The 57,671-nt window shown below is 40.1% G+C and carries 61 protein-coding genes and 1 pseudogene (2 of these 62 only partly in view); 25 read left to right on the forward strand and 37 right to left on the reverse strand.

Annotation, left to right across the window (positions count from 1 at the left end):
• The 5 genes from GQR93_RS13305 to GQR93_RS13325 all read right to left on the reverse strand — a co-directional run.
• Positions 1 to 81, reverse strand: the 5' portion of a protein-coding gene (locus GQR93_RS13305) for a hypothetical protein (RefSeq protein WP_003550477.1). Its footprint begins 111 nt before the window's first position; only the first 81 of its 192 coding nucleotides appear in the window; it begins with the start codon at positions 79 to 81; the stop codon falls past the left edge of the window.
• A gap of 667 nt (positions 82 to 748) precedes the next feature.
• Positions 749 to 1,327, reverse strand: coding sequence for a hypothetical protein (locus GQR93_RS13310; RefSeq protein WP_003550479.1), 579 nt, complete (start codon positions 1,325 to 1,327; stop codon positions 749 to 751).
• 117 nt (positions 1,328 to 1,444) lie between these two features.
• Positions 1,445 to 1,753, reverse strand: a complete 309-nt coding sequence (locus GQR93_RS13315) for a hypothetical protein (protein WP_003550480.1) — start codon at positions 1,751 to 1,753, stop codon at positions 1,445 to 1,447.
• A gap of 359 nt (positions 1,754 to 2,112) precedes the next feature.
• Positions 2,113 to 2,655, reverse strand: a complete 543-nt coding sequence (locus tag GQR93_RS13320) for a hypothetical protein (protein ID WP_225430343.1) — start codon at positions 2,653 to 2,655, stop codon at positions 2,113 to 2,115.
• A 604-nt stretch (positions 2,656 to 3,259) separates the two neighbouring features.
• Positions 3,260 to 4,045, reverse strand: coding sequence for a carbon-nitrogen family hydrolase (locus GQR93_RS13325; protein WP_003550484.1), 786 nt, complete (start codon positions 4,043 to 4,045; stop codon positions 3,260 to 3,262).
• Positions 4,046 to 4,263: 218 nt separating this feature from the next.
• Between GQR93_RS13325 and GQR93_RS13330 the strand changes: the two genes are divergently transcribed.
• The 6 genes from GQR93_RS13330 (at position 4,264) to GQR93_RS13355 (ending at position 10,647) form a co-directional block, all read left to right on the forward strand.
• Entirely contained in the window at positions 4,264 to 5,220 is a 957-nt protein-coding gene (locus GQR93_RS13330) for a GRP family sugar transporter (protein ID WP_003550486.1), read from the forward strand.
• Between the two features lie 533 nt (positions 5,221 to 5,753).
• Complete coding sequence (scrK, locus tag GQR93_RS13335) at positions 5,754 to 6,629, forward strand: fructokinase ScrK (protein WP_003550488.1); 876 nt, start codon at positions 5,754 to 5,756, stop codon at positions 6,627 to 6,629.
• 105 nt (positions 6,630 to 6,734) lie between these two features.
• On the forward strand, positions 6,735 to 7,847 hold the full coding sequence (locus tag GQR93_RS13340) for an NAD(P)-dependent alcohol dehydrogenase (RefSeq protein WP_003550490.1): 1,113 nt from the start codon (positions 6,735 to 6,737) through the stop codon (positions 7,845 to 7,847).
• Between the two features lie 18 nt (positions 7,848 to 7,865).
• Positions 7,866 to 8,252: a VOC family protein gene (locus tag GQR93_RS13345; RefSeq protein WP_003550491.1), complete on the forward strand. Its 387-nt coding sequence runs from the start codon at positions 7,866 to 7,868 to the stop codon at positions 8,250 to 8,252.
• A 79-nt stretch (positions 8,253 to 8,331) separates the two neighbouring features.
• Positions 8,332 to 9,678, forward strand: a complete 1,347-nt coding sequence (locus GQR93_RS13350) for a glucose-6-phosphate isomerase (RefSeq protein WP_159298809.1) — start codon at positions 8,332 to 8,334, stop codon at positions 9,676 to 9,678.
• A 15-nt stretch (positions 9,679 to 9,693) separates the two neighbouring features.
• Positions 9,694 to 10,647 carry a GRP family sugar transporter gene (locus GQR93_RS13355; protein ID WP_035444135.1) on the forward strand — a complete coding sequence of 318 codons (954 nt, stop codon included), beginning with the start codon at positions 9,694 to 9,696 and terminating at the stop codon, positions 10,645 to 10,647.
• A 66-nt stretch (positions 10,648 to 10,713) separates the two neighbouring features.
• Here GQR93_RS13355 and GQR93_RS13360 read toward each other — a convergent pair whose 3' ends face one another.
• Positions 10,714 to 11,712, reverse strand: a complete 999-nt coding sequence (locus GQR93_RS13360) for a LacI family DNA-binding transcriptional regulator (protein ID WP_003550499.1) — start codon at positions 11,710 to 11,712, stop codon at positions 10,714 to 10,716.
• Positions 11,713 to 11,859: 147 nt separating this feature from the next.
• Positions 11,860 to 12,186 (reverse strand): SemiSWEET family transporter, encoded by a 327-nt coding sequence (locus GQR93_RS13365; RefSeq protein ID WP_035444137.1) that lies wholly within the window; start codon positions 12,184 to 12,186, stop codon positions 11,860 to 11,862.
• 802 nt (positions 12,187 to 12,988) lie between these two features.
• Between GQR93_RS13365 and trpD the strand changes: the two genes are divergently transcribed.
• The 5 genes from trpD to trpA are packed head-to-tail and all read left to right on the forward strand — an operon-like array spanning position 12,989 to position 17,385.
• The gene (gene trpD / locus GQR93_RS13370; protein WP_035444139.1) at positions 12,989 to 14,014 is read left to right on the forward strand and encodes an anthranilate phosphoribosyltransferase; all 1,026 of its coding nucleotides are present in this window, start codon (positions 12,989 to 12,991) and stop codon (positions 14,012 to 14,014) included.
• Positions 14,011 to 14,790: an indole-3-glycerol phosphate synthase TrpC gene (gene trpC, locus GQR93_RS13375; RefSeq protein ID WP_003550503.1), complete on the forward strand. Its 780-nt coding sequence runs from the start codon at positions 14,011 to 14,013 to the stop codon at positions 14,788 to 14,790. The genes trpD and trpC overlap by 4 nt, the downstream gene beginning before the upstream one ends.
• A gap of 3 nt (positions 14,791 to 14,793) precedes the next feature.
• Entirely contained in the window at positions 14,794 to 15,381 is a 588-nt protein-coding gene (locus tag GQR93_RS13380) for a phosphoribosylanthranilate isomerase (protein WP_003550507.1), read from the forward strand.
• Positions 15,378 to 16,598 (forward strand): tryptophan synthase subunit beta, encoded by a 1,221-nt coding sequence (gene trpB / locus GQR93_RS13385; protein WP_003550509.1) that lies wholly within the window; start codon positions 15,378 to 15,380, stop codon positions 16,596 to 16,598. Before GQR93_RS13380 ends, trpB begins: the two co-directional genes overlap by 4 nt.
• The gene (gene trpA / locus GQR93_RS13390) at positions 16,591 to 17,385 is read left to right on the forward strand and encodes a tryptophan synthase subunit alpha (RefSeq protein WP_003550511.1); all 795 of its coding nucleotides are present in this window, start codon (positions 16,591 to 16,593) and stop codon (positions 17,383 to 17,385) included. The genes trpB and trpA overlap by 8 nt, the downstream gene beginning before the upstream one ends.
• Before the next feature lie 130 nt (positions 17,386 to 17,515).
• Here the strand turns inward: trpA and GQR93_RS13395 are convergent, their stop codons facing one another.
• The 8 genes from GQR93_RS13395 to GQR93_RS13430 all read right to left on the reverse strand — a co-directional run bounded on the left by GQR93_RS13395 (position 17,516) and on the right by GQR93_RS13430 (position 26,987).
• On the reverse strand, positions 17,516 to 19,396 hold the full coding sequence (locus GQR93_RS13395; RefSeq protein WP_003550513.1) for a S53 family peptidase: 1,881 nt from the start codon (positions 19,394 to 19,396) through the stop codon (positions 17,516 to 17,518).
• A 193-nt stretch (positions 19,397 to 19,589) separates the two neighbouring features.
• On the reverse strand, positions 19,590 to 20,195 hold the full coding sequence (locus tag GQR93_RS13400) for a hypothetical protein (protein ID WP_003550519.1): 606 nt from the start codon (positions 20,193 to 20,195) through the stop codon (positions 19,590 to 19,592).
• An 88-nt stretch (positions 20,196 to 20,283) separates the two neighbouring features.
• Positions 20,284 to 21,876, reverse strand: coding sequence for a putative polysaccharide biosynthesis protein (locus tag GQR93_RS13405; RefSeq protein ID WP_187117509.1), 1,593 nt, complete (start codon positions 21,874 to 21,876; stop codon positions 20,284 to 20,286).
• A 107-nt stretch (positions 21,877 to 21,983) separates the two neighbouring features.
• Positions 21,984 to 22,556 (reverse strand): GNAT family N-acetyltransferase, encoded by a 573-nt coding sequence (locus GQR93_RS13410; RefSeq protein ID WP_003550531.1) that lies wholly within the window; start codon positions 22,554 to 22,556, stop codon positions 21,984 to 21,986.
• Between the two features lie 132 nt (positions 22,557 to 22,688).
• Entirely contained in the window at positions 22,689 to 24,017 is a 1,329-nt protein-coding gene (locus GQR93_RS13415; protein WP_159298810.1) for an MFS transporter, read from the reverse strand.
• A 449-nt stretch (positions 24,018 to 24,466) separates the two neighbouring features.
• Entirely contained in the window at positions 24,467 to 24,727 is a 261-nt protein-coding gene (locus GQR93_RS13420) for a hypothetical protein (protein WP_003550534.1), read from the reverse strand.
• Between the two features lie 147 nt (positions 24,728 to 24,874).
• Complete coding sequence (locus GQR93_RS13425; protein ID WP_003550536.1) at positions 24,875 to 26,098, reverse strand: ABC transporter permease; 1,224 nt, start codon at positions 26,096 to 26,098, stop codon at positions 24,875 to 24,877.
• Complete coding sequence (locus GQR93_RS13430) at positions 26,091 to 26,987, reverse strand: ABC transporter ATP-binding protein (RefSeq protein WP_003550538.1); 897 nt, start codon at positions 26,985 to 26,987, stop codon at positions 26,091 to 26,093. Before GQR93_RS13430 ends, GQR93_RS13425 begins: the two co-directional genes overlap by 8 nt.
• Before the next feature lie 229 nt (positions 26,988 to 27,216).
• Between GQR93_RS13430 and GQR93_RS13435 the strand changes: the two genes are divergently transcribed.
• Positions 27,217 to 27,495 (forward strand): NUDIX domain-containing protein, encoded by a 279-nt coding sequence (locus GQR93_RS13435; RefSeq protein WP_233419639.1) that lies wholly within the window; start codon positions 27,217 to 27,219, stop codon positions 27,493 to 27,495.
• Between the two features lie 33 nt (positions 27,496 to 27,528).
• Here the strand turns inward: GQR93_RS13435 and GQR93_RS13440 are convergent, their stop codons facing one another.
• From GQR93_RS13440 to GQR93_RS13450, 3 genes are all read right to left on the reverse strand, one after another.
• Entirely contained in the window at positions 27,529 to 28,014 is a 486-nt protein-coding gene (locus tag GQR93_RS13440; protein WP_003550540.1) for an isochorismatase family protein, read from the reverse strand.
• Positions 28,015 to 28,036: 22 nt separating this feature from the next.
• A complete protein-coding gene (locus tag GQR93_RS13445; protein WP_035444142.1) occupies positions 28,037 to 28,288 on the reverse strand; it encodes a dihydroxyacetone kinase in 252 nt (83 codons plus the stop codon).
• A gap of 137 nt (positions 28,289 to 28,425) precedes the next feature.
• Complete coding sequence (locus GQR93_RS13450) at positions 28,426 to 28,791, reverse strand: winged helix-turn-helix transcriptional regulator (protein WP_003550552.1); 366 nt, start codon at positions 28,789 to 28,791, stop codon at positions 28,426 to 28,428.
• A 176-nt stretch (positions 28,792 to 28,967) separates the two neighbouring features.
• Between GQR93_RS13450 and GQR93_RS13455 the strand changes: the two genes are divergently transcribed.
• Positions 28,968 to 29,990, forward strand: coding sequence for a zinc-binding alcohol dehydrogenase family protein (locus GQR93_RS13455; protein ID WP_003550555.1), 1,023 nt, complete (start codon positions 28,968 to 28,970; stop codon positions 29,988 to 29,990).
• Between the two features lie 52 nt (positions 29,991 to 30,042).
• Here the strand turns inward: GQR93_RS13455 and GQR93_RS13460 are convergent, their stop codons facing one another.
• From GQR93_RS13460 to GQR93_RS13475, 4 genes are all read right to left on the reverse strand, one after another.
• Positions 30,043 to 30,441: a hypothetical protein gene (locus GQR93_RS13460; RefSeq protein ID WP_225442033.1), complete on the reverse strand. Its 399-nt coding sequence runs from the start codon at positions 30,439 to 30,441 to the stop codon at positions 30,043 to 30,045.
• 34 nt (positions 30,442 to 30,475) lie between these two features.
• Positions 30,476 to 30,811, reverse strand: a complete 336-nt coding sequence (locus GQR93_RS13465) for a hypothetical protein (protein ID WP_035444144.1) — start codon at positions 30,809 to 30,811, stop codon at positions 30,476 to 30,478.
• 82 nt (positions 30,812 to 30,893) lie between these two features.
• Positions 30,894 to 32,465, reverse strand: a complete 1,572-nt coding sequence (locus GQR93_RS13470) for a hypothetical protein (RefSeq protein WP_003550561.1) — start codon at positions 32,463 to 32,465, stop codon at positions 30,894 to 30,896.
• Positions 32,458 to 33,225 carry an ABC transporter ATP-binding protein gene (locus tag GQR93_RS13475; RefSeq protein ID WP_003550563.1) on the reverse strand — a complete coding sequence of 256 codons (768 nt, stop codon included), beginning with the start codon at positions 33,223 to 33,225 and terminating at the stop codon, positions 32,458 to 32,460. Before GQR93_RS13475 ends, GQR93_RS13470 begins: the two co-directional genes overlap by 8 nt.
• A gap of 471 nt (positions 33,226 to 33,696) precedes the next feature.
• Between GQR93_RS13475 and GQR93_RS13480 the strand changes: the two genes are divergently transcribed.
• The 3 genes from GQR93_RS13480 to GQR93_RS13490 all read left to right on the forward strand — a co-directional run bounded on the left by GQR93_RS13480 (position 33,697) and on the right by GQR93_RS13490 (position 36,573).
• The gene (locus GQR93_RS13480; RefSeq protein ID WP_003550576.1) at positions 33,697 to 34,260 is read left to right on the forward strand and encodes a helix-turn-helix domain-containing protein; all 564 of its coding nucleotides are present in this window, start codon (positions 33,697 to 33,699) and stop codon (positions 34,258 to 34,260) included.
• A gap of 201 nt (positions 34,261 to 34,461) precedes the next feature.
• Positions 34,462 to 35,187 (forward strand): ABC transporter ATP-binding protein, encoded by a 726-nt coding sequence (locus GQR93_RS13485; RefSeq protein WP_159298811.1) that lies wholly within the window; start codon positions 34,462 to 34,464, stop codon positions 35,185 to 35,187.
• Between the two features lie 6 nt (positions 35,188 to 35,193).
• A complete protein-coding gene (locus GQR93_RS13490) occupies positions 35,194 to 36,573 on the forward strand; it encodes an ABC transporter permease family protein (protein ID WP_003550580.1) in 1,380 nt (459 codons plus the stop codon).
• Between the two features lie 438 nt (positions 36,574 to 37,011).
• Here the strand turns inward: GQR93_RS13490 and GQR93_RS13500 are convergent, their stop codons facing one another.
• From GQR93_RS13500 to GQR93_RS15590, 3 genes are all read right to left on the reverse strand, one after another.
• Positions 37,012 to 37,860, reverse strand: coding sequence for a D-alanyl-D-alanine carboxypeptidase (locus tag GQR93_RS13500; RefSeq protein WP_225430344.1), 849 nt, complete (start codon positions 37,858 to 37,860; stop codon positions 37,012 to 37,014).
• Positions 37,861 to 38,025: 165 nt separating this feature from the next.
• Complete coding sequence (gene rpiA / locus GQR93_RS13505; RefSeq protein ID WP_003550585.1) at positions 38,026 to 38,748, reverse strand: ribose-5-phosphate isomerase RpiA; 723 nt, start codon at positions 38,746 to 38,748, stop codon at positions 38,026 to 38,028.
• 369 nt (positions 38,749 to 39,117) lie between these two features.
• A complete protein-coding gene (locus GQR93_RS15590) occupies positions 39,118 to 39,252 on the reverse strand; it encodes a hypothetical protein (protein ID WP_003550588.1) in 135 nt (44 codons plus the stop codon).
• A gap of 124 nt (positions 39,253 to 39,376) precedes the next feature.
• Between GQR93_RS15590 and GQR93_RS13515 the strand changes: the two are divergent.
• Positions 39,377 to 39,636: pseudogene (locus tag GQR93_RS13515) on the forward strand (S53 family peptidase); the annotation flags it as partial.
• A gap of 251 nt (positions 39,637 to 39,887) precedes the next feature.
• On the opposite strand, the gene GQR93_RS13520 reads toward GQR93_RS13515, so the two are convergent.
• From GQR93_RS13520 to GQR93_RS13540, 5 genes are all read right to left on the reverse strand, one after another.
• Positions 39,888 to 40,091 carry a hypothetical protein gene (locus GQR93_RS13520; RefSeq protein WP_003550592.1) on the reverse strand — a complete coding sequence of 68 codons (204 nt, stop codon included), beginning with the start codon at positions 40,089 to 40,091 and terminating at the stop codon, positions 39,888 to 39,890.
• Positions 40,092 to 40,263: 172 nt separating this feature from the next.
• Positions 40,264 to 40,473 carry a helix-turn-helix domain-containing protein gene (locus GQR93_RS13525; RefSeq protein WP_003550594.1) on the reverse strand — a complete coding sequence of 70 codons (210 nt, stop codon included), beginning with the start codon at positions 40,471 to 40,473 and terminating at the stop codon, positions 40,264 to 40,266.
• A gap of 52 nt (positions 40,474 to 40,525) precedes the next feature.
• Positions 40,526 to 40,978: a DUF2975 domain-containing protein gene (locus GQR93_RS13530; protein ID WP_003550596.1), complete on the reverse strand. Its 453-nt coding sequence runs from the start codon at positions 40,976 to 40,978 to the stop codon at positions 40,526 to 40,528.
• Positions 40,979 to 41,373: 395 nt separating this feature from the next.
• Complete coding sequence (locus tag GQR93_RS13535; RefSeq protein ID WP_003550599.1) at positions 41,374 to 41,904, reverse strand: DUF3278 domain-containing protein; 531 nt, start codon at positions 41,902 to 41,904, stop codon at positions 41,374 to 41,376.
• Between the two features lie 39 nt (positions 41,905 to 41,943).
• Complete coding sequence (locus GQR93_RS13540; RefSeq protein ID WP_003550601.1) at positions 41,944 to 42,147, reverse strand: DUF6440 family protein; 204 nt, start codon at positions 42,145 to 42,147, stop codon at positions 41,944 to 41,946.
• Between the two features lie 345 nt (positions 42,148 to 42,492).
• Between GQR93_RS13540 and GQR93_RS13545 the strand changes: the two genes are divergently transcribed.
• Positions 42,493 to 43,116 carry a helix-turn-helix domain-containing protein gene (locus GQR93_RS13545; protein WP_035444145.1) on the forward strand — a complete coding sequence of 208 codons (624 nt, stop codon included), beginning with the start codon at positions 42,493 to 42,495 and terminating at the stop codon, positions 43,114 to 43,116.
• A 166-nt stretch (positions 43,117 to 43,282) separates the two neighbouring features.
• Here GQR93_RS13545 and GQR93_RS13550 read toward each other — a convergent pair whose 3' ends face one another.
• The 3 genes from GQR93_RS13550 to GQR93_RS13560 form a co-directional block, all read right to left on the reverse strand.
• On the reverse strand, positions 43,283 to 43,936 hold the full coding sequence (locus tag GQR93_RS13550; RefSeq protein WP_003550605.1) for an NAD(P)H-binding protein: 654 nt from the start codon (positions 43,934 to 43,936) through the stop codon (positions 43,283 to 43,285).
• Between the two features lie 167 nt (positions 43,937 to 44,103).
• Positions 44,104 to 46,362, reverse strand: a complete 2,259-nt coding sequence (locus tag GQR93_RS13555) for a glycoside hydrolase family 65 protein (protein ID WP_003550606.1) — start codon at positions 46,360 to 46,362, stop codon at positions 44,104 to 44,106.
• 20 nt (positions 46,363 to 46,382) lie between these two features.
• A complete protein-coding gene (locus GQR93_RS13560) occupies positions 46,383 to 47,741 on the reverse strand; it encodes an SLC45 family MFS transporter (RefSeq protein WP_003550607.1) in 1,359 nt (452 codons plus the stop codon).
• A 450-nt stretch (positions 47,742 to 48,191) separates the two neighbouring features.
• On the opposite strand from GQR93_RS13560, the gene scrK (GQR93_RS13565) reads away from it, so the two are divergent.
• From scrK (GQR93_RS13565) to GQR93_RS13585, 5 genes are all read left to right on the forward strand, one after another.
• The gene (gene scrK, locus GQR93_RS13565) at positions 48,192 to 49,067 is read left to right on the forward strand and encodes a fructokinase ScrK (RefSeq protein ID WP_003550608.1); all 876 of its coding nucleotides are present in this window, start codon (positions 48,192 to 48,194) and stop codon (positions 49,065 to 49,067) included.
• Positions 49,068 to 49,130: 63 nt separating this feature from the next.
• The gene (locus GQR93_RS13570) at positions 49,131 to 50,132 is read left to right on the forward strand and encodes a zinc-dependent alcohol dehydrogenase family protein (protein ID WP_003550609.1); all 1,002 of its coding nucleotides are present in this window, start codon (positions 49,131 to 49,133) and stop codon (positions 50,130 to 50,132) included.
• A gap of 6 nt (positions 50,133 to 50,138) precedes the next feature.
• Positions 50,139 to 50,906 carry a hypothetical protein gene (locus GQR93_RS13575; RefSeq protein ID WP_003550610.1) on the forward strand — a complete coding sequence of 256 codons (768 nt, stop codon included), beginning with the start codon at positions 50,139 to 50,141 and terminating at the stop codon, positions 50,904 to 50,906.
• A gap of 29 nt (positions 50,907 to 50,935) precedes the next feature.
• Entirely contained in the window at positions 50,936 to 51,325 is a 390-nt protein-coding gene (locus GQR93_RS13580) for a VOC family protein (protein WP_003550611.1), read from the forward strand.
• A gap of 84 nt (positions 51,326 to 51,409) precedes the next feature.
• Positions 51,410 to 52,756 carry a glucose-6-phosphate isomerase gene (locus GQR93_RS13585; RefSeq protein WP_040472583.1) on the forward strand — a complete coding sequence of 449 codons (1,347 nt, stop codon included), beginning with the start codon at positions 51,410 to 51,412 and terminating at the stop codon, positions 52,754 to 52,756.
• Between the two features lie 73 nt (positions 52,757 to 52,829).
• Here GQR93_RS13585 and GQR93_RS13590 read toward each other — a convergent pair whose 3' ends face one another.
• Both GQR93_RS13590 and GQR93_RS13595 read right to left on the reverse strand, forming a co-directional pair.
• Entirely contained in the window at positions 52,830 to 53,426 is a 597-nt protein-coding gene (locus GQR93_RS13590) for a TMEM175 family protein (protein ID WP_225430345.1), read from the reverse strand.
• Positions 53,419 to 53,898 carry an RrF2 family transcriptional regulator gene (locus GQR93_RS13595; protein WP_003550614.1) on the reverse strand — a complete coding sequence of 160 codons (480 nt, stop codon included), beginning with the start codon at positions 53,896 to 53,898 and terminating at the stop codon, positions 53,419 to 53,421. The genes GQR93_RS13590 and GQR93_RS13595 overlap by 8 nt, the downstream gene beginning before the upstream one ends.
• Before the next feature lie 121 nt (positions 53,899 to 54,019).
• Between GQR93_RS13595 and GQR93_RS13600 the strand changes: the two genes are divergently transcribed.
• The gene (locus GQR93_RS13600) at positions 54,020 to 54,724 is read left to right on the forward strand and encodes an acyl-ACP thioesterase domain-containing protein (RefSeq protein ID WP_003550615.1); all 705 of its coding nucleotides are present in this window, start codon (positions 54,020 to 54,022) and stop codon (positions 54,722 to 54,724) included.
• Between the two features lie 50 nt (positions 54,725 to 54,774).
• Here the strand turns inward: GQR93_RS13600 and GQR93_RS13605 are convergent, their stop codons facing one another.
• Together GQR93_RS13605 and GQR93_RS13610 are read right to left on the reverse strand one after the other, a co-directional pair.
• Positions 54,775 to 56,199, reverse strand: a complete 1,425-nt coding sequence (locus tag GQR93_RS13605) for an MFS transporter (protein WP_003550616.1) — start codon at positions 56,197 to 56,199, stop codon at positions 54,775 to 54,777.
• 131 nt (positions 56,200 to 56,330) lie between these two features.
• Positions 56,331 to 57,287, reverse strand: a complete 957-nt coding sequence (locus GQR93_RS13610; protein ID WP_003550617.1) for a LacI family DNA-binding transcriptional regulator — start codon at positions 57,285 to 57,287, stop codon at positions 56,331 to 56,333.
• Positions 57,288 to 57,435: 148 nt separating this feature from the next.
• Between GQR93_RS13610 and GQR93_RS13615 the strand changes: the two genes are divergently transcribed.
• Positions 57,436 to 57,671 carry the 5' end (the start) of a hypothetical protein gene (locus GQR93_RS13615; RefSeq protein ID WP_003550618.1) on the forward strand. It continues 313 nt past the right edge of the window, so only the first 236 of its 549 coding nucleotides appear in the window; the start codon lies at positions 57,436 to 57,438; the stop codon falls past the right edge of the window.

The following is a 57,671-nucleotide window of genomic DNA, read 5'->3' on the forward strand; positions in this document are numbered from 1 at the left end:
ATTATAAACAATCGCAAATCCACCGATAAATATTGGTATTAACCATGCCCACTTACTCATTAGAAAATCATGCATTCTCATATATATCACCCTTTCCAGCGTTGCACGCCTGAGTATATGGTTTGAGTATTACCCATTTTCTCATCTTTTTTAACTTTTAGGATTAAGATTTACCGGAAAGCAACAAGTGTGGCCAAGATAATTAGTCATACGCCAACTACCATATGAATTTTAGAAGTATCGCATGGAAAAAGGGAGCGCTGCGCCAGCAAGAATAAAGTATCAAACGATGACAACCACGATAACTATAAGTATGATAACAACAATTTTTGTGAGTCGCGTCATCTACAACACCCCATATCATAAATTTTTTGTTGGAATAAAAAACGTGATAATCCCAACTAAAATTTCGATCATAAAAAAGGGGAACATAAAATAGTAATCTTCAACAATTTGATAGATAACTGGCACCAAGTTACAAATAATCAAAATTGAAGACAAAATCCTAACTACTATTTTGTTTACTGGAAATAAATATATGCTTCCGACAATAACGGTCACCCCCGAAGCCCCGATTATATAGTAAATAATCGATGTCAGCGGAGGCAATGGATAAGGGCCAAGCCCAAAAATCCCAAGAAATCCATTAACACAACCGAGAAAAATTAATATAAAGCATATTAGAAATCTATACGGATTCTTCATAATTACCAAACTTCCTATAAAATAAGCCAGACTTTTTTAATGTTCACAGTGATAGCGCTAATATTTTCAATATAAGCAACACGGCATAAATCAACACCAGCATTTTCCATTTTGATAAAATAACTTCTTTAAGCGCTAACCACCAGTTAATATAAAATGATTGTGTATGATTGTACTGCAGTCGGTACTTATAAGTATCCTTTAGTCTGCCAACCAGTAAGAGAAGTGCCACTTGAAGCACAGCCAGCATAACGCAGTACAATGCATAAATGGTAAAAGGAAACCAATCATTCATTTGGATAGGAACCTTCATTATCGTAGCCGCCAACGGCATGACTCCGACCGTTAATTGTCCGGAGCCGATCACTGAGAGAAAGAGTCCGGAAAACAGATAGGTCGGCAATAGACTTAAAATCAAAGTTGGGATAATGAGTTTAATATTCCAGGCAAACCAGGAAAGCAATCCACAGAGTAAATAGGTAACACTAATCTTTTGTTCACCTGGTAACACTTGAACACTCGGCTGATCTAGAAAAATCATAGTGATTTGAATGACGGAAAGTGTAACCCATAAAATTATAAATGGATTTCTTCTTGCTTTGGCAAACAACTGTGAAAACATCCCAATCCCCCTTGTATCAAAAAAGGCTTGATAACGCCAACTTGTTAAAAAACAATCAAATCCAGCTTCATCATGAAGCTTTAATAGTCAAAATATTCAGACGATAAATCATCTCGTCTATATAATGTGTTCAGCAAAATTAAAGACAACATACTTTTGAACTTTAAAATTATAGACTTCGTATGAACCGTCAAATGATGGGTAACCATATCGACTCTGAATAGAATAAGCCGGTTTTCTAAAATATTTTTCAGACTTAGAAAAATACTTGGGATGACATTTCAGTGCAGTAATCGGATGCCCATCTATAGCAATCCGTAACCGAACAGAGTCTTTGGGAAACAAAGACAGGATCATGATACAAATAATAAGGATAAAGAACACGCCAGCTAGAAACTTTACCAATTTAATAATCCATGATTTCAAATGCCTCCATCCCTTTTTTTGATTTTAAAATGCCAGATTTTTCATCCTAAAAGCTTTCTCAACAATACATTAACAATCACGCAAAGAACGACGAGGTCAAAAATAATGGCGATCCAGTAACGTCCTTTCACTACTCGTACCAGATCAACCCCCATATATACTAGTGCAATGCAAAAGAAGGGTATATAGAATTTAGGAACCAATAAATACAATACAAAAAGGATAACTGCAATTAAGCCTCAATAGGCTTCGAACCCGTTTCGTATTTTCTTGATAATTCAAATCACCCGCTTAAATCAATAGTTGAATGGCATCTAACCTCAGATAACTTATTTTTTATTTGCGATGATTAAGCAGCATCATTTCGTCCATTTCCACGTTGGATTCCACCCCACCCCTTTACTTAGGTAATGGAAATGATTAATTTTTGCAAGGTAATAAGAATTATCGTCATAATACTGAATCACAAATTGCTTTTTTCTTTGCGGAACATAATAACTGTAGCCCGAATCAAACGTGTCGCGGAAACTGTTGTTGACTATTCTAGTCGTATGAGCTTTTACTACTACCGCCTTCTTTGGACGCTGAACAACGTCATCATAAAATCGATATCCCGTTATATTTGCAAACCAAAGTTTTGAAAAATAAAAACGCACATTATAGTCACTATTATTTTGAATTTTAGTATCATAAACAGCTACACTGCCAAAATATTCATGATATTTTTTTGAAACACGGGTAAGCTTTTTATTAAATCGAAAATAAAAATTAATATGATCATCCCTATTGGATCTTGCAAACACACCATAATTAACGGTAGTTGCCGCAAAAGTTGTTGGAATTTCATATGACACTCCCAACATTAATCCAAAAATCAATAATCCCCTTTGAATCCCCTTCATCAATATCCCCCCAAAAAATGTGATCAGAGATATGACGTCCCTGTGAAACATCCTTAATTATGTTGTAATCCAATCGGCCCAATTCGTCAACACAGTTTTGTAATGATAATACACATTAACGATTAATATCATATTATGATTTATATCTGTTTTATATCACTCATAGTGAGTTTATGACACTAGGAACCTATGTATACAAAATGGGGAGTTGTGCTATTTTTTCCTTACCAAGAATTACTTTTTAAACAATTACGTTCATGGTTGACCACAAATGTAACACTCAGCTTTATTCAACGACAATGAAGAGAAAACAACATAAATAACTGCGCATCCGGTATCAATTCATATAAGAAACTCCCTAACCTGTTGTTTATCAGCGCACTAAAAAACATCTGCGTAACAGTTAGTCCTATTTACCAAGAAATAGCTGTTATCCAGATACTTTAACTAATTAAAGCTAACTACTACCGCCATACCGAGGATAAAATGAGGCGATACTTTCAAAACGTCTGAAAGTATCGCCCTGTCCTCGTTCACCAGCAGAATAATTTTCTCAACTGTTCTTTAGTCAAAAATTTTACTCACTTCGACGTTAATTTAACAACTATCTATACAATTCCGGTCGTCGATCAGCAAACACCGGCATAAACCCACGAGCATCATCGGTCTCGTTTGTCTCTATCGTAACCGTCTTCAGCTGAGATTGATCGTTTAATGTCAGCAGTTCATCTCCCAATGGATTATAAATCCCGGAATGACCACCGAAATCATTATCGGGATCACTGCCAACCCGATTGACGGCTACCACAAAGCTCTGATTTTCAATTGCCCGGGCGGCTAACAAGCGTCGCCATTGAGGCATTCTAACGGTCGGCCATTCGGCTGGTACAAAAATGATTCGACTATCATCCAAACTCAGTGTTCGTAGCCATTCCGGAAAACGAATGTCATAACAAATCACGCTTGTTGCATTAATACCCTTAATTTGAAAATGATCTTCTTCATGTCCGGCAGACAAATATTTGTCTTCACGCATCAAGCCAAATAGATGAACCTTTTGGTAACTGGTTAACTGTTTTCCATCCGGACCAAATATATATGTTGTATTATAATAAGCGCCGTTATGTGCTGTAGCCACAGAGCCGCCGTGAACAATCAATTGATATTTTTTTGCAAGTTTTGCCAGTAACGTTTTGGCTCGCTGCCCATCGGGATCCGCGATTTGTGCAAATCTCGTCAGGTCATATCCGGTATTCCACATTTCCGGAAATACCACAATATCAGCATGTTCTTCAGCAGCCTGCTTAACTGCCGGCTCAATTTGAGCAAAGTTCTTATCCGGTTCCCCAAAGTAAATATCAAGTTGTGCGAGTGAAATTGTCAGTTTCATGAAGTGCCTCCTGCCTTATGTCAAAAACATGCCACATCATTCATTTGGTTCAATCAATAGGTTAACTGACCCAATCATGATCATTATTTAATTCATTATATGCCAAAAATCCGTTTATAACATAAGATCTTTCCGTCACTACAGGCCCTGCCTGTGATATAATCATTTTTGTCACAAAGCAAAAACAGGTAACGAGCTACTAAAAACGGGGGACTATTATGAGCATCAGTATATTATTAGCACTCATTCCACCAATCACATGGGGTGCAACCGGTATCATTGGAACTAAAATGGGTGGATCTGCCGCACAACAAACTTTTGGTGAATCATGCGGCGCATTAATTTTGGCACTTGGCGTCTACTTATTCTTTGTTATGCCAAACGGTATCACTGTCGACAGCAGAATCTGGTTAGTCGGGCTTTGCTCAGGCTTATTCTGGTCCGTTGGTACCGTCGGTCAATTTTTTGCCTATAAAAAAATGGGTGTGTCAGCTGCATTCCCACTGTCTACGGCCGGTCAAATCGTGTGTAACGCCTTAATGGCAGCTGCCGTTCTGGGAGAATGGACGACTTTAAACATGTGGTTCTTCGGCATTATCTCAATCGCTCTGGTTACGGTTGGTGCCCTCTTAACAGCCGCACGTTCAAAAGCGGAAAAGAAAACAGCGAAGAAACGCCCAAGCACTTACATGCAGGGACTATTCGCACTGCTTTTATCAACCATCGGCTTCATGCTTTACTTCGTCTTTCCAAACCTGCTCGTAAAAGTCGGCTTCATCAGCGAAAGAATCCATAACGCAAATAATGGTATCAATTACATGACCGCTATTGTCACCCCACAGGCAGTTGGTCAGGTTATTGGATCAGCATTGATTGGCTATTTTATTCTGCATGAAAAGCAATTATTGGGAAAACCAACTTTCAAAAATCTTGTAACCGGAATCAATTGGGGAATCGGAAACTTATTTATGTTTATTTCAGCCGCCAACCCCGCTATTGGCCAAGCAACCGCCACAACACTTTCGCAATTGGGAATCGTGGTCGGCACATTTGGGGGTATTTACATTCTTCATGAACGTAAAACCCCTGATCAAATGGTCAAAATTGTCCTTGGGTCAGTATTAGTCATTATTGGTAGTATTTTAATTACGAATTTAAAGTTACTGAGTTTGTAATCTAAACATATTGTTTAATTCTGTTGATTAGTTAAAAATCACGGATTTTGAACAATATTTTTTTATTTTTTTGTTTTTTGAAAGCGCAATCATAGACTAATCATTGATCTGCCGCCCTTTGTGATTCACAAGGGGGCTCAATATTTTCATCACTTATGACCGTCCTTTTTTAATTATAAAGCGTTATCTGTCAAGGAATAAAGCCAATAGCGTCAATTTGTTTATGACATGTCTGATTAGCTGGTTTTCACGAACTTTCATAGATTCTGGCATTGACAGGTTTTGGGTGAGATGCAATAATGTGCGTAAGCGTTTACTCAAACAACTTATTGCCTATTCTGATTTATCCCTTGTGTTGTAAAAATGAATCTGAGCTTTTATCAGGCTAATACTCACTTGTTAACAATTAATCCGAAATATACACAATCCCACCGCTTAATAAAATCAGCTTTTTGAGTAAACGCTTACTCAAAAAATCAAATGAGCTTATAAAGCCCATCAAAATATAATCAAATTTAATTGGAGATGATCATTTGCTGTTAGGCAGCATTGAGGCTGGCGGTACTAAATTTGTTTGCGCTGTTGGCAATGAAGATTTTCGTACCATTGACAAAACGGTTTTTCCAACCACTACTCCCGAAGAAACACTTCAAAAAACAGTGGCTTATTTTAAAAAGTTCAATTCATTAAACGCCCTTGCTATTTCTTCTTTTGGACCAATCGAAATAAGAAGGAATTCACCCAAATACGGTTTTATTACAAACACCCCAAAGAAGGGATGGGCAAATACCGATTTTCTTGGAACGTTAAAAAAACAATTTGATATTCCGATGTTTTGGACGACTGATGTGAACGGTTCTGCTTATGGAGAATACGTCATCGCTTCTCTTTTCAATGAAATGCTGGATTCACTCGTCTATTACACGATTGGAACTGGTGTTGGAGCGGGTGTCATTATTGATGGAAAGTTTGTCGGTACCCGGGGACATACCGAGATGGGCCATGTTTATCTAAGACGCCATCCAGATGATCTGAGTTTTAAGGGTATTTGTCCTTATCATGGTGACTGTTTGGAAGGATTGGTTTCTGGTCCAACATTTGAAGCCCGCACCGGCAAAAAGGGACAGGACGTTCCGTTAACAGATCATGTCTGGGATATTATGGCTTATTACGTTGCTCAAGCGGCAATTCAAACTACTCTCGAACTACGCCCCAATCGAATTATTTTTGGTGGTGGGGTTGTTAGTGAACCATTTTTGCAAAAAGTAAGAGAACAATTTGCAAAGTTACTAAATGGATACGTTGAGGTTGGCCCATTAAATGATTACATTAAGATGCCAATGGCTAAACATAATGGTTCAGCAACCATTGGTGACTTCGCGTTAGCGCTTCGAGAATATAACAAATAAACTTATTAATTCATTCAAGGTGGTGATACACGGTACTTAAATACACAACCTAACTTACGTCATGTTTTTATACTATTTTAATTATCTACTAGGAGGATTTTAATCATGGACATTAAAGAACGAGTTTCACTTCCAAATATTACTAAGGATAACTATCCCGACACGACCCGTAGTGCTGTTCTCAACAAAGTATTTGATATTGAATTAAAGGACACCCCACTTCCACCAATGAAGCCAACGGATGTATTAATTAAAGTTATGGCCGTTGGTATCTGTGGCTCGGATGTTCACTACTACGATACCGGTCATATTGGTGACTTTGTGGTCAAGAAACCATTGATTTTAGGTCATGAAAGTTCCGGTATTATTGTTGCCACTGGAGATGAAGTAACTGATCTCAAACGGGGAGATAGAGTCGCAATTGAGCCCGGTGTTCCTTGCGGTCACTGCAGTTATTGTCGCGAAGGCAAATACAACCTCTGCCCTAAGATGCAGTTTATGGCTACCCCGCCAGTCAATGGTGATCTTTCAGAATTGATCACTTACCCACAAGATTTTGTCTTTCCAATTCCCGATGACATGCCCTATGAAATTGCTGCTTTAAATGAGCCATTTTCCGTCGGCATTCACGTATGTCAAAAGTTGGATGTCAAGCCTGGAACGACTGCTTTTATTTCAGGAGCCGGTGCAGTTGGTCTTTTAGCTATCCTGGCTTTCCGCCAATTTGGCGTTGATAAAATTATTATCAGTGATAGTGAAGACCTTAGACTTAAAACCGCTAAGAAACTTGGTGCTGATGACGTTATCGACATTCGTCAGGAAGACTCACTCAAGCGTATTAATCAGCTAACTAATGACGAGGGTGTCGACTATGTTATGGATGCTTCTGGGAATCCATCTGCTGAGCGTGAGGATCTCCGAACTCTAAAACGCGGTGGTAAACTCGCATACGTTGGCGTTCCAACTACGGATCAAGTCCCATTGGATGTTCCGTTTATGACTGATCATGAAACCCAGATTTTTGGTATTTTCCGCTATGCCAACACCTATGCATTAGGCGTTAAAATTTTAGCAAAACACATGGATGAGCTTGAGAACCTCTTAACTAACTATTACAGTTTGGATCAAACTAAAGAAGCTCTTGAAAAAACACGTACAGATAAGGCCGGTTCATTAAAAGTTGTTATTTATCCAAATGAGCAACTACGTCAAAATTAAAAATGGGTGACAAGACAAATGATCAAGGATGATATCACAGGAATTCAACACGTTGGAATTCCTTCAAAAGATTTAGATAAAACAATTGCTTTTTATGAATCACTTGGTTTCGACCAGGCCGGTTTGTTCCACAACGGTGAAAATCGTTGTGCGTTCATGAGGTTTGGCAACCTGACCATCGAAACATGGGAAGGTGATCCGGTGGCAATGAAGGCCGGCGCTATTAACCATATTTCATTGAATACACCGGATGTTGAAAAAGCCTTTGCCGATGCCAAAGCACAAGGTTTGAACTTGGTTGACCATGAAATTCAATCAATTCCTTCCTTCTGGGAAAAAGGCATTCGTTATTTCAATATTCTTGGACCAAATCAAGAAACCATCGAATTTTGTCAAATATTATAGTTAATCTTAATAAAGATGCCATTTTGAATAACATAAACATGGCATCTTTATTTATCCAAATTTACTTAAAGGAGTTGTAATGATGCATATTTCATTTGACAGTTCAAAATTATCAAAATTCGTCCATGACAACGAATTGGGCGAAATGCAGGCTATGGTCACCGCTGCTGATGCCGAGGTTCGTCAAGGCACCGGTGCCGGCAGTGATTTTCGGGATTGGTTAACCCTGCCCAAAGACTATGACAAAGCCGAATTTGCCCGTATCAAACAGGCAGCTAAAAAGATTCAGGGCGACTCCAAGGTTTTAGTTGTCATCGGAATTGGCGGTTCCTATCTGGGAGCCAAGATGGCCGTTGATTTTCTCAACGATACCTTCTTCAACTACCTGCCCGACGACCAGCGTGAATTCCCTCAGGTCTTCTTTGCCGGTAATTCACTCAGCCCGTCGTACGTCTATGACCTGCTTCATCTCATTGGCGACCGGGACTTCTCCGTTAACGTTATTTCCAAGTCCGGTACCACCACGGAACCTTCCATTGCCTTTCGAATCTTCAAGGACAAGCTGATTCAAAAGTATGGTGCCGAAGGGGCCAAGGAACGAATTTATGCGACAACGGATAAAGCTCATGGCGCTTTGCGCCAAGAAGCCGATGCCAACGGTTATGAGACCTTCATCATCCCTGATGGTGTCGGTGGCCGTTACTCCGTACTAACACCGGTCGGTCTCCTGCCAATCGCCGTTTCCGGTGCCAGCATCGATGACCTGATGAAGGGCGCCGCTGACGCTGCCGACGCTTATACCGATCCGGATTTGACCAAAAACGAAGCCTATCAGTACGCTGCCTACCGGAATATTTTATACCGCAAGGGCTTCACAACCGAATTGCTGGAAAACTATGAACCCAACATGCAGTACCTGGCTGAATGGTGGAAGCAATTAATGGGTGAATCCGAAGGTAAGGATCAAAAAGGGATCTACCCTTCATCCGCCAACTTCACGACTGATCTGCATTCCTTAGGCCAATACATCCAGGAAGGTCTGCGAAACTTAATGGAGACCGTTGTTAAGGTTGATCATCCCAACCACGATGAGGATATTCCCAAGGAAGCGGATAACCTGGACGGTTTGAAGTATTTGGAAGGCCGAACCATGGACTTTGCCAATACCAAAGCTTTTGAAGGCGTGGTCCTGGCCCATACCGATGGTAACGTTCCGAATATGAGTGTTCATATTCCGGACCAAACCCCTTACACCCTGGGATACTTGATCTACTTCTTCGAAATTGCCGTTTCAATTTCCGGCTACTTGAATGGCATCAACCCATTCAATCAGCCCGGCGTTGAAGCTTACAAGACCAACATGTTTGCTTTGTTGGGCAAGCCCGGTTACGAAAAATTAGGTAAGGAATTAAATGATCGTCTCTAATTAAGGGGTACTGATATGAGTATTTTAATGGCTTTAATTCCTCCCTTAACATGGGGAGCGGTCGGCATCATTTGTACCATCATGGGTGGATCCGCCGCCCAACAGACCCTTGGAGAATCCATGGGTGCTTTAATTTTGGGGTTGTTAGTCTACTTCTTCTTTGTTATGCCACAGAGTATCCAGGTCACTTCCCACATATGGCAAGTAGGCTTTTTCTCGGGCATTTTTTGGTCCATTGGCACAGCCGGGCAATTCATTGCTTTCAAAAAGATGGGGGTCTCGGCAGCCTTACCCATTTCAACTGCCGGCCAAATTATTTCAAATGCGCTGATGGCTGCTGCCGTACTTGGCGAATGGATTACTGTTAGCATGTGGCTTTTTGGTTCGATTTCGATCGCACTAATTACAATCGGAGCGCTACTAACATCAGCAAGATCCCATTTGGAAAAACAACGAAAGGAAAAGAGATCTCCAACCTACATGCAGGGAATAGTTGCCTTAATCATTTCAACAATCGGGTTTATGTTATATTTCGTATTCCCAAATTTATTGGTAAAAACGGGATATGTCAGCGAGTCTGTTCATAATGCCAATCATGGTATAAATTATATGACTGCCATTGTGACACCCCAAGCATGTGGTCAGGTAATCGGATCTATTCTAATCGGTATTTTTATTTTTCACGAAGGTAGACAATTGTTTGCCAAGCCAGCTTGGCGAAACCTTGTTACAGGACTCGATTGGGGAATTGGCAACTTATTCATGTTTATTTCTGCGGCAAGTCCATTGATCGGTCAGGCAATGGCTACAACCCTATCGCAAACCGGTGTTGTTATCGGGACGTTCGGCGGTATTTATCTTTTACATGAACATAAAACATCAGATCAGATGATACGGATTATCATTGGATCAATTTTGGTCATTGCCGGAAGTATCTTAATATCCAACTTAAAAATTTTAACGATTTAAACCATAAAGAAACCGAGCCAAGATTAAATCCGGCTCGGTTTCTTGTTCCGCAACTCATTTGTTTACTTATTTTGTTGTTTCCCTGACATCAATCGTAAATGGAATTTGAATTTTTTGAATATCATCAATCTGACGTGCCGGGTTAATAACTTCATCTACAGCCATTTGTCCCATTAAATGAAAATTTTGAGTAACACTGGTTATTTGAGGACGGGTCCTTAAACATACTGCTGTTCCATCAATGCCAATGACTGCAATATTGTCAGGTACTTTCCTTTGAAGATCGTACAGGCCATTGGATAACCCCAGTGCAGCATCATCGCTTGTTGCCAAAACAGCATCCACACCTTTCATATTTTCATAGTACTTTGCGGCATCGAGTCCCGATTGATAACTATACTTGCCGTCCCCTTCAAATACCCAACCGGGATCAGTCTTTATACGTTTCTCTTTCAAAGCTTCCAAATATCCTTTGTACCGGTTAACACCTATATAATCTTCCGATATATTTGCACCAACAAAACCGATTCTTTGGTATCCCTGATCCAATAAAAATTTGGTTGCCTGATACCCAATTTGAAAATCATTAGATGAAATATACGAGATGCGGTTATCACTCGCACTTGCAACTTCCTGTGGATAGATATTCGCGTATCGGAGCCGATCAATAATTTCTTGGTCGGGTCGAACAGACAGAAAAATAACGCCAAGCACTCGTCTTTCAATCATGCTCTGCACTGTTTTGGCAATGGCGGTTTGATCGTCCCGTTTAGACATCATCATAATGACGTCAATATTATTACGATCCGCTTCTTCTAAAATTCCCTTAATGACTTGATCATTTGCACCTGTTTCAGCAATATAGTTAATAACCCCAATTGTATTATTACGTTGGCTCGCCAAATCAGAAGCAGAACGGTTTTTATAATAACCAATCTCGTTGGCAATCTTTTTAACACGTTTGGCAGTCTCTTCACTATATCGACCACGACCATTCAAAATTCGCGAAACAGAAGCAGAAGACAAACCTGCTATTTTTGCAATGTCGGCTATTTTTGCTCTCAATTGATTTCATACTCCATTTATCATTTAATACAATCCATTATACAATACCATGCAAAACTACCGGCTCCTTTAAAATAAAAAGCCGAACCTAAAACGGATCAGCTTTTGTATAAAAATATTTTAAATAATGATCGTCCATTTTTCTCTTCACACCATGGCCGTCAACGCTGCCAATACGCCAAAAACAACGCCTGGAAAGCTGGCGATGATCAACCGCCAGTCTTTCTTAGGCTTCAACCAGCCATAGCTAACCCATAACGTAGCGTTTAATGCGGCAAATAACGGCTGGATGGGTGAAATTGGATTACCGTTTAAATTACTGATAATCTCACCGATATATGAAACATACATAATAAAGTTGGCAATCGTCGCAAAATCCCCGATTAACTTAATTTCATCAATGCGCTTCTTATGTAGTGCGTCCTGAACCTGATTTCTAAACTGTCCCTGTGTGGGCCTTAATTGACTTTGCATGCCGATCGCTTCCAAATCTTCCCCGATTTATTCTTTCTTTCACCACTAGTATTACCACTTCCCTACCCTAAAAGCTAGATATTTTTACTTTGATAATTACTTTTCTAAGAATCGGCAAAAATTAATCATCTGATAACTATTATTTCAAAAAAAATTTGCGTTTCAAATCCAATTGCTCATTCAGATGTTAAAGTCACTAAATCCCTTGATACGTATAGAATCAATTCAAGTCAATTTTAAAAAGTCATGGTGTTTTTCTCTACTTTTAACACACATTTAAGATCATAACCAAAAAAAGATCATTAAAATCATTGACATTTTTATGAAAAGCCTCTAATATACAAAGCAACAATTAATAATTCGTCCATGAGAAAAACCAATGAAGTGGAGATCAAGGTCATTGTGCACGTAAAGAGAGTTGCCGGTGCTGAGAGTGCAATCGAACGCAGATGATTAAATGGACCACTGAGGGTTCTCCCGAAAGAGTTCGAGTACGGAGAAACGTGAAGGCATACGTCAGTTGTCGGAGGGATGTTGGTCCCTCGCTAAGAGTGATTAATTGGGAATTTCATACAAATCAAGCGATATTATTTGTAGAAGACCCGGTTAATTGAACTAAGGTGGCACCGCGGAATAATCCGTCCTTAACTTATCAAAGTTATGGACGGATTTTTTGTATAAACGGAGGTCTTGGACATGAGTCAAACAAACGAGATTAAACGATGGCAATTTTCATAATAACTTTCAGTCACTTAAAACAAACAACTATCTAAGGTCAAAACACAATTTGGAGGAATTTATGATGATTAAACAAGCCATTGAAAAAGTCGTTAACCACGAAAACCTAACATTTGAAGAAAGCCAAGCCGTATTAGACGAAATCATGAACGGTGAAGCATCCGAAGTTCAAACAGCCAGCTTATTGACCGCTTTAACTGCCAAAAACCCAACGATTGATGAAATTGCCGGCGCTGCTGCTTCCATGAGAAGCCACGCACTTGCCTTTCCCGAAACAAAGGACGTTCTGGAAATTGTCGGAACTGGTGGTGATCATTCCAACACCTTCAACATTTCAACGACCAGCGCCATTGTCGTTGCAGCAACGGGCACCAAAGTTGCCAAACATGGCAATCGCGCAGCTTCATCCAAGAGTGGTGCTGCTGATGTCCTTGAAGCTTTGGGACTGGACATCAACGAAACACCAGCTGTCAGTTACGAAAGCCTACAGGAAAATAACTTAGCCTTCCTGTTTGCACAAGAATATCACAAATCAATGAAGTACGTTGCCCCGGTTAGAAAGCAGCTTGGCTTCCGAACTATCTTCAACATCCTCGGACCATTGGCAAATCCGGCTCATCCAACCCGTCAACTGCTTGGTGTTTATGACGAGTCCCTACTCGAACCATTGGCCAACGTATTGAAAAAGCTCGGTGTCAAAAACGCCATGGTGATTCACGGCCGCGACGGGCTCGATGAAATGACAACCGCCGATGAAACCGCAGTGGTTGAATTACGAGACGGGCACTTGACTAAATACACGTTAACCCCGGAACAATTCGGTTTGAAACGCAGTCAACGTGCCGATCTTGTCGGTGGTACTCCTGAAGATAACGGCCAAATCACCCGTAACATTTTGGCCGGCAAAAAAGGGCCACAGCGAGACATCGTTTTACTGAATGCCGGTTCGGCCCTTCACTTGGCTCATCCGGAACTATCCATTCAAGAAGGCATTGATCTGGCTGCAAAAACCATTGATGACGGTAAGGCCCTTGAAGAACTCAATCGACTACTGGCTTTCTCCAATAAGCGTAAGGACGTGGTGGCATGATCCTGGACGATCTGGTAGCTGTTACCAAAACCCGATTGGCCCGCCATCAACGACAGCAGTCATTCACCGATTTAAAACAAGTTGTTGCCGAGATGCCGGCCAATCCCAAACCGGATTTCCTTACTATATTAGAACAACCCGGTTTACACGTTATCTCTGAGGTCAAAAAAGCTTCTCCATCAAAGGGGACGATCGTTTCGGATTTTCCCTACTTGGAAATCGCCAAATCATACGATCAGGCCGGAGCCGATGCAATTTCAGTCTTAACCGAGCCGGATTACTTCAACGGTCATCTTCATTATTTAAAAGAAATCAGTCAAACCGTTTCGGCGCTTACCCTTCGTAAGGACTTCACGATTGATCCTTACATGATCTATGAAGCAAAGGCAAACGGTGCTTCCATTATCCTTTTGATCGTCGCCATCCTTGATGATCAACAGTTACGCGACTATCGACGATTGGCCGAAAGCCTTGGTATGCAGGCAATCGTTGAAGCCTATACCGCTGACGAAGTGACCCGGGCATTAAGATCCGATGCAAAGATTATCGGCATTAACAACCGAAATCTCAAGGACTTTAAAGTTGATTTTAACAATAGTTTAAAACTAAGGGACATGGTGCCCGAGAACATTCCCGTTGTCGCAGAGAGCGGCATCAAGACCCAAGAGGATGTTAAAGAACTGGCAGGAGCCGGCTTCAACGCCATTCTCATGGGTGAAACGTTAATGAGATCCAACAAAAAGAAACAATTAATTGAGGCATTTAAGGAGGCTTAAAATATGGTACAGGTTAAAATCTGTGGGCTCATGAAGCCCGACGACATTTTGGCAGTAAACGCAGCCGAAGCTGATTTTGCCGGCTTTGTCTTCGCTCCCAGCCGTCATCAAGTATCACTTGCAAGGGCATTAACTTTAAAAAAGTTGTTAAATCCCAAGATCAAGACCGTTGGCGTTTTCGTTAATGAGTCCATGGATGAAATCCTTGCCATTTATAAAGCCGGCGTCATTGATATCGCTCAACTCCATGGAAAAAGCACGCCGGGTGACATTACCCGACTGCAACGTGCCGGCCTAAAGGTCATTCAGGTTTTTGAACGCCAATCAATCGACTTAGCTTCAACAGCTGATTACCTGATGGTTGACAGCGGAAAGGGCAGTGGTCAACTACTTGATTTAAAAGCCATCCCGCATATCAATCGACCACTCATTCTAGCCGGCGGTTTAACCCCACAAAATGTCAGACAAGCTGTTCAACTTGTTCAGCCCGATATTGTCGACGTATCCAGCGGTGTTGAATCCGATGGTCATAAAGATGCCGATAAAATCATTCAATTCATTAAAAACGCGAAAGAGGAAGTCTTACTATGAAAACATTAAATGAAGAAAAACAACAAAAGAAACGTGTCGGTCGCTATGGAAAAGACTACGGCGGTCAATATATTCCGGAAACATTAATGACCGAACTTGAAAAAGTAACTAAAGTTTTTAATGATTTAAAAGATGATCCGGCATTTAAAGCCGAATTAAATGATTTATTGGTAAATTACGCCAACCGTCCATCCCTACTCTACTATGCCAAGAATATGACCGAAGACCTCGGTGGTGCCAAAATCTACCTGAAACGTGAAGATTTAAACCATACCGGCGCTCACAAGATCAATAATGTGATCGGTCAGGCATTACTTGCCAAACACTTAGGCAAAAAGCGATTGATTGCGGAAACGGGTGCCGGCCAACATGGTGTCGCAACCGCAACGATCGCAGCATTGATGGGGATGGATTGTGAAATCTTCATGGGTAAAGAAGATACCGATCGTCAAAAGCTGAACGTCTATCGAATGGAATTACTTGGCGCAAAGGTTCATCCGGTGACAAGCGGATCAATGGTTCTAAAAGATGCCGTTAACGCAACCCTTCAAGAGTGGGCCAGTCGAAGCGAAGATACCTTCTATGTGATGGGATCAGCCGTTGGCCCTGCACCATTCCCAGCAATCGTTAAGCACTTCCAAAGTGTCATTTCAAAAGAGTCCAAGCAACAACTTCAAGCAAAAGAAGGTCAATTACCTGACATGGTAGTTGCCTGTGTGGGTGGCGGCAGTAATGCAATCGGTAGTTTTGCGGATTACATCGACGACCCTTCCGTTAAATTAGTTGGCGTTGAGGCCGCAGGTAAGGGAGTTGATACCGACAGAACCGCCGCAACCATTGAACGGGGCACCGTTGGTATTTTCCACGGTATGAAATCATTATTCATGCAAAATGATGACGGTCAAATCGATCCGGTTTATTCCATTTCTGCCGGCCTTGATTACCCGGGCGTTGGGCCGGAACATGCCGCCCTCGCACAGGAAGGCCGCGCACAGTACGTTGGCATTACCGATGATGAAGCCGTTCAGGCATTTGAATACATTGCTAAACAGGAAGGTATTGTTGCCGCAATTGAAAGTTGCCATGCGGTAGCGTACGTTGAAAAAATTGCACCAAAGATGTCCAAAGATCAAATCATTGTCTGCACCCTTTCCGGACGTGGTGATAAGGATGTCGCAAGTATTGCCAAATACAAAGGAGTGGACATTGATGAGTAATTTATCAGACGTTTTTAAAAATCACAAAGCTTTTATTCCGTTCGTTGTTGCCGATGATCCGGATTTTGCAACCACCGTTAAAAATGTGGTTGCACTTGCCAATGGTGGTGCTGACATCGTTGAATTAGGCATCCCCTTTTCCGATCCGGTAGCGGATGGTCCCGTTATTCAAGCGGCAGACTTAAGAGCATTTGACGCCAAGGTTCGAACCAAGACCGTTTTTGAAATTGTTGAAGCCGCCCGAAAAGAAACCAATGTCCCAATGGTATTCTTAACTTACTTAAACATCGTTTTCAAATACGGCTATGAGGCCTTTTTGAAACGTTGTGCAGATTTAAACGTTTCCGGTTTGGTTATTCCGGATCTACCATATGAAAGTCGTGATGAAATTGTCCCAATTGCCGAAAAATACGGTGTCGATATTATTCCATTGATCACACCAACCTCCGGCCACCGAATTGAAAAGATCGCCAAAAGTGCTTCAGGATTTATCTACGTGGTTTCCTCAATGGGCATTACCGGTGAGCGAAACGAATTCTTTAACGGCTTAAAGGACTTGGTGACTGAAATCAAAAAGTATACCGACGTCCCAACCGCTATCGGTTTTGGTGTTCATACGCCTGAACAGGCTCAAGCAATGGCAGGAATCGCTGATGGTGTCATTATCGGCAGTGCCATTGTTGATATTGTTGCTAAGGAAAAACAAAACGCACCGACTGCTATTGAGAAGTTTACAAAGCAGATTCGAGAAGCGGTCGATTCTAAAAAACAGGTTCCGGTTAAATAACAGCTTTATCAAAAAAATAGGCATCGCTTCACTTTCCGGTCCTTTGGATAGGTTAAGTGAAACGGTGCCTATTTCATTTTTATCGTTGTTTCAACTTTTTATTTAATTGAAAGCCAAAATTCCGATTAAATTAATCAGTCGTCTTTTCGTCCTGAAAATGTCCATATAGTTTTTCATAATTAATGGTTCCCAGACCGGTTGCCTGATTATACAGTTTACCCGGCTGTCCCGTGTAGTATAGATTGTTATTTTGATCGGCATCATCTAATACATTAAATGGTGTATCCTGCTGGGCCGCAAACTTGTAAATTTGTGGGTTCCAAAACCCGATTCTGGTTTGAAGGCCGCTACCCATGACAGCATTAGCTGCAGCCACCTGTGGCGCAGCGTAACTAGTCCCGCCACCAATCATCCAGATCTTGGTTTGCGCTGTTTTGATCTTTTTCTTTGAATTACTTATTACTTTTGGACCCGAAAGATAAGTTGCATAGCCGGTTTGAATGTCCGCATTGCTTGAAACATCCGGTAGGTTTCTTGAATGTCCGGTCCCATAAATGACACGTGGGTGTTTATTAATAAGGTACCCGCCCTTTTTATATTTTAAAAGTTCAATGGCTCTAAATGTATTAATACCCGAGAAGCCCTGCTGGTACCTTGGTGTTGGGTTTAAAGCGGAAAATCCGCCACCGCCACCGGGAAAATTGGCGGGCTGATTCTTACTTGGAACGGCTGAATAGGTATCACCCCAGGCTCGTTCCTGTTTGACACTGACAACCCGGTGATTGATGATCTTTTGATAAGGTAAAGTTGTTCCGCCGACAATAACCTGATAAGGAGAAGTCGTGACCGAATGATTTTCAACTTTGCCGGGCATGTCCCAAGGCCCATTGTCCCCGCTGGCCCTAAAAACTGTAATCCCTTGAGCAGCTGCCTGTTCAAGCAGTAAATTAAATGCATGATTATATTGACGCAACGTTGAACTATGATCATCCCATTGTCCGGGTAGTTCAACGGTCGGTGCGAAGCTCGTTGAAATCTGTTGATCTTGATTGTCAGAAATTGCTTGTGCAAACGTCGTAAAATAAACGGCTGAATCATTGGTCGCCTGATTGACCGAACTTCCTATATAGAAGTCAATATCAGCACCGGGAGCGATCGCACTTGCGGATTGGACATCCAAAGTTGCTTCAATTTGGGCTTCCGATAAAGAATGATTCATATCCTTGGTGACCGTTTTAGCGTTATCAATTGTGTAAATCTTATGAATTTGGTTTAAATGATCGGCAACACCGGCCTGTCGCCAATATGTTTGTAGATCACTTTTGCGAAAATCACCATAGGACACAATTCCAATTCGCTGGTTTTGTCCAGTTAACCCTTTGTCGTAAAGAGAACTCAGTTGATAATGATCAGCAAACTTGGCAGCACCATATTGCTTTGAAAATTGATTGCCGGATATGTCGGTCTGAGGCTTTTCACCACTTGTTGGAACAGCGGCGTTGCTGATCTTGGCACTTTTTTTCGACGCAACTTTGCCATCTGCCTTTTTGGCATATAGGCCGATAACCGCAACCACATTTTTCGACAATTTACCAGGCAGGTGATACGTTGTCCGTGACGGTTTTCCTTTGACATACCTTGCCTTAAACGCTTTATTCAAATCAGACCTATGCCCTTTAACTTTGATAGCCAGGTTTCCTGCAAACGTTGACGTCGTCAAATGGTACTTATTCAGATACGTTTTGACTGAATTGACATAGGCGGTTGATTGACCGAATTTTTCTGCAAACTGACTTGGCGTTAAATATTGATGATAGGACGATGATGAAGGATTCACCGTATCATAAACGTCATTTGTTAAGTTCGTTTCGCTGGTCGGCTTAAAAACAACACTGGCTGTCATGACATGATTATCTGATTTCTTAGCCTTTCCCTTAGCACCGGCAGTCCCGCTGGTGGTCAAAACCAGCAAGGCACTTAAAGCACCAATTAAAATCTGCTTTCCCCTCATAGAATCCCCCGTCTTTCTAAAAGCTTTCTACTACGGTGATAAATGGTTTCAAATACATAATGTATTATAACAGTTTAACTAAGTCATCCTTATTATTAACGCTTCAAAAAAGGCTGCCAAACAAAATTTTCGTTGGTAGCCCACTTCATTTTTTGATCTTTTTCTCCCCAAAACTAACCTCAATCACGCTTAACTATTTTTTAGAGCCTATAGTCTCCATGGTGTTCGACTTGAAAAACTGATTCATTTTAGTTGACTTATGTCTGATAAAAAACAAATACACAATATTAGTGATACCCAAAATTCCCCAAGATTTCCAACCACTGTTTGTATCCCTTATTCGCATAAAGATGGCTAAATCTTTCATCATCTCGTCGACCAACTCATGAGTGAATTTGAAAAAGTTCAAATCGCTATTAAACTTACTATTTAGCAATAGTGTAAACAAAAACACTAAAAGCCAGCCAATTAGATATGATCTTCCACCCCTGGCATATAAAGCCTTTTGATAGATATTAACTTCTTTACCATTATCATCAATAAAAAAATATTTAGACGTTGATAGCTCTTTGATTTTAAAATTAACACTTTGATAAAATCCTACGACAATTGAGAAAATAAGAATAACGATCAACATGACAATATCATGAACACTATTAATATTCAATTTAGAAAAAAATTGATATAAACAGAAAATAGGTAAAAATAACAGCCTCATCTTGGTTACTTTAGAAAACTCAAACTGATCTTTAACGAAATATATGATGATTAATAAAGAAACGATTGAAGAATATATCATCAAAATCCCCCCTACTTTTAAAATGTTAATTCAATCATTTATCAAGAAAAATATTGGGATCAAGCTCTTCAGTAACCGCTTCTATACTTTATTCAAAATGCTTGTATCTAAAGTAACGGTACCCTATCTTCTTTTCAAACACATGCTTGGATAGTCCGGTTGCGTTGGCCAATGCCAAGTATATTAACAAGGCCACCAGTCCAAAAATAGCGGCGTAAATAAACGCAGAAATCTTGGTCACCGGTAAATAAACCTGATTCATCCCTGTCGCTGCCAATCCAACAACAATTGCGAAGCAGGCGTTCACGATCACGTTGAGCGTCAACTTGGATAATTTCACGTTAAACTCTTTTCGGACCTCTCTGATACTTAAGACGCAGACCAATCCAAACGAAATGGCAGTCGCCAAAATGGCACCAAATCCCTGAAGCCAGGTAACAAGCGGTATTTGTAGCACCAGCTTCACAATAAGACCGCCAATCAGGTAAAACATCGCTTTTTTACTGTAATGCAGTGCCTGAAGCAACGTCAAACTATTAATTGCCAATCCAAGGATTAAGCTTTGAATGATATTCCAAAATAGATACTTACCGCCTAAAAAGCTGAATGGGAAGAAAACACCATTAATTTCAAAAGACAGAGCACTTAAAATCGTCACAATCGGTACCAGCGTAAAAATCAACATATTTAAGTTTTGAAGAACCAAATCACCAATATCCTTTTTACCGGCTGCCCGACTACTTGCCAAGATTGGCAGCGTTGTCTCAGCAACCGCCAACGCCAATGAAACAACAACCGTCGTAATTTTAGTCGGGTTGGCAGAAAACATGGTAAAAATGTTCTGCGTGTATAGCGCCGTCTTATGTAAGACGTTTTCCATGACCTGCTTGAAAACCAGTTGATCAACCAGTTGTGTCAATGAAATGCCTGAGCCAACGACGACAAACGGGATCGATTCATAAGCGATCATTTTAAAAGTCCTGCCAAGTCCTTGTAGATCGTAAGGCTTACTTTGCTTTGCTCTTTCTATATAATCAGCATTTTGTTTCTTATAATAGAGCGCCAAATATAGATAACTGGCTAATGCCCCAACCAGTGCCGCCATAACACTTAAATAGACAGCGTGGATAAATGACTTGTGAAAAATAAAAATTACAACATAGGTGGCGGCCAACATAAAGACCACTCTGATAAATTGTTCCCATAATTGGGACACGCCATATGGTTTTAAATCCTGATTCCCTTGAAACCAGCCACGAACGGCACTCATAGAAGGCAAAATAACAATCGCAGGAACCAGAAAACGAATTGCTGTTGTCGAAATTTGTGGTGATACAACAGGACTGTTTGCTGATAAAAGTGGTGCCAGTATGTACAATAGAATACCGCAAACCACACCGGAAACCAACATTAATCCGAAGCCAACTTTAGCCAATCGTTTAGAATTCAAAAATTTATTTTCACCATTATAATAGGCAACCCGTCGTGCAATTGCAGAAGGAAAGCCAGCCGTTCCAAGGGAGATGAACAGGGCATATGGCGTGTATGAAGTATTAAACAGCGCTTGCGCTGCATTTTGATGTGCGGCACTTCCCATCATTGCCAGCCAAGGGATTAAGTAAATCACGCCGAGAACTCGTGAAAAGATACTCCCAAATGATAGCCAGAATGAGCCGGACATAATTTTTTTATTCAAAGAAAACACACTTTCTAGTTAAATGTCTAAAAGGATATTGTACCGTATTTTAACGGGTTACAGACACCTAATTTTGGAATACTTTTCAAGGTTTACTTCCCTATTTTTGAATCATCACGGTTTGCGTGATTAATCAGCCCAAATTCTACAAAATCCCGGTATTCACCGTGGAAATAAATCTGCTCTTTAAATACCGCTTCTTTAGAAAAGCCAAGCCTTTTGGGAATAGCATCACTCTTATGATTTCCCGAATCCACCTGAATCAAGATCTTATGTAATCCCATCGATTTAAACCCATGATCGATCATGAGCTTTAGCGCGCGTGTCATAATGCCTCTTCCCTGAACCCTACTGGAAAGCCAGTATCCCACTTCGGCGTGTCGATCAGCGTGATCGATATTATGAAAATCGATCATGCCAACCGGTACACCATCCATCGCAATGGTTAACATAAATACTTTTCCTTCAACCATCCGTCCCTGTATATATTTGATGAATTTAGCTTCTGCGCGCTCAGACTTGGTGTCATCAGTCCATGGCATCCACTTTCTTAATTCATCGCGATCCGCTTCAACAACCTGGAAAAGGGCATGTGCTTGATCCCTTTCCGGCAACAGCAAACTGATACGATGATCGTCAACATTAAAATGATTAAAGACAAACATGGTTTAATTCCTTTCAAAAATAATGGTCGTTGACACTTAGCTTCTATTATAACCTATATTTTGAACACAAAAACCCGACTTGGCAAAGTGCCAAATCGGATTTTTCTTTCTATATTATACGATCACACATTGTTATTTTGTATAATCAATTGATTTCGTTTCCTTGGTTGTCAATAAAGCAATTAATGAAACACAAGCCATCAATGCCAAATAGAAACCAACAGAATGGATTCCCCATTTATCAACAAGGAACGCTGCAATTGTTGGCGCAAACGCGGCACCAATGATAGCTGCCAGGTTGTAGGCAATTCCGGAACCGGAATAACGGGTACTGGTTGGGAATAATTCTGGCAATAATGCACCAACCGGTCCATAGATAATACCATAAATAAAGAAACCAACAAAGATGAAGAACAAACCGCCAGCGAGGTTATGTTGTCCCTGGAAAAAGAATGGGAAGATCAATGCAAAGGCAATAATCATCACAGTTCCTGTGACCAAAACCTTTTTTCGACCAATTCGATCGGCAAATAATGAGGCCACAACAATCATAACACCGAACAAAACAACACCAAGCATTAGCAGCAACAACCACTCACGGTTATTAAAGCTCATTGCGGTTGTGACGTAACTTAATGACCAAGTTGTCAACAGGTAGAAGAAGGTGTAGGCAACACCCATAATGAAAGTTCCTTTAAGGATTTCAGCCCAATTATGTTTAAAGACTTGAGCCAATGGGGATTTTTGAACCTTGGACTTATCCATTGCCAAACGGAATAGTGGTGTTTCCTGCATTTTTTCACGAACAACCAATCCAACAATAACCAGGACAGCTGATGCAAGAAACGGAATGCGCCAACCAAAGGCTTGCATTTGTGCCGGCTTCAAGGTTGACTCAAGAACAAAGTAAAGTCCGTTGCTTAAGAAGAAACCGATTGGGGCACCTAATTCGGGAAAGGCTCCATAAAGGGCACGCTTATTAGCTGGTGCGTTTTCAGTCGCAACTAAAACGGCACCGGACCATTCACCGCCAAGCCCAATTCCTTGAATGAAGCGAGCCAGGCAAAGTAATAAGACTGATAGGATGCCCAATGTTGCATAACTTGGCAACACTCCAATCACAACGGTGGCGGTACCCATTGTCAATAGTGACACAACCAAGGTTTTCTTTCTTCCCAATTTATCACCAAAGTGACCAAATACTAGTGAGCCAAGGGGTCTTGCAATAAAGGCAACACCAAATGTTAAAAGGCTCAAAATAAGGGCAATCGCTGGGGTCACTTTCGGGAAAAAGACTTTCGGGAAATATGTAGCTGCTGCGGTACCATAAGCATAAAAATCAAAAAATTCAATTGCCGTTCCGATCATTGAAGCTAAAATAACTGTTCTTACAGGATCTCTTTGTAAAGTGACAGTCGATTCTTGTGTGGAATCAACTGCTGTCGTAGGCGTATCTTCCATAAAACCATTCACTCTCCTCTATTATTTACGTGTTGTGAAAGACAATACAATCACTCATTACCAGGCAACATTTTCAACCATTTTCATAAACCGCCTCCTTTCCTGAAATAAAAAACGCCAAGAACTGTATTGACAGTTCTTGGCGAAATGCACCAACCCTGCCCGCATTTGCTTGCGGGCACTCTAATTAGCCCGCAGTATTAATAATAATCACAATGCGAGAAATTAGGCTATTTAAGTTTAAAGCTGAGTTAGTGTTTTTCATTTCATGTGATCCCCTTTTCATAAATTGGTTTTATCTTATCAGAAGAAAAATTAAAAGTAAATGAAATTTCAAAAATTAAGGGTTAATACCTATATAATCAGATATTAACCCTTTTAATGATATTCTAATGTTATAACGTCACTTATCCTGACTAACTATCGCATGATCTACTGAAAAACGCTTATTAGTCGGTACTCATCGTCGCATACTTCTGAATTTCCGGAGATAGATCGAATATCTTGGCTGCTTCGGATAACATTGCATGATATGGATATGAACCATCACGGTAAGGTTCAATCACCACTTCCTCTGAAATCTTGGAAAGTGGTTTTTTACCATCCTTAACCTGTAACTTGTCTAAATCCGCAATGATTCTTTTCTCAACTTCCGCATAGCTTCCCACCAGCGGTTTTGTCTGCAAATTGCCTTGAACTGAAATTTTCATAAAAATCCCTCCGCAATCTATCGTTTTTTTTGAGAAAATACATCCGTATTGAACGATTCAGATATATTTAGTTACATGATACCAGCTATTATCGATTTAGTTGAGATAAATTTTAATAAAAACGTCATCTTAATGATTCAAATCCACCTAACTTTGATAGGAAAGACCGCGCTTAAGGCGTTTCCAGAAGCTAGAATCATCTGTCTGCAAAATTAACCCCTCATAAATTCGGCTGATATACCAAGCAAATAAAACAATTGTTAAAACGAGAACCAGAAGTGACAAACTGATTTCAAGTGCACCGGCTTCATTATTAATAATTCTCAACGGCATGAAATATGACGAGAAGAAAGGAACATAGGATAAAATCTTAACCACCAATCCCGTTGCGTTACTCTGAAATGGAAAAGTCAAAAAGAATGCCAACATTCCTAAATAAATCGCAGGTTGAGCTGCTTTGGGTGCGTCTTCCGGTTTGGCAACCAGTGCCCCGCTGAAGGCCGAAACAATTGTGTATATAATGACACCCAGGAATAAATAGACCAGATTGACGTTCAATAAGTTCCCAATAATCGGCTTAATTAATGACTGGTACTGATCAAATACCTTTCTAAAGGTTGAAATCCGCCTCAAAATTTCATAGAACACATACCCGCCAATAATGTAAACGAGGATCTGGGTTAAAATAACCATCATCACACCCGTAATTTTACCGATAAAGTATTTTGAAGCTTTCGTACTGGAAAAAATGATTTCCATGATCTTCGTACCCTTTTCAGAAGCAATTTCTTGAGCGGTAACGGACGAATAAGTAATCAGAACCATGTAAATAACAAAGACCAGAATCCAAAACGACGCTATTTTAACAATGTCGTTACTGCTTGAGCTTTGTTTAATGTGCTGCTTGAAAATCGGCTGTTGACTCAGCGACTTCATTTGGCCTGAACTCAGCTTTGCATTTTGGACATTTAAAGCCTGCTGATTCTTATTTAAAAAATTTTCAACGCTCAACTTCAATGAACTATCCATTGACTCTTTCGAATAATAGCGTGCGGAGACCTGCTGATTGGTCACAGACAATTGTAAATATCCCGCCAGCTTGTCATCAGCCACTTTTCTCTTGGCCGTATTCGTTGTTGTCACTTTCTGACTAATATCATCTTTATTGGTACTAATGAATTGTTTTCGCAGCGCCGGATTATTTGAAATAACAGCGATCTTATCCGTATTGGAACCGGAAGTCGCACTCATATAGCCAACACCAAGGGATACTGCCAACATTAAGAATGGTGAAACGACCAAAATCACAAAGCTCCATGATTTCACCTGCCGTAAATAGGTTTCCAATGCCACAATCCATGTTTTATTCATGAGTCGTCACCGCCTTCATTCTAAAGATTTCATCCAGAGTGGGTGGCTGTTGGCTAAATTCTTGAATATAATGACCACCGGTTAGCTTATCAAAAACTTCAGGCCCGGTGCTCGGATCATCCAACCTTAACAGGTATCGCTGATCACGAATATGGGTCACTTTAACGACATGGGGAAGCTGATCAAGCTGATCGGACGACCAATCAGTCGTGACATAAACTTCCGATTTGCCAAACGAATCCCTGACTTCACCAATCGTCCCGTTCAAAACCACGCTGCCGGTTTTCAACATGACCAAGCGATCACAAATGCTCTCAACGTTGGCCATATCATGGCTGGAAAAAATAATTGCCGCACCTTGATCGCGGGCTTCCAAAATTGCTTTCTTCAAGAGATCGGAATTAACCGGATCAAGACCGCTGAACGGCTCATCCAAAATAATCAATTTAGGATGATGAATTAACGTACAAATCAGCTGGACCTTTTGCTGATTTCCTTTTGACAGACTTTTGATCTTATCGGTTTTTTTCCCTTTTACCGCAAACTTATCCATCCAGTCATCAATTTGCGGCCGAATGACCTTTGCAGGTTTATCTTTCAACCGGGCCAAATAGATAATCTGCTGTTCAATCGTTAACTTCGGCATCAAGCTGCGTTCTTCCGGTAAATAACCGATATTATCAAAATCAGCTTCGGTAACCGGTTCTCCATCCCATGTAATTTTCCCACCATACTTCAGAAAATTCAGAATGCTGTGAAACGTTGTCGACTTACCTGCCCCGTTTTGACCAATAAGACCGGTTATCTGACCATCCGGAACCGTAAAGCTCACATCATTAAGCGCCTTAACCGTTCCAAATTGCTTTGTTATATTCTCAATATCGAGCATGTGATCACTTCCTTTAAATTAATCATATCATAATCATTAAATGAATAATAATTAGATATGCCTTATAAAAAAGCATTGTTATTCTGAAGTGTTCGTAATTTAACGAAAAAAAATAAACTATTGTTGTATGATCATAAAGATAAAGTGAGGCGATCGGACATGACGAAAAAAATACCATAGCGCATTCGGCGTATATGGCATCATTGAAGTAAATAGTAGTTTAGTTGTTATTAAAAAGAATGGCGGTCCATATATCAATCGATACGATCTACCGGGTGGCAGCTTGGAAGATGGTGAGGCACTTCAAAACGCTATTATCAGAGAGATCAAAGAAGCAACCGGATTAGTCCTAAAAGAGATCACCCAGCTGGGGATTAAAGCTTCAGATATCCCTGGACCTACCAAAAATGGCAATATAATCAGCACATTTGCGTTTTCTACCAGATTTTTTTCACGGCCGGTGTTCTCAAAGATCAAGTTTCTCAATTTGTTGGTCAAGATTCCCTAGGCGCTGTTGGCATGCCCTTGGACAGACTCACTCTTACCAATTCGTCACCTCAGCAAACGACCCATTCCAAATGCTTTCATGGTGCCGGCTTATTTGTTCGGCCGATAAACTACCATCAAATGTTGTGTGCAAATGATGAGTAATCGCCATCTTGAAGCCCAAATCATGACCCACACGAATTACCGTATCGATACAATATTCCGTCTGCAAACCGCAAACCTCAACAGAAGATAGTTTCCGATGATGAAGTAGATCTGCCAGTCCAGTTTCAAAAAAAGAATCCGAATGGTACTTAAGCATCACCCGATCAGAAGATTGGTGATGCAGTGCTTTGACCAATTGCCAATCGTCACTGCCATAAGGTAACTCTGAATCAACATTCTGAATAAAAATAACCGGTCGTTGGGTATGAAGATATGCATCTATTCGCTGATTGATTCTATCTATCAACTCATTAAAACCGACTGCTTCTTGAAGGCCGTTTTGAACATCAATGACAAGCAATACATCTTTCACCATAAAACAGTTCCTTTCTCCTCGATCAGCCCTTCAGTCCTCGAGCCTGGCGATCCATATCTTCAACCACAATATCAAAGATTTCACCCAATGAAGCACAGTACTCCAAGATTTCCCATGGTTTGTTAGTGTGAAAATGAATTTTAATCAGTGTGTCATCACCAACTGCAATTAAGCTGTCACCCTCGAAATGGCCTTTAATATAAGCATCGATTGCGTCTTCATCCAGATCATGACCATCGATTAGACATTGGACGTCATATTTATATTCAATCATTATTTCTCCCTCCATAGTTGCATTAAAAACTATTTTCAAGTTGTTATTTAATACATTATAGCTGTATTAGCCTAAATAGCGTACGATAAACGTTACAAAAAAAGAAATCGACTGTTCAGCCGACTCCTTTCATGCATCTACGATTCTGATATCTGTGTATTCTTGACTTCACTACTTTTTAGTTGATTATACATCATTCCCCATTGCTCCATCGCTGAAACAACCGGCTTCAATGTCCGTCCAAATTCGGTTAACGAATACGTCGTTTTAACGGGAACCGTTGGATAAACCTCCTTTGAAACCACACCATCTGCCAATAATTCCTTTAACTGTAAAGCAAGCATTCTTCTGGAACAAGTAGACATTAATTTTTGTAAATCACTAAAGCGTTTCGTACCATCCAGTAAATGATAAACAATCACGCTCTTCCATTTTCCGGCAATAATCTGCAGGGTACTTTCAACGGGGCAACCTTCTTGGCAATCATAAATCTTTCTCTTCAATTTAATTCCTCCCTGAACGATTAGATATCGTCACTTTCATGTTAATTCCCGAGAGTAATCGTTTCAATCAGAAACGCTTACTCTGGAAAAATTTGTAACATAGTCCAAAAAAATTCACCTCTTGTTTCGATTCTGAATCGTTCTACACTAAAACTAACAAGAGAGGAGTCATTTATATGAAAGCTATTGGATTCACCAAACCTTTACCAATCTCGGATCCAAAAAGTCTGGAAACGTTCGAATTAGACAGACCATCACCTAAGGGGCGTGATTTATTAGTTCAGATTATATCAACTTCGGTTAATCCGGTCGATGTACAGGTACGGGGCAATGGTCATCACACTTTGAAAAAGCCAAAAGTGATTGGCTGGGACGCCTATGGTCAAGTCGTTGAGGTTGGCAGCGATGTATCAATTTTCAACATTGGTGATAAGGTATTCTACGCCGGGTCATTTATTCGATCAGGATCAGATAGCGAGTACCAATTGGTTGATGAGCGACTTGTCGGCCATGCGCCAAAGAAACTCACAGCAGCCCAAATCGGCGGCATGCCGTTAACAAGCCTGACTGCGTGGGAAGTACTCTTTGAGCGCTTGCAAATCAATCCTGATCAACCAGAGAAGAATGCTGATAAAACAATTTTAATTATCAACGGTTCCGGCGGTGTCGGCTCAATTGCAACCCAACTCGCACATATGGCAGGACTCAGAGTCATTGCGAGTGCATCTCGTCCTGAAACAATTAACTGGGTTAAAAAGAACGGTGCAGATAAGACCGTCAATCATCGCCTTAATTTAGTTTCCGAAGTTCGCAAACTTGGTTTTCATTATGTGGACTATATTTTAAATTTAAATGATCTTGATGGTCACTGGGGTGAAATTGCTGAGCTTATCAAACCTGGCGGCAAAGTTGGCGCAATTACCGAAAATAAACACGGTATTGATTTACAAAAACTAACAAAAAAGTGTGCATCGTTTCACTGGGAATGGATGTATTCGAAATCCTACTATCACACCGACGATATGGTGACACAACACCAGATTCTTGATCGGGTTGCAACACTGTTGGATAACGGTGTGATCCATTCAACGGTCACCAAAACGTTAACCCCCATTAATGTTGATAACTTAAAACGGGCTCACCAAGAAGTCGAGACAAACCATATGATCGGCAAAATTGCGATTTCTAACGAATCGTAACAAAAAACGCTTTTCCGGCAGAATCGCTAACCGGAAAGACGCTTTTTTGATTCTAGTATCGATATACTTTTGGAATAACCACATGGCGCTTGGTCTTAAACGGTAAATATGCCATCTGCCTATCTAGTAGAATTGACCGATAATAATGTCCATTTACCAGAACTCTCGCAGGATGGTAAAGGCCAAAGCAGCCATCTTTAACCCGTTTATCGAAGAACGAATATTGATAATGGTCCTCTAACTTGATTCTCTGCATGATCAGGTTCTTACCGAAAACTTTGTGTTCCCCCTGCTGAACTGAATTTGCTGTTATTTTCATATTTTCAAACTGATGATGATCTTGATCGTAGAGATGCCAAGAACCGATAAATGATGATGGCATTGTATGTGATTGAACAACTTTGGGACCAGCTTGGGCATTGGCCTGTACTCCAAACGCGACTGTTAGCATCGTTATCCCAGCTATCAACAGTAATTGTTTTTTATTAAAAATGCTTTTCACTTCCAAAAATTTCTTTCTGATCGGTCTTCACTTTATGGTCAAAATAACGTTGCGCCCATTGTCCATAGCCAACACTGCACACTGCCAATAAAACAATGTATAAAACCAGCTTCGCTACCGAAACAAATAAGAGTGGCACGCCAAAAAGCAATATGAAAAAAGCAAAGAAAGTCCAGCCAAAAAGTCTTTTAACGCCATTCTGCCGATGCCAGCCTGACTTATCTTTAAATAACCAGTAGAGCACGAGCCCCATAATACCAAACCGCCAATTGACTTGCCAAAACAGACGCCTTGTATAATCTTTTGTAGAACTTCTCAATAAAATCTCCTTTCAATTATCTATAAAATAGTCAACTTTACGTAAATTGATTAATTGATTAATAAAAGATTATTCGAACCTTTTATAACGTCAAATCCGCCCTTTTCCAATAATCCATGTAATGCCAAACCACGTAAGTTGTTGCAATGATAACAATCATCATTGCACTCACGTTGATAATGACTGGTGGAAATGCGTTAAGCATCGCTGCATAGAGTCCGACCACCATCGCGCCAACAATCATGGTTCCCAGAATAACAAATCCAATCAGCATATTACCACCACCCCGATTAAACAGCTGAGTCGCATTTGTCCACGTTAGGTCAAGCAGTCGCCAGTCACGAGTGTAGTTGTACATACTGCTTAAAATATTGCCGAGGACAACCCCCAAGCAAAGCGTCAGCACATTGAGCCACAGCAATTTTGCAAAAAAACCAAACCCAATGGCCAAACAAATCAAAACCAAGGATTGAACAATGACAATCAATTTGAATTTCAACCAAAGATAGCCTTTGAAATCAATTGGCAATGACTTAATGAACGCCAAGTTTTGTCGATCCAGTGAAATCATCACACTTGAAAGAGAACCCTGATTAACCGTAATAATAGCTACCATAATCCCAGCCACAAACATCACACCAGCGTATTTAGCGGTAAGGTTCGCCAATGAAAAACCATTTTGAACAAACATGGCAATGCTGTAAATCACTACCGGGAATATTGTGATCGATATGGACTGGGTTAACAACGTTGGATTTCCAAGCAAGCCAAGATTATAACGGATAAATTGGCGTGCCATCCCCTGACCTTGTCGATGTTTGCGTTTTACGGTTCTCGCTTGCACATTTGCACCGCTCATAACCTTTGGCAGTAACCACTTCTGTAATAGGACACCCATGACAAATACTGATATCAAAAGAACGGCAATCGTTACAAGGCTGACCAGACTAGTCGGATCAACGACGATCTGATGTAATTGCGCAAACCCCGGAATAGCCTTAAGACTTGTGGAATTATCGTTGTTTGCCATATTCATCACAAATACTGCAACAGCCATTGCAACCATTGTGATACCCGTCATCAGGAATGTCATTAATTTTTGATGATGTCGATAAATCCCCGTTTGAGCAAAACTAAAAATTGCGATTGAACAAAATAGAAATAAAAATATGTAGTAGAGAATAAATAATAATGTCCCGACTGTAAATCCGATGCCAATGAATCGTCCCGTTTGAATGCCTGTAATCACAAACATCATCCACACAGGCAATGCAGTTGGCAAAATGGTTAAACCGACTACCGAAAATTTGGCAGCAAAAACTGCCCATTGACTCAATGGTAGCGGCAAATAGTCCTTTAGGTCCTTACTTTCAAAAAAGACGTTATCAATCGTCGTCACACTTTGAGATAACCCAATAATCGTAAACAAACCGACAATATTGGTAAATTCGCCAATATCCTTGACCAAATTTGTTGTGAGCAGTAATGCCCCATATATAAACGCGAACAGTGCGCCCAAGAGAAGATATTGATAAATGAGTGATCGATACAGTGCCGCACCCGTCTTGCCGTTTTCACGCTGCTTTCGAGTTTGTTGAGGATTAACATACAAAATATTGATTTTAATCAGTTGCATTAATTGCCGATTAATCATGTTTGTCTTCCCCCTCAAGTTGATTGATCATTTCATTGTCACCTTGACGCCCGGCCATCTTTAAGTAGATCGTTTCAAGAGTCGCGTTTGGCATAGTACTTAGAAGCTGATTAACAGAGCCATTATAAATTAACTGCCCATGACGTAAAATTGCCAATTCATCGCATAATTCTTGCGCAGTTGCCAACACATGGGTTGAAAATACAACGGTTTTTCCCTTTGCAGCATGAGAACGCATTAACGTTTTTAAATCATAGATTGCTTGGGGATCCAATCCCGTCATTGGTTCATCCAACACCCAAATATCAGGATCGGGTAAGAGTGCACCAATCACAATCGTCTTTTGTCGCATGCCATGTGAGAAATCACCAATCGCTTCATCTGCGTGTGAATCCATATCAAATAACCGAGCCAGTTCGGTTTGACGCTGTTCCCGGGTATCCTTGGGAATCTCATAGGCAGAAGCGATTAAATCCCAGTAATCATTAGCAGTTAGTTCGAGAAACATATCCGGAGAGTCAGGCACATACCCGATCTTTTTCTTAATAGATAAACGATGTTCGGCCAAATTATAGCCGTCCACGCTAATTGTCCCCGACGTTGGTTCAATAATACTGACCAGACTTTTTAATGCTGTTGATTTACCAGCACCGTTATGACCTAGAAAGCCAAAAATCTTACCGCTTGGAATGGTCAAAGAAAGATCTTTTAATGCTTCAGTTGAAGGATACACTTTTCTTAGATGGTTAAATTCAATCATGTTATACACGCCCCTATCCCGAGATTTGTTTCATTATACACCGGACGCCTATCGTAACAAATCGCAAACTGAAACACAACCGCGATAAACATTGATAAATCAAGATTGCCATCATTCAAAGCATCCATTCACGCCGCTAATCAAGTATTAGGTTATACCGATTTTGTGAAATAAATATGAATTTTTTATGGATAAATAATGAATTTAAAATGGTTAAGTGGGTGAAACCATTCTTTAGGTCAACAAGCTTATACACGAAATAATGCAAACCGATAACCTTGGTTTGCATTATTTGACATGTGCCATCACGTTAGGAACCATTAGAATCACAAAAAATTGAAGTTTGCAATTTCCATAAAGCTCTTAAAAATTGATTTTTTAAGCTTTAGAGACCCCTATCAAATAAATTGTTAGTTTTTTGGTCATATCTATGTTTAAGTAGAATTGAACAAACGTAAAGGGGTGACTTAAATGCACGATGCAGAAACAATCGGAAAACGTATCAAAAAAATTCGTATTAAAAATCAGTTAACCCAAAATCAACTTGCCGAAAAGTTATTTGTCACACAACAAACTGTTGCGCGCTGGGAAAACGATAAACACCAGCCCCCGATCACAGCGGTCCAGGATCTGGCAAAATTATTCGACGTTGATGTTTCATATTTTTTCGGGGAGGATCTGATTATCGTGAGAAAATTCAATTTCTTTGCATTATTGGGAAGTCTCGTATTTAATTTCTTGTTCTTTTGGATCGTCGCGCTGGTTGTCATTACTTTATTCATTACCATTTGGGGAACGACTGCAGGCAGTCTACTATCTCCCATTATTATCTTATTCCAAGCCTATCAAGGAATTCGTGCCTTCACATGGATCAGATTTGCATCAACCATTTTAATGGCCGTGGTTGCCCTTATTTTAATACCGTTATTATGGATGATCACCAAATACCTCTGGAAGATCTTACGTGCCTACTACCGATATAATATCAGTTCAATTATCTATGAAGTAACGCCTCAGCCACATCATAAAGGTTAAGACACTGATCGTTTGTCATTACGCAAAGGAAGGTGACTAATAATGAGTCAACAAGTTATCAACGTTCAAAATATCAGCAAAAGTGTTCCTATTGGTAATTAAGATGCAATTCCATGATTATAAATTTATGACACCATTTTTATTAAAATTATTTTCAATTTACAAATTAACTGGCAAAGGAATTTGTAGGAGGCACTAAAGATGCAAAATAATAAAGTAATAGTTGGTAACAATATTTCTAAGACCTTTAAAAAAGGAAAAAATATTACTACAGTTTTAAAAAAGGTCAATTTAACTGCAAATCGAGGAGAATTTCTAAGCATTGTTGGACCCTCAGGTTCCGGTAAGAGTACTTTACTACAGTGTATTTCAGGAATGCTTAAACCAACTTCAGGAGAAATTGAACTGCTGGGCAACAAAATATATAACCTGTCCAACACTAAAATGGCAAAGTTACGAAGAACTACAATTGGTTACATATTTCAAAATTATAACCTTGTTCCTTATTTGTCAGCTTTTGAAAATATTGTTTTGCCCTTAAGACTTTCAGGAATAAAGTGGAATGCAACCAAAATCAATAACTTGCTCAAAGAAATGCGTTTTACCGCCAGTCCTAATAGTAAAGTTGAAGATTTATCTGGTGGTGAACAGCAAAAGATAGCGATTGCCCGTTCGTTTATTAAAAATGATGAGATTATTTTTGCTGATGAGCCAACTGGTGCACTTGATACTCTCTCAAGGAGATTCATTTTCGATACTTTGAAGAAGATGGCAGGAACTGGAAAATGTGTCATTATGGTTACTCATGATATCGAAATGGCTTCTCAAACAGATCGATCTTTAGTACTTATAGATGGTATGGTCAGCTCAAATATTGTTAAACCAACTGAGGATTCCTTACTTAATGCATTTAAAAGTTTGGAGTGAAAATAAATGATAAAAGTAATTGTGGCGCAGTTCAAAAATTCGTATAAACAGTGGGGCGGAGTGCTCGCCCTCCTAAGCATTAGTGCTGTAATGATTGGATTTTGTTTTAATGGTTCAGTCTCTGTATTTTCACTAAGTAAGCAAACATTTCTGAATGCACATAACCCACTCCCAATCTTCATACTGCCATTAGTTTTTGGAGGAATAACACTAATTATAATCTCAAGTGGGGTTATAAAGTTAGCCATTGTATCTTTGCAGAAAGAATATGTTCTTTGGTCATTATTAGGAACTTCTCCATTACAATTAACCTTATTGATTGGCGGGCAATTATTTTTAATAGGAAGCGTTTCTGGGATAATTGGTTATATTTTATCACTACCACTTGGTAATTTTCTTTACTCGATACTACAAAAAATTGTCGGAAAATCATGGCTTCCTAGCATCCCAATGAATCCATCTCTAATTGCAATTTTTATTACGATTTTGTTAACTGCCATGCTTGCTTTTGTTTGTGGATTCATACATGCAAATTCTATATTTAAAGAAGTAGGAATCCTTCGGGGTAAGGAAAAGCATAGTCATGATATCGGTTTCATAGTAAAGGTATTAATAATTGTAGGGTGCTTATTTTTGCTATTTAAAAATTACACAGCACTGAGCTTTGCTTCTAAAGGTATTCAAGCGATAATAGCAAAAGGCCAAGTTTTACACGCGGCCAGTTTCTACGTTGCTAACCTGTTATCAATCGCTTTGTTATTAATGATTCTTTTTGGATTAACGGCCAAGGAAATTCTACCATTCTTAATACATGCTTTATTTATTACGCCTTTCGGTCATAAAGTAACCGGTCCAAAAATTGCTGGACGGATGCTTATATACCAAAAACATTATCTAGGTTCGTTGATAGTACCCTTTATTATTACGTCAATTCTATTGACTGATACCCTTTTTATGACGCTTGGCATACCAGGAAACAATGGCGCTCAAAATTCTAGTGGAACACTGGTTACGTTTATTGTATATGTAGCCGCTCCCTTAATCATAGTTCTTGCTAACATTTTTTCTATGATGCTAATGGTTACAAATAAAGAACAGCAAATAAATCATCAGTTGCGTATTTTAGGCACAAACACGACTCAACTTGTTGCAACTGTCTTTTATAAAGCCTTTATTTGCGGAATAGTTACAGTTATTTGGGGAGCCCTATTTAATAGCATACTTTATCTAGCTTTGTATAAGATCAGTTTACTAGTCCGATCACCTGCTAAGCTAAATATATGGTCAATCCTTTATTTCCCCGTTGCTAGTTCTATCTTATCCTTTTCATTTATTTTAATGATAGGTTGTTATTCAATTACCAAGAGTCATCATTTAAGAGAATAGAAATAATGCAATTGTCTTATCAATGTACAGAGGTGTCGGTACCGTTATTTCTGCTCGTTCAAAAGATTGGTTTCAATCTCCATCATCCCATGAACGTTTCACTCAGTACGATCACTTATTGGCCGACAATCTCATTTTTGATTATTTTGATTTTTATCATAACAGTCGATGTCGCCCGGATAATCAAAGTACAGTCATCGAACAATATGTCTTAACTCCAATATTGTATTAAAAAAACAACCCGTCGTGTCATGACCTTTTCGCATCTATCCGGGGCGGTAGAAATCGAGGCACCACAATTGACTGGTAACGATATTCTGTTTGGGATTGAGCAAGGCCCATCTGGTCATAAAACCCATTATATTTACAGCGTTAAAAAATCTATTTTTTAGATAAAAAAGCCCTTCCTGAGTAAGGAAGGGATACATATTATTTACTTTATTTGGGAATTCCCAATTGAATTGAGCACGCTCCATAATCTCGCATGTCCCGAAAGTCTGGTAAGGTAACTGGATATCGGTACTGATTAGCTAAGTTAAAGCCCCTTTGGTCATCATAAGAGTCCGCATAGCCGACAATGTCTAAGCCAATGTCGTAATTAGACATGCTATTTCTCTTGTCTTGATCGTACCCCAGCTCTGTAAGCCTTTGGTCAATCAGTTTAACGGCTTTAGAGGGTGCCATACGTTCATAGTAAGTATAATTTCCCTCGCTATTAAACGAATTCAAATCTATAGCTTTAGTACTTGTAAATTCGTTCAATAAATAAGTTTTTTGGGGTAAAGAAACATACAAACTTTTAGACAAATTTAGATTAATTTTGGAATTTGGAAATAGCTTAGCAACCAGTCGAGTTAACTTTAGCGCTTTATTGCTATTTAGGTCGTTAAGGTAGGCTTGTTGGCTATTAAAGAGAACCGGCAACTTAATAATGCTTTTTTTGAAATAACCGTACCAGGCAATCCCTTTAACTTTTTTGTTGTATGCCGAATATAACTTGTAATACACTTCGTTTTTACCTTTAACGGGCTTCACGAATGCCTTGGAAACCAACCAGACAGTGTTAGGATAGTTTTTTAAATTATGAATTCGTTTAGTTTGGGTATTATTCCAAATATAAGCTTTCTGGCTTTTAGTACTTGAATAATACGGAATTGGTCCCGTAAATTTGGAGCCATCGAAAGAATAGTTGCTTGGAATGGTGTTGGCAGATACTGAGCCAACACTTAATAGTCCGAGGAAAATAGCCCCCAACAGTAACAGAAACGACAAACTCTTTTTTAGCATATTAAATACCTCCACTACATGCATTATAACAAAAATCCTATTAAACTGATCTTTTAATCTTCAAGACTGGTTTAATAGGATTTTTATGATTGAACGGTCAAGAACCTCAGTTATATGGCTCTTCTACCCGACCAATTTTAATATGAATAACCAAAACGTGACATTTTATTTATAGGATGGATCAGCTTTAGGATTAATCAGGATCTGAGGGGCTCCTTCTTTGCCCACAACAACCTCATTAACCGCATTTAAAAACAAACCGTGTTCAACCACGCCAACCGTGTTAATTAAGGTATCGGCCAGTTTATCGGGGTTGTTAATTTCATGCAGGTGGAGATCCAAAATGATGTTATTTGAGTCCGTTTTAAAGACCTTACCGTCCTTATCAGTCCTGACAACCGGATTGAATCCGGCATCGGAAAACTTTTTCAAAACATGATGACTACCGAAAGGTTCTACGTCAACAGCTAGTGGAAATGCGCCGATTCGGTCAACAACTTTGGATTTGTCTACGATCCAAATAAGCTTTTTAGAATTGGCAGCCACAATCTTTTCCCAAAGCAGGTTTCCACCACCGCCTTTAATACCGTTGAAATCACTATCAACCTGGTCGGCACCATCAATGGTTAAATCAATTGCGTCAATCGAATCCAAATCAACAATTTTTATTCCCAGTGATTCAGCCTGCTTCGCTGTTGAAATTGACGTGGAAACGCCCGTAAATTTCAGGCCTTTTTCCTGAACCCGTCGTCCCAACTCATCGACCAGCATTGTAACCGTTGAGCCACTTCCAAGACCAACAATCATACCGTCTTTAACATAATCTGCAGCTTTAACCGCCGCAGCTTTTTTTAACTTGTTCTGAAGCTCTGAATTGATCGTACTCATGAATCTCCCATCTCCTTAATTGTAAAGCCAACCTGGCGTTTTCTATTCCCAAACTCCATCAATGTCAAAACACCTTTATAGCAAAACGATACTGATAATTTTTATAAAAGGGCGAAAAAATTTCTACTTAGATTGCTAAGCAGAAGTTGACCTCATTTTAACTGATTGGTCTCACAATACAAGAAATAAAATTTGTCCGGTTTTACAAGTCTTTTTAAAAAGCTGTTTTCGGATTTTTGTCTTGCCATTTTCAGTACATATAGCAGATCAACTTTATACCATTGATTTTATCCCAAATTTAGATGGTAAAACAAAAACACCGCTGTTATAAGCGATGCTTTCATTAAACCATTCATTTACAGTCTCAACCTATTTTGGATTTGTGGCAGTCAATGATAGATTACTCCAGAACTCGTTGGTTCCTTCTGTTGTGACACTATATCCCTTAACCGGTGTCCAGGATAAGTTGAATTCTTCTGGTGCATAAGCAGCTTGATCATTCATATACTGTTGCCACTTTTTAAACTGCTGAGCCCGATATTTTGCATTCCAGGTTTTTTTTATTCAAACTATTGAGCAACTGGGTATTCTTCTTAGTCGCAAAATGTACCAAAAATAAAAACATGGAAACGGTGGTACCAGTATCGTTGCGCCTCAATATGCCGCCGTTGCAGCTGTTATAAATAGTGCGCCCAATCATTCAAAAATGGGATTTTGAAATCCACAAATTTATCAATTGGCCAAAAAAACAATTCACCATTTACCCCACTAAACAGTACAATTGACAATTCCAATCTTTACTACACCGGACAGCCTGGTACTGTTTATAATCAAGCAACCGGCTTGGGTACAACTGATTTTCCAAAACTTTTTGCCGTTTATCAATAAACAACTTACATTCAAATAGTTCATGTAAAAGCGCTTATTCAATTAGTATTCAAAAAATACTGATATTAAATAAGGGCTTTCATGCTATATGGTCTTCTTTTTGATAGCGTATCAGAAAGCAAAACGCTTAATCACCTTTCATTAAAGAAGGTTCGGTGTTGAGCATCCATGGGTTATTCTGTCTGATTTATAATCTTCTAAATCATCAAGTCAATTTATTAAATAAATTGGCTACCTCTAATGAATTATTATCACTTACTATCTCCAGGCACTTTTTTTAACAAAGCGCTTAATATAAGAACGATACCAATAATCAAACCACCTAAATCTAGAAAGAACCCAAAACTAACATTACCTTGTGGTACAATCCCTTTTACATCCGTAATCACAAAAAACAGTCCAAGCCAGAAGTCAATCGTTTTATAAAATTTATGATTTAAACGCCATTTATCCATACCTTAAATACCTCCATAATCAGCCAGTCTAAGCATCACATACGACCACCATGAATTTTACGCTCTTCCAAAAGCTATCTAAATCTTTATACCAATCCCATTTATTTATAGATATACAGTAGAAAAATGATAATTACTTTTAAGAAGTGATTGTTTTTGAAAAAAGTGCTATTCAAAAATCACTTAAATTTGTGGAAGATTCACTTCCTTCGTCAACGTATTCCAAGATATCCCCTGGCTGACATTTTAGTGCTTTACAAATTTTTTCCAACGTACTAAAACGAATCGCCTTTGCTTTGCCGGTTTTTAAAATCGAAATATTGGTTGGCGTAATGCCAACCATTTTGGCTAATTCACCGGTAGAAATGTTTCTCTGTGCCATGACGACGTTTAGGGTAATTTTAATCAAGAATTATTCACATCCTTTGAATTCTTTAAACGGTTAAGTCACTTTCCCTTTTCATTTGTTCGGCTAATTTAAATAAAATATAAATAACACCAATGATAATAAGCGTAATCAGATCGTCCGGTATATTACTCCAAGTCGCATTAAAAGCGCCATTATTTACACGACCCAAATAACTTGTAGAAAGTTGGTTTGCTCCGGCAAGGAAGGGATCGCAAGCTAAAGTGTAAATTTGTGACACAATAAAGAGTCGTACTAACTTAACATTTTCAGCCGTAAAGTATTTTTTCTGTCCAAGGTTACTGATGATCTTAATTAATGCTCTTAATTCATATAAAATACTGATTGTTGCTAGAATCACGCCAATGGACATTAAGATGGCGTATATATATTCAGGAAACTGATTAATCAACGCCTGACTAATATGAGAATGATTAGGGACCAACAAGAAATCATCACTTTTTAAAATATCAGAAGCCATATTACCTTGAAAAGCTTGAAAGAAGTAATAGATTGGTGCTAAAAAGTAAAAAAGGACAAGAACAAATGTCAGCTGGGCAAAAAAGAAATAACAGTTAATCCACGACTTAAAATTTTGGGCATATGAAGCATCTCCTTTATGTATTTTGATTATAAATCATCGATAAACGATAATTAATGGTTATTTTTCGAAAATTGTTTATTGTTTCTCGTTCTTTACTAATAAAGTAAAAATAAAAAGCACATGTTAACGCATGGCTTTGTACTAATTATTAATGATCACCAAACACAGACTCGTAAAACCAATCAATACCATCCCCAAAGCAGTAATCACTTTTTTGCCTGAATGATCCAGCAATCTTTCCATAAAAATCTTCCCGATCACTAAACAACATTCTAAATTCTTTTCTTCGAGTTAATTCTTTTAAACATATACATCCCAAATCCAAAGATTACACCACCTAAAATAGCCCTCCAGTAACCATGGAAAGACTGAAGGCCCTGGGTAAAACTAATGCCATCAAAGAACCAATCTAATCCCCTGTTAACAAACCACATATATATACAAAACCAAATTCCTGCTCTAGCAGAACGCCATCTAATCCCTTTTAGAATCTGAGTATAATTTCCAGAGGAAACCTCTTTATCGTATAAGTGTAGCCTATTCATAGCCGGGAAAATATATCCTATAATGAGCAACAATATAAATAAAATGTTCACGAATATAAAATCAACTAAAACTTCTGATTGGCGAGTCACCGTAAGGAAAGCAACAACCACATTAGACGTCAATATGTAACCAAACAAAATCAGAAATGCATTATTTCCAATCCTATTAATTTGCTTCCGCTGATAATCATTTAGCGGTGAATCCATACCGTAGAAACGCCTGATAATTTTTTGCCATAAACTTTCTTTTTGCTTCATAATTCCGCTCCTTGAAATAATTAATACTTATTCTGTCATTTATTCAGCGAGTAAAGGTTTGCCATCTTTATCAACAAGTACCGTAACTCCGACACCGCCTCCGATCCCTCGTTGAGACACAATTAAATATTGAACTTTAGTTTTATGATCAACGAGTACGTCAACATTTTGGCTAGTATCAATTATTTCATTTATTTTTGTGTCAAACCTATCAGCATTTACATCTACTTCTTTTTTAAACATTATAATTCCTCATTCCTTCACAAATCTTTAATTGCCATGCTTATGTTCTCCGCCATAAAACGAAATCAGCCATGACTGTTTAGAGAACTACGTGCATTACTATCCATCACACTTTTCGCAGTGCTAATCTATTTGTGGCGTTGATAATAAAAATTACCAAATGATCGCCAATATACGTATTAAAACAACAATAAAAGCTTGCCTCCTTCCACTTGACGAATTCAGATTACACAGTAATCACAAACAATACAATGGATCACGTGTCTACAATACCCAGACACGCAATTTGACATTGGTCTCATAATTGTTACATAATGTAAAAAGCCTATTATGGAAGGTGTTCCAATGAGTATTTCAGAAAAAATAAAACAATGTCGAAAGCAAAAAAACTTAACCCAAAAAGACCTCGCCGACGAACTTCACCTATCCAGAAAGACAATTTCCGGATGGGAAAACGGCCGAGGCTATCCCGATATAAAAAGCATCACCCAATTAAGTGATATCTTTGGAATATCAGTAGATGATCTTTTACGGGATGATAATCTATTGGAACACTATGCTGATCAAGACAAACGAAGCTTGCTAGCAAATAAAATAGCTCAAATTACATATTATTTAATCCTGGCTCTCACAATTGTAAGTTATGGTACTATTTTTAATTTATGGTACATCAATAACACCATAATTTTGCTGATCCTAGTAGTACTCATCAGCATTTTGTTCTCTAAATACTCTAATTGGGAGTCTTTTAAAAAACATAAAAAGCTACTAAGGTCGGTTCTTTCTAGCATATTTTTTCTTTTCTTAAATACCATTATCATTCCATCAAACATAAGTTTCTTTAAATTAATCAAAGTACCGGATCACGCGGAAAAGCTAGGAATCATTACTGGCATGTTTCTCGTAACCATTATACTTTCAATCTGCCTGACAATAATCTTGTTTCTTCATCCCCAAAACAAGAAATGACAAAAACAAGGGCTTCAAAAAGTTTACCGTACTAACTTTTTGAAGCCCTTAATCTAGAAACACTAATTTTATAGTCTTACTGGTAAACTCGAAAACCAAGAACCGCACACTTTTAGTGTAATTCTTGGTTTTTAAGTTTCAGTGACCTACTTATTTGTTTATTTGTTTATTTATTAACCACCGTAAACCGCTCATTCCGATGTGTAGGATTAACAATTTCATCAACGATGGCCTTTCCAACCGTTCCGGATGTTACCTCGGACTTACCCGCATCATTTCTTAAAAGATCATTGTGTCCAAGCTCATAATCGGCAAGGCCTCCTGGCACAAAGTTTGAGCTTGGTGAAATAGCTACCCAATTAACATCTTTAACGTTGGACAAAAATTCATATTCCTTGGACTGTGCCCGCGGTGTCGCAATAAACTGCTCTTTGTTGGGCAGCCCTTCAAGACGCTCAATCAACCGGTGACCACTGCCAATGTAAAGACTGGCTGCACCAAGAATAAAGAATAGCCGCGGCTTATCCTGCCCCTTGACAAGATCTACCAAATGCTCCGCTAATTCAATGTGTTGTTGAGCCTTGCTGGGATCATGACCAGGTGAAAAGGCATCAACAACCACATCTAAGTCAGCGATATCAGGCTTTTGAATATCAAATACATCAATGACACTATAAGTTGCTTGATCGCCAAACATGTCTCTGGCCTTGCTCTCATTTCGAACAAATGCTTTAACATTCAGCCCCTGCTTAAGTGCCTCTTTTGTAATTGCACTGCCGGCCATACCGGTGGCGCCAATTACACCAATCGAAAGTGCCATAAAAATCCCTCCAATTTATCAGATCATGTCAAAATTGACCAGAAGAATAACTTTATTAATCACTACTAGTATCTGATATTCAGATAACCAGGTCAATTGATTCGACTAGTTGTTATACATCAAAAAAAGAGAATCAAGATAGTCTCTATCCCAATTCCCCTTAAAAATTATTTAGTTAACTTCAATGCCTTGCCGGCCACATCAATCGTAATCGGGTCTCCCTCAATCAGTTTAAATTGAGCACCTTTTTGATCAACGTTAACCTCAATCAAACGGCCGCGGAAGACCTGTCTGAATGAATAACGATGCCACTTCTTAGGTAAAAATGGTGCATAGTGCAACTGACCGTCACGAACCCGCATCCCGGCAAATCCTTGAACAACGGCGATCCAACCACCGGTCATAGCCGTTACGTGCAGGCCGTCATCGGTATCGTTGTTATAATTGTCCAAATCCAATCGAGCCGTCCGTTCATATAATTCAACGGCTTTATCTTCATAATGCAAATCCGCAGCAAGTACGGAATGAATTGCGGCAGATAAGCTGGATTCATGAACGGTTAATGGTTCATAGAAATCATAGTTGGCTTTTTTCTGCTCTGGTGTGTAATCATCAATAAAGTCCCAAATTCCCTGAAGGACATCACCTTGCTTGATATATGGTGAACGGAGGATCTTATCCCATGACCAGTGCTGGTTGATCGGCAATTGATCGGCAGGAATAGCCGAAACCGGTTGAATATCTTTATCAAGAAAGCCATCATGTTGCACAAAGATATTCAATTTTTTGTCATAAGGCAGATACATTCTGTCCACAATATCCTGCCAGTGTTTCTTTTCCTCATCGGTCACCGCTAATTTTTCGGCTTGTTCCGGCGAAACCTTTTTTAAGATTTCCAACGTATATTTCAGTGTCCATTGAGCCAAAATGTTGGTATACCAATTATTATCAACGTTATTTTCATACTCATCCGGTCCGGTGACACCATGAATCATGTATTGCTGTTTTCGTTGGCTGAAGTGAACCCGATCAGCCCAGAATTTAGAAATTTCGGTCAATACCTTGGATCCCTCATTCAACACGTAAGACTCGTCACCGGTATAACGTGTGTAATTGTAAATCGCAAAGGCAATGTCGCCATTTCGATGAATTTCTTCAAAGGTAATTTCCCACTCATTATGACATTCAATACCATCGAAGGTCACCATTGGGAATAAGGCACCTTTAAGTCCCTGTTGTTTGGCATTATGGTAGGCACCATCCAGTTGTTTATAGCGATACATCAACAGATTTCGTGTCACTTTTGGATCCGTAATCCCAAGGTAAACCGGAACTGCAAAAGCTTCCGTATCCCAATATGTGGCACCACCGTACTTCTCGCCGGTAAATCCCTTTGGTCCGATATTTAAACGGGCATCTTCACCATAATAGGTTGAGAACAGTTCAAACATATTAAACCGGATACCCTGCTGTGCGGCAGTATCACCGTCAATTTCGATATCAGATTTATTCCAACGTTCTTCCCAAATTTTGGCATGGGCATCAAATAAATCTTCATATGTTTTTTCGGCAACCCGATCACTCAATTGATGCATGGCAGCAATCAGGTCATCGTTTGTTTGATAGTCCCGTGAAGTCGTTACAATAACGCGTTTTTCCAACTTGGCACTTTGGTCCGGTGCCAGTTCACCCGTAAATTCGTTAACAACTTCCTTATCGTTGGGTTGTGCCACGGAAACCGTCTTTAAATCGGAAACATGACGCATTTCCATTGCAGATGTGAATTGTGGTGTCCCAAACGGATTTGGTGTGGTTTGTGCAATCACATTTCCGGAATCCGGTTTCTGTTCGGTAGAAACCACGTTCCAGAATCGCTCGTCATAGTTTGCGTCTTCGTTCTTAACATCGGCATCAATCGCAGAATCCACCGTAACAGTTGCTTTTGTTGTGCCAACATTCTTTAACGTCAGCCTTTGAACGGATAATTCCTGTTGTGCCACACTTAGAAAACGCTCGAACGTAACGGCAACTTTAGCATCACCTTTTGTAACTGTGAACGAACGTGTCAGAATAGAATGCTGCATGTCCAGATCTAATTTAAAATCGCTAAATTGGTCTTTTGCCAAATCAATTTTGTCACCATTGATTTTAACATTCATCTTAATGAAATTAACTGCGTTGACAACTTTTCCAAAATAGTCCGGATAACCGTTCTTCCACCAGCCGACCCGGGTTTTGTCAGGATACCAGACACCACCCAAGTACAAGCCGGCCAAACTATCGCCGCTATAGTCCTCTTCAAAGAATCCCCGCATCCCCATATAACCGTTTCCAAGACTGGTCATTGACTCTTGAAGGCGTTTATTATCGGGATTAAACTCATTCGTTACAATGTGCCAAGGTTGAACGTCAAAAATTCTCTTCATTTGTATGAATCCTTTCTTAATTAAGCTTTATAAGTTTCTTTAATTAAACCGACTGATAATGCCCCAATTGCCATAACTACTCCGGCAAATAAGAACATGTTTTCCTGTGCGTTTCCAAGTAACGGGAATAATCCAAAGCTGGCAAGTGAAGCAACAATCTGTGGTAAACAAATTGAACCGTTAAACAAGCCAAGATAAGTGCCCATGTGTTCACCGGACAACGCGTTGGTAATCATAGTTAATGGATAAGTGTTCATTGCTGCCCAAGCCATTCCAACCAAGACAAACGAAACGATTAATGCGGATTGCGAATGGATAAAGAAGACGGACAAGAAACCGACGGCACCCAGACCAAGACTGAGTGCATAACCCAATTTATGATGATTATTGGGTACTTTGGCCAAAACATATGACCAAACAACGGCAGCAATTGACTGAACGGCAGCCAGAACACCATACCAGTTACCAGCAGCCTGATAGCCGGTTGATGCAGCGTTGGTTGTGTTCCAAACGTTGTGGGCAATCGCACCGGCCGCGTAAGTCCATAAGTACTGGAAAGCAACCCAGCAGAAGAATTGAACCAGTGTCACGGTCCAAAAAACCTTTGGTGCTTTCTTCAAAAGTGCAAACCAGTTACCACCGGTTGTGTTGGCTTCTTCAGAAATACCATGATACTTGGCATAGGTTTTAGGATCATACTCGTGAACCTTAAAAATCGTTAGTAAACTCGTCAATAACAGGATAACCGCACCAACATAGAATGAAATGACAACTGATTGTGGCACAACACCCTTTTTAGCGGTATTGGCAATACCGAATGCGGTAAACAGGAATGGGAAAATTGCGGCGATAACCGCACCACCATTTGATAAGAAGCTTTGAATACCATATGCGTAACTCTTCTGATCATCATTTACCATATCACCCACCATCATCTTAAATGGCTGCATGGCAATGTTTGACGAAACATCTAAAAGAGCAACTGTAACGGCCCCGAATAATAAGGCAGTAATTGACGCATATCCGAATCCAAAACTACCGGAATTAGGGAGCAGACACATCACAATAATCGCGATTAACGTGCCTAAGGCCAAATATGGCAAGCGACGTCCACCCAATCTCGGTGCCCAGGTTCTGTCTGAATAATACCCGATAATTGGCTGAACAATTAACCCGGCCAGTGGCGGTAAAATGAAAAACCAGCCAAGTTTATTTGGATCCGCACCAATTGTTTGAAAAATTCGGCTCATTTGAGAGCTTTGCAGCGTAAAGGCCATCTGAACGCCCAAGAAACCAAAATTGATCATCCAAATGGTACTGGCAGGAAGTTTGGGTAACCCAGACTTCTTAGTTGCAGCTTCTGCACTTCGTTCCTCCATGATTTGTTCCTCCAAGTCTTAATCTTAAAAATCAATAATTGCTTTAACGATGATATTATGACATCGTTTTCGACTTAATGCAACCGGTTGCACACTTATTTTTAATGATAATAACGTTTTCATGCTGTTATTAAGCGAATGGTAGCGATTAATAAAGATTGTGAAAGATTTTTTCATACCGCTTTCAAAATTCGAGTGAATGGCGAAGTAAAAACACTAAAATAATCATATACGGCGTGTATTACCCGCTTAGAAAAAAATTTACAAAAAAAGTTTTACCCATTTTTTTCACCTATTTTTCCAGTTTGGTCTAGACCCAAAAGGTTTTAATGAAAATAAGTCTCGATCAAGTTGAGCCTATTTTCATTTACATCTTAAAAAATTGTGTTATATTGAATCATGATTCACAAGGGAATCATTTGAGGATTAAATTAAAGGTGGTGACAATTAATGTTACTTGGAAGTATTGAAGCTGGTGGTACTAAATTTGTTTGTGCCGTTGGAAATGAAGATTACCGAATTATCGACAGTGTGCACATCAAAACAACAACACCAGAGGAGACCTTACAAAAAACCGTCGACTACTTTAAACAGTTTAAAGACTTACAAGCAATCGCAGTTTCATCGTTCGGCCCCATTGAACTTCGTAAAAATTCACCAAAGTATGGTTACATTACCAACACACCTAAACCGGGATGGGCCAATACCGATTTTGTTGGCCGGTTAAAGGAAGATTTCGATCTCCCGATTTCCTGGACAACTGATGTTAACGGTTCTGCATATGGCGAGTACGTCATGGCAACACTTTTTAACGAAAAGATTGAGTCATTGGTTTACTTTACGATTGGAACTGGTGTTGGTGCCGGTGAAATTGTTAACGGCCATTTCATTGGTGACATTGGTCATCCTGAAGTTGGTCACGTTCGCTTGAAACGTCATCCAGACGACATGGACTTCAAGGGGATTTGTCCATATCACGGGGATTGTCTAGAAGGTTTGGTCAGTGGGCCGACTTTCGAAGCACGGACCGGTAAAAAGGGACAGGATATTCCACTTACCGATCACGTCTGGGACATCATGGCTTTCTACGTTGCTCAAGCTGCTATTCAAGAAACACTGTTATTCCGGCCAGCTAAAATTGTATTTGGTGGCGGTGTTGTCAGTGAACCCTTCCTGAAGAAAGTCCGGGCACAGTTCAAAGACCTATTGAATGACTACGTTGATGTTGGCGATTTAGACAAATATATCGTCATGCCATTGGTTAAAAACAACGGTTCCGCAACTGTTGGCGACTTCGCTTTAGCAGTTGAAGAATTGAACAAATAATTTTTTTACTGGAAAACACAAACGTTTGTGTTAACGCTTTATATTTAAAGGAGATTATATTTCATGAAAGCACTTGTATTTACTGATGTTAAAAAAATGGAAATCGAAGATATTGATACCCCAAAGGTAAAACCTAACGAAGTTCGTATCAATACCGCATACGCAGGTATCTGTGGAACCGACCATGCTTTGTACAACGGCCTTCCAGGATCTGCCGATGCCGTTCCTCCAATTGTTTTCGGTCACGAAAACTCAGGAATTGTCGCTGAAGTTGGTGCCGATGTCACCAATGTTAAAGTTGGCGACCGAGTAACTGTTGACCCTAACATTTACTGTGGTCAATGCTTCTACTGCCATACCGACCGTCCCGAACTCTGTGAGAACCTATCAGCCGTTGGTGTTACCCGAAATGGTGGTTTGGAGAAGTCATTCACTGCTCCAGCAACTGTTGTTTACCCAATTCCTGATGATGTTTCGTTAAAAGCTGCCGCTACGGTTGAACCAATTTCATGTGCCGTTCATGGTATCAAATTACTTCACCTCACACCTTATCAACGTGCCTTGGTTATTGGTGACGGCTTCATGGGTCAATTATTTGCTCAAATTCTTCAAGCATATGGTGTTCACCAAGTTGACCTTGCCGGAATCGTTGACGAAAAGTTAAAGCGTAACAAAGAACAATTCGGTGTTAAGAACACTTATAACACAACTCGTGATGCCATTCCTGCAAACTACGACGTTGTTATTGAAGCCGTTGGTTTACCACAAACTCAGGAACAAGCCGTTGAAGCAACCCGTAAAGGTGCCCAAGTATTGATGTTCGGTGTTGGTAAGCCTGACGCTCACTTTGAAATGAACACTTACGAAGTTTACCAAAAACAATTAACTATCCAAGGATCATTCATCAACCCTAACTCATTTGAAGACTCAATTGCGTTACTTCAAAGCGGTAAGTTGGATGTTGAATCATTAATCACCGATGAATTATCTCTTGACCAAGTCGAAGGCGTTCTTCAAGGTAAGACTAAAGTTGCCTCAAAAGCTGTCGTTAAAGTAGGTGACTAGTTACCCATGCAAAACAACGAGGAGGCTGAGATGAACGATTCTCAAGTATTAAATGGCCGAACGATATCGATGACCACATCGATTATTTACTTCGTCATTTCCTTAGTAATTAACTCTGCCGGAAACGTTCTGACACTTGTTACCAGCGCAAAAATCCACCCCTCCTATTTAGGATCGGCCTATTGGACAGCCGCCGAAGCCAACTTAAGTGTTGCCTTTGGGTGGAACCTGTTCTGGGCATTCCTGATTTTAGGAGTTGTCATTACAATTCTAAATGCCATTCTGGTTGGTCATTGGAGCTGGCGACGGGCTCTTGGAAATTTAATCTTCATGGTTCCCTTCTCCGCATTGATTCAAATCTTTGAAGATTTCTTTATTGGTAAATACTCATTCTTCAAAGGGCTTCCGGACGCTAATTCAACCGGAATGATTATCTTCTACATTCTGCTTAACTTCTTTGGCGTTGCGCTCATCGGAACAGCGATTTCAATCTATCAACGGGTCAATTTAGTCTTGCACCCTGCTGATGATTTAATGCAGATTCTACGTTTCAAATATTTTAAGGGAAATGCCAATGTTGCAATGTGGGCTTCTTATATTCCGCCTACAATTATGGCAATTATCGCCTTCATCATTACCAAACAATTCACAAACTTTGGTATCGGAACCATTTTTGCATTCCTATTCCAGGGTGGTATCACCGGAATCGCGGATACAAGAGTCTTTCCAAGCTTGAAACATCAGGCACTGGATGTCGGAAAATCAGAAGAATAAGTGAACGTTGATTTGAAAGGAAGCTTATCATGGCTATCAAAGATGATATTACAGGAATTCAACACGTTGGAATTCCTTCAAAAGATTTAGATAAAACAATTGCTTTTTATGAATCACTTGGTTTCGACCAGGCCGGTTTGTTCCACAACGGTGAAAATCGTTGTGCGTTCATGAGATTTGGCAACCTGACCATCGAAACATGGGAAGGCGATCCGGTGGCAATGAAGGCCGGCGCTATTAACCACATTTCATTGAATACGCCGGATGTTGAAAAAGCCTTTGCCGATGCCAAAGCACAAGGTTTGGACTTGGTTGATCATGAAATTCAATCCATTCCTTCCTTCTGGGAAAAGGGCATTCGTTATTTCAATATTCTTGGACCAAATCAAGAAACCATCGAATTTTGTCAAATTCTGTAAATAAAAGAATATTTTGAGCAATAAGCGTTTAATTTGATGATAATATTAAGTTAAGCGCTTATGTTTTCAGAGGAGGAAATTATAGTGGCACATATTTCATTTGACAGTTCAAAATTATCAAAATTCGTCCATGACAACGAGTTGGGCGAAATGCAGGCTATGGTCACCGCTGCTGATGCCGAGGTTCGTCAAGGCACCGGTGCCGGTAGTGATTTTCGGGATTGGTTAACCCTGCCCAAAGACTATGACAAAGCCGAATTTGCCCGTATCAAACAGGCAGCTAAAAAGATTCAGGGCGACTCCAAGGTTTTAGTTGTCATCGGAATTGGTGGTTCCTATCTGGGAGCCAAGATGGCCGTTGATTTTCTCAACGATACCTTCTTCAACTACCTGCCCGACGACCAGCGTGAATTCCCTCAGGTCTTCTTTGCCGGTAATTCACTCAGCCCATCGTACGTCTATGACCTGCTTCATCTCATTGGCGACCGGGACTTCTCCGTTAACGTTATTTCCAAGTCCGGTACCACCACGGAACCTTCCATTGCCTTTCGAATCTTCAAGGATAAGCTGATTCAAAAGTATGGTGCCGAAGGGGCCAAGGAACGAATTTATGCGACAACGGATAAAGCTCATGGCGCTTTGCGCCAAGAAGCCGATGCCAACGGTTATGAAACCTTCATCATCCCTGATGGTGTCGGTGGCCGTTACTCCGTACTAACACCGGTCGGCCTCCTGCCAATCGCCGTTTCCGGTGCCAGCATCGATGACCTGATGAAGGGCGCCGCTGACGCTGCCGACGCTTATACCGATCCGGATTTGACCAAGAACGAAGCCTATCAGTACGCTGCCTACCGGAATATTTTATACCGCAAGGGCTTCACAACCGAATTGCTGGAAAACTATGAACCCAACATGCAGTACCTGGCTGAATGGTGGAAGCAATTAATGGGTGAATCCGAAGGTAAGGATCAAAAAGGGATCTACCCTTCATCCGCCAACTTCACGACTGATCTGCATTCCTTAGGCCAATACATCCAGGAAGGTCTGCGAAACTTAATGGAGACCGTTGTTAAGGTTGATCATCCCAACCACGATGAGGATATTCCCAAGGAAGCGGATAACCTGGACGGCTTGAAGTATTTGGAAGGCCGAACCATGGACTTTGCCAATACCAAAGCTTTTGAAGGCGTGGTCCTGGCCCATACCGACGGTAACGTTCCGAATATGAGTGTTCACATTCCGGACCAAACCCCTTACACCCTGGGATACTTGATCTACTTCTTCGAAATTGCCGTTTCAATTTCCGGCTACTTGAATGGCATCAACCCATTCAATCAACCCGGCGTTGAGGCTTACAAGACCAACATGTTTGCTTTGTTGGGCAAGCCCGGTTACGAAAAATTAGGTAAGGAATTAAATGATCGTCTCTAATTAAACATGACTAAAAATGGTAGTTAAGACAAACGTCCCTTTTGTCTTGACTGCCATTTTTTGTACTTTATTTTTATTGGCGTTCCAAGTAAAATCGAATCCCCCTGGTAATCAGGACCCTGGATAAAATTCCCAGGGCAATTGCAGCCAACAGGAACTTCGGCATCAATAAACTAACACCTATGTAAACAATGCTGATGGCAACCATCACTTTAACCGAGCGAAACTCTTCTACATCGTGTTCGATTATCCTTTGGCCATCATGACGATTCTGCTCAATGACCAGATGAAAAAGCCATAACTGTGAAACATTCACAATAAACATCAGAATGGCAAAACCAATTGCACTTTCACTGGAGATAAAGCTGCTGCTCAGCCAGGTTGTCGCAAATGGGATCAGACAAATCGGACACAGGTAATAGATATTGGCAACCATGATTTTGAAAGTCGTTGTTTTTAACGTTGTAAACAATTCTTGATGCAGTACCCAATACTGGGCAACCACACCGAAACTAATCAGGTAGGATAATAGCTGCATCATCAGACGCTGAATTTCATAGTCGGAAATATTTGCCATGGGCGCTTTAATATCCAGCACCATAATGGTTAAAACAACCGCAAACACCCCGTCAGAGATTGCTTCCATTCTGGATTTGGAATTTCTAAACATGTCGATCATCACCTATCCGATTCCAGTCAATTGGCTGTCTGTGGGTGCCATCCGGATTAATCAGTAAGGCCCCTAAGTTTTCCTTTTTTAATCCGGACTTAAATTGCGTTTCTGCTCTACCAATCTGGTCAAAAATCTTTTTTTCCTGTACTTCCACAAACTGATCATCAAAGAAAATCCGACTGGCGATTCCGGTTGATTTAATAATCGGAGACGGTCCTTCAATAGCATTGTAAACATCGAGAAGCGTCATCCGATTAATATCATAGGAGAGAGAAAAGCCACCGCCCTTTCCAGCCTCAGAGCTAATCAGACCGCCTACCACCATTTGGTGCAACACCTTTTTTAGATACGAATCCGAAACACCCAACCGATTACTGATGACAACACTTCTTAACGGCATATGATCCTTGCTTAACGCTAACATTAATAAAATACAGACTGCCTGCTCAAAACTACTTTTTAATTTCAAAATGACTATTGTCCCTTCCTGACGATTTACTAACTATAGACATTTTCTATCTATAGATGTATATTATCGATGTATCCACTTAAAATCAAGTTTAAAGAATCATTCATCATACTAAGAGAAGGTGAACCCGTTGTTTAAAATTAAAAGTCATATTCACTTATCCGACGTCGGGCAGGACGCCAAAATCAGATTGGGTAATCTAGTCGATAAATTTCAAAATGCCGGCTGGATACATTTTCAAGAGCTTCAAAAACGATTACCCAGCATGGATCCCCGCCTACTTTACTTTGTCGTTTCACAAAAAGTTGATATCCATACAGTCCCCTCGCTTAACGAACCAGTTGTACTCCAATCATTCATCACGGATGCAAACCGATTTAAAATAACCCGTTTGGTTGAAATCCGTGATGCTGCAAAGAAATTGATTGCCAGCCAAATTGAAGATGCCTTTGTTGTTAATAAGCTAACCGGGAAAATTGCCAGACTGCCGGAAAACTACCCCATTCACTTAATGGTAGACGATCTCAAGAAACTAACTTTTCACCGTGATAAGATCGATGTGCCGGCAGGCGGACACCAAACCGAGTCAAACTTCCGGGTGCTGCCACGAGATGTCGATAATTATGGGCATATGAATAATGCCCGATATTTGGATCTCATTGCCGAGCATCCTGATCGCATCAGGGAAGTCTCCATCAATTATCTTCATCCGGCAAAATTGGGCATGGAGCTTGAGTACCTTCGAACACAAGTGGACCAGTCCGTCTTTTATACCGTTCGTAATGGCAAACAGATCATGTCCAAAATTAAATTAGCCCTTAAATAACCAAAAACACGCTGTCGGTTGCCTAAAGCAATCACAGCGTGTTTCTTTGACTAAGTCCGTTGCTTTCTTCTTAATACAATACCCAGTAAGATAATCGCGGTCAAAATTAGTCCCAGTGAAAAGGCATAGGCATAATGCATGCCAAATACAAACCAGTCGGGATGCATATCTGGATAAGTGGTCATCCGTTGGCCGGCTTTCAAGCTTATGCCATGATAAAGTAACGATGTTGCCAGTGCCAGTCCCATTGACATGCCAAGATTTCGACCTAATGCCGCAATTGATCCGGCAATGCCTTGAAATTCCGGTGCCGCATTTCCCATAATCATCGGATTATTCTGAAAAGCACCATTTGCACACCCGAAGAGTGCCAGTCCGACCACCAACCAGAGGATTGACCATTGTGGCGTCACTAAAATAAAGATGATCTCCGGTACAATGAAAATAAACAAGGCAAAAAAGGAGACTTTTTCCGCACCAATATGGTCGGAAATTGCTCCACCGGTTGGCGCACTGACAATGTTAACAATTGGCACGGCCATTAAAATCAATCCCGCAATGCCGGAGGACAGCAACAAGCGATCCTGCAAATAAAACGGCATAATAACGTTATTAAAATAACCGCACATGTAGACCAACATCGCTGATAAAATACCAAAACTAAACCCCAGGTTATGAAAAATGCTAAGATTAATAAGCGGTTCTTTCTGATGCCGTTCAATCAGAATAAAGATTACCAGAAAAATCACTGTTAAACTCATCAGGCCGATAATCTTCCAGTGACCGAACCCAATCATTTGTCCAAGAAAGATCATGACAAAAAAGCTGAGAATCATGCCGGCATACGATAAGAATCCCGGCACATCTATCTTGGGACGTCCGTGAACCGGCTTTGACCGTGGAAAGAAATGATGTCCCAAGAAAAACGCGATAATGCCAATCGGAACGTTGACAAAAAAGATATAGTGCCAATTGGCAAAACTAAGAATCAAACCGCCAACACCGGGGCCGGCAATATTACCAACCTGTACAAACGAACTGTTAACGCCCAGCGCCAGCCCATGACGGCTTAAAGGAAAAATATCGGTAATGATACCAAAATTGGTCGACATCGTCATTGACGCACCAAGTGCTTGTAACGCCCGTGATGCAAGAATAGTTGGCAGGTTAACGCTCAATCCACAGGCCAGCGACCCCAATACAAAGATAATCGTTCCGATTTGAAAAATCCGAATTCGTCCTACCTGGTCTGATAACTTACCAAAGAAGATCAGCAGGACACATATCAATACCAAATAAACCGATACGATCCACTCAGCTTGATTGTTGGGTACCCGCAAATCCCGAGACATTTTTGGGACCGCAATGTTAACAATGCTGGCATCAATCGTTGACATAAAGGACACAATTGAGGTCGACATTAATAAAACCCATTGATTCTGACGCTGCACAAAATCTCCTCCGATCTGATTCATTCAATAAATGATAAGAGCGGTTGAGACAACATCCTCTTTGCCCAGCCTCTCTTTGTTTAACGTTGACTAGTATTTAATTTAAAGACAGGATCAACGAATCCGCTTAGTCCCCCATTTACCACGACGATGCTTTAGATGCTATGTTCCACGATTGTGTGTTTCACACGGGCTTCGATCTGATTTTCAAATAGCAGTTGAACCGCAGCCTGCCCCATTTCTTTTGGATGCAGGTCAACGGAATGAAAGTGTTGATCCGTCAACTCATTGGGTAACGAGTTATTATAACCGACAACCTCAATTTCTTTATCCGGATGAAGCGTTTTAAATCGATGGTAGATCTTCAAACCCGTATAGTCATCAGTCGCAACAACGCCGTCCATTTGCGGATTTTCCTTAATTAACCGATCCAATTGATGCTCATCTTCATCGGGAACCGCAAAAATAACCGGTTTGCGATTGGTTTGCGACATTTCGCGAAGATACCCTTCCCGTCTATCCAATTCATAGGGCCAGCCATTGGGTGATTCCGCAAAGATCGGGTTGGAAACATGGTATCGTTCCATTAGAAAACGGGTACCGTCCGCACCGGCTTTGACATTATTATTGTCGACATAAAGCCATTTTTGACCTGCCGCAGGCTTACCAATTGTCACAAAGGTTACCGGTTGTTTGCGTAACAGTTCAATAACCGGATCATTGATATGTGAATAGAGTAGGATGAACCGTTTAATCTGGGCTCTGGTGATCATTGATTTAACATTTTCAAGAACCTGTTCCGTTGAATTTCCGATCGCAACAGACAGGACATAATTTTTAGATGTCAGTTCTTCATTGATTCCCCGCAGCAGGCCGACATAGAAAATGTTATCAACCACCCGATTATTCACCGGAAAGACAACCCCCACCGCATTGGCTTCCTGATTTGTTAAATTTCTGGCATTATAGTTTGGCTGATAGCCAAGTTCCTGTGCCATTTTTTTGACGCGTTTTCGAGTATGAATACTAATTCTTTGATTATCATTAAGTGCCCGAGAGACGGTGGAAACTGATAATCCCATCTTCTTGGCAATATCACGAATGGTTGCCATAACTATCTTCCTATCTACATTAATTTGTATACTATATTTCTAAATTGCGAACGTGTTAAGATTTCGTTTCTTTTATTAATATTCGAACATACGACTAGATTTTGCAAGTGTTGTGTGATAATTTCATCTATATGAGGTGATTACGAATATGAAAACAAGCAAATCATTAGCTGTGATTCTGATAACAACCGCAGGATTAGGACTTGTCCTGGCAGGTTGCGGCAAATCTTCCAACAAAGGCTCAAATCCAACAAGTAAAACCAGCATGCAAAACCCGACTAAGGATAAAACTGCTAAGGAAGCATTAACTTCCAACGATAATCTTTGGTATATGAACGGCTCAATTAATTATAAGAGTAAAACCGGTATTGACGCTTATAAATT

Origin of the sequence: Lentilactobacillus hilgardii, assembly GCF_009832765.1 — a bacterium.
Taxonomy (GTDB): domain Bacteria; phylum Bacillota; class Bacilli; order Lactobacillales; family Lactobacillaceae; genus Lentilactobacillus; species Lentilactobacillus hilgardii.

Coding starts and splice junctions, on each gene's coding strand:
- GQR93_RS13350 (WP_159298809.1), top strand. CDS start 8,332: ATGATGCATATTTCATTTGACAGTTCAAAATTATCAAAATTCGTCCAT.
- GQR93_RS13520 (WP_003550592.1), bottom strand. CDS start 40,091: ATGGATAAATGGCGTTTAAATCATAAATTTTATAAAACGATTGACTTC.
- GQR93_RS13485 (WP_159298811.1), top strand. CDS start 34,462: ATGCAAAATAATAAAGTAATAGTTGGTAACAATATTTCTAAGACCTTT.
- scrK (WP_003550608.1), top strand. CDS start 48,192: ATGTTACTTGGAAGTATTGAAGCTGGTGGTACTAAATTTGTTTGTGCC.
- GQR93_RS13400 (WP_003550519.1), bottom strand. CDS start 20,195: ATGATATATTCTTCAATCGTTTCTTTATTAATCATCATATATTTCGTT.
- GQR93_RS13430 (WP_003550538.1), bottom strand. CDS start 26,987: ATGCTCGATATTGAGAATATAACAAAGCAATTTGGAACGGTTAAGGCG.
- GQR93_RS13570 (WP_003550609.1), top strand. CDS start 49,131: ATGAAAGCACTTGTATTTACTGATGTTAAAAAAATGGAAATCGAAGAT.
- GQR93_RS15590 (WP_003550588.1), bottom strand. CDS start 39,252: ATGAATGATCAAGCTGCTTATGCACCAGAAGAATTCAACTTATCCTGG.
- GQR93_RS13550 (WP_003550605.1), bottom strand. CDS start 43,936: ATGGCACTTTCGATTGGTGTAATTGGCGCCACCGGTATGGCCGGCAGT.
- GQR93_RS13575 (WP_003550610.1), top strand. CDS start 50,139: ATGCAAAACAACGAGGAGGCTGAGATGAACGATTCTCAAGTATTAAAT.
- GQR93_RS13395 (WP_003550513.1), bottom strand. CDS start 19,396: ATGAGGGGAAAGCAGATTTTAATTGGTGCTTTAAGTGCCTTGCTGGTT.
- GQR93_RS13415 (WP_159298810.1), bottom strand. CDS start 24,017: ATGGAAGATACGCCTACGACAGCAGTTGATTCCACACAAGAATCGACT.
- trpA (WP_003550511.1), top strand. CDS start 16,591: ATGAGTAATTTATCAGACGTTTTTAAAAATCACAAAGCTTTTATTCCG.
- GQR93_RS13355 (WP_035444135.1), top strand. CDS start 9,694: ATGAGTATTTTAATGGCTTTAATTCCTCCCTTAACATGGGGAGCGGTC.
- rpiA (WP_003550585.1), bottom strand. CDS start 38,748: ATGAGTACGATCAATTCAGAGCTTCAGAACAAGTTAAAAAAAGCTGCG.
- GQR93_RS13480 (WP_003550576.1), top strand. CDS start 33,697: ATGCACGATGCAGAAACAATCGGAAAACGTATCAAAAAAATTCGTATT.
- trpC (WP_003550503.1), top strand. CDS start 14,011: ATGATCCTGGACGATCTGGTAGCTGTTACCAAAACCCGATTGGCCCGC.
- GQR93_RS13525 (WP_003550594.1), bottom strand. CDS start 40,473: ATGGCACAGAGAAACATTTCTACCGGTGAATTAGCCAAAATGGTTGGC.
- GQR93_RS13420 (WP_003550534.1), bottom strand. CDS start 24,727: ATGAAAATTTCAGTTCAAGGCAATTTGCAGACAAAACCGCTGGTGGGA.
- GQR93_RS13325 (WP_003550484.1), bottom strand. CDS start 4,045: ATGAAACTGACAATTTCACTCGCACAACTTGATATTTACTTTGGGGAA.
- GQR93_RS13535 (WP_003550599.1), bottom strand. CDS start 41,904: ATGAAGCAAAAAGAAAGTTTATGGCAAAAAATTATCAGGCGTTTCTAC.
- GQR93_RS13475 (WP_003550563.1), bottom strand. CDS start 33,225: ATGATTGAATTTAACCATCTAAGAAAAGTGTATCCTTCAACTGAAGCA.
- GQR93_RS13365 (WP_035444137.1), bottom strand. CDS start 12,186: ATGCAAAGTCAATTAAGGCCCACACAGGGACAGTTTAGAAATCAGGTT.
- GQR93_RS13320 (WP_225430343.1), bottom strand. CDS start 2,655: ATGAAGGGGATTCAAAGGGGATTATTGATTTTTGGATTAATGTTGGGA.
- GQR93_RS13545 (WP_035444145.1), top strand. CDS start 42,493: ATGAGTATTTCAGAAAAAATAAAACAATGTCGAAAGCAAAAAAACTTA.
- GQR93_RS13330 (WP_003550486.1), top strand. CDS start 4,264: ATGAGCATCAGTATATTATTAGCACTCATTCCACCAATCACATGGGGT.
- GQR93_RS13490 (WP_003550580.1), top strand. CDS start 35,194: ATGATAAAAGTAATTGTGGCGCAGTTCAAAAATTCGTATAAACAGTGG.
- GQR93_RS13340 (WP_003550490.1), top strand. CDS start 6,735: ATGGACATTAAAGAACGAGTTTCACTTCCAAATATTACTAAGGATAAC.
- GQR93_RS13540 (WP_003550601.1), bottom strand. CDS start 42,147: ATGTTTAAAAAAGAAGTAGATGTAAATGCTGATAGGTTTGACACAAAA.
- GQR93_RS13440 (WP_003550540.1), bottom strand. CDS start 28,014: ATGGTGAAAGATGTATTGCTTGTCATTGATGTTCAAAACGGCCTTCAA.
- GQR93_RS13530 (WP_003550596.1), bottom strand. CDS start 40,978: ATGGCTTCTGATATTTTAAAAAGTGATGATTTCTTGTTGGTCCCTAAT.
- GQR93_RS13455 (WP_003550555.1), top strand. CDS start 28,968: ATGAAAGCTATTGGATTCACCAAACCTTTACCAATCTCGGATCCAAAA.
- GQR93_RS13425 (WP_003550536.1), bottom strand. CDS start 26,098: ATGAATAAAACATGGATTGTGGCATTGGAAACCTATTTACGGCAGGTG.
- GQR93_RS13555 (WP_003550606.1), bottom strand. CDS start 46,362: ATGAAGAGAATTTTTGACGTTCAACCTTGGCACATTGTAACGAATGAG.
- GQR93_RS13460 (WP_225442033.1), bottom strand. CDS start 30,441: ATGCTAACAGTCGCGTTTGGAGTACAGGCCAATGCCCAAGCTGGTCCC.
- GQR93_RS13410 (WP_003550531.1), bottom strand. CDS start 22,556: ATGTTTGTCTTTAATCATTTTAATGTTGACGATCATCGTATCAGTTTG.
- GQR93_RS13310 (WP_003550479.1), bottom strand. CDS start 1,327: ATGTTTTCACAGTTGTTTGCCAAAGCAAGAAGAAATCCATTTATAATT.
- GQR93_RS13380 (WP_003550507.1), top strand. CDS start 14,794: ATGGTACAGGTTAAAATCTGTGGGCTCATGAAGCCCGACGACATTTTG.
- GQR93_RS13345 (WP_003550491.1), top strand. CDS start 7,866: ATGATCAAGGATGATATCACAGGAATTCAACACGTTGGAATTCCTTCA.
- GQR93_RS13590 (WP_225430345.1), bottom strand. CDS start 53,426: ATGTTTAGAAATTCCAAATCCAGAATGGAAGCAATCTCTGACGGGGTG.
- trpB (WP_003550509.1), top strand. CDS start 15,378: ATGAAAACATTAAATGAAGAAAAACAACAAAAGAAACGTGTCGGTCGC.
- GQR93_RS13610 (WP_003550617.1), bottom strand. CDS start 57,287: ATGGCAACCATTCGTGATATTGCCAAGAAGATGGGATTATCAGTTTCC.
- GQR93_RS13405 (WP_187117509.1), bottom strand. CDS start 21,876: ATGTCCGGCTCATTCTGGCTATCATTTGGGAGTATCTTTTCACGAGTT.
- GQR93_RS13580 (WP_003550611.1), top strand. CDS start 50,936: ATGGCTATCAAAGATGATATTACAGGAATTCAACACGTTGGAATTCCT.
- GQR93_RS13560 (WP_003550607.1), bottom strand. CDS start 47,741: ATGGAGGAACGAAGTGCAGAAGCTGCAACTAAGAAGTCTGGGTTACCC.
- trpD (WP_035444139.1), top strand. CDS start 12,989: ATGATTAAACAAGCCATTGAAAAAGTCGTTAACCACGAAAACCTAACA.
- GQR93_RS13445 (WP_035444142.1), bottom strand. CDS start 28,288: ATGATTGAATATAAATATGACGTCCAATGTCTAATCGATGGTCATGAT.
- GQR93_RS13470 (WP_003550561.1), bottom strand. CDS start 32,465: ATGATTAATCGGCAATTAATGCAACTGATTAAAATCAATATTTTGTAT.
- GQR93_RS13500 (WP_225430344.1), bottom strand. CDS start 37,860: ATGCTAAAAAAGAGTTTGTCGTTTCTGTTACTGTTGGGGGCTATTTTC.
- GQR93_RS13605 (WP_003550616.1), bottom strand. CDS start 56,199: ATGAATCAGATCGGAGGAGATTTTGTGCAGCGTCAGAATCAATGGGTT.